At 40.4% G+C, this 57,671-nt stretch carries 56 protein-coding genes and 2 pseudogenes (1 of these 58 running past the window's edge); 39 read left to right on the forward strand and 19 right to left on the reverse strand.

Annotated elements, in window-relative coordinates:
- From IQ244_RS23440 to IQ244_RS23460, 5 genes are all read left to right on the forward strand, one after another.
- Nucleotides 1-294: hypothetical protein (locus IQ244_RS23440; RefSeq protein WP_193898462.1), on the forward strand; the 294-nt coding region annotated here is incomplete at its 5' end.
- A gap of 69 nt (nucleotides 295-363) precedes the next feature.
- Nucleotides 364-528, forward strand: coding sequence for a hypothetical protein (locus IQ244_RS23445; protein ID WP_193898464.1), 165 nt, complete (start codon nucleotides 364-366; stop codon nucleotides 526-528).
- 160 nt (nucleotides 529-688) lie between these two features.
- Nucleotides 689-1,231: an adenylate kinase gene (locus IQ244_RS23450; protein WP_228059099.1), complete on the forward strand. Its 543-nt coding sequence runs from the start codon at nucleotides 689-691 to the stop codon at nucleotides 1,229-1,231.
- A 16-nt stretch (nucleotides 1,232-1,247) separates the two neighbouring features.
- Entirely contained in the window at nucleotides 1,248-1,412 is a 165-nt protein-coding gene (locus IQ244_RS23455; RefSeq protein WP_193898466.1) for a hypothetical protein, read from the forward strand.
- 116 nt (nucleotides 1,413-1,528) lie between these two features.
- On the forward strand, nucleotides 1,529-2,266 hold the full coding sequence (locus IQ244_RS23460) for an SDR family oxidoreductase (protein WP_193898468.1): 738 nt from the start codon (nucleotides 1,529-1,531) through the stop codon (nucleotides 2,264-2,266).
- A gap of 191 nt (nucleotides 2,267-2,457) precedes the next feature.
- Here the strand turns inward: IQ244_RS23460 and IQ244_RS23465 are convergent, their stop codons facing one another.
- From IQ244_RS23465 to IQ244_RS23475, 3 genes are all read right to left on the reverse strand, one after another.
- Nucleotides 2,458-3,273: a TIM barrel protein gene (locus tag IQ244_RS23465; protein ID WP_193898470.1), complete on the reverse strand. Its 816-nt coding sequence runs from the start codon at nucleotides 3,271-3,273 to the stop codon at nucleotides 2,458-2,460.
- Nucleotides 3,273-3,971, reverse strand: coding sequence for a hypothetical protein (locus IQ244_RS23470; protein WP_193898472.1), 699 nt, complete (start codon nucleotides 3,969-3,971; stop codon nucleotides 3,273-3,275). The genes IQ244_RS23465 and IQ244_RS23470 overlap by 1 nt, the downstream gene beginning before the upstream one ends.
- A 254-nt stretch (nucleotides 3,972-4,225) precedes the next feature.
- Nucleotides 4,226-4,423, reverse strand: a complete 198-nt coding sequence (locus IQ244_RS23475) for a hypothetical protein (protein WP_193898474.1) — start codon at nucleotides 4,421-4,423, stop codon at nucleotides 4,226-4,228.
- Between the two features lie 77 nt (nucleotides 4,424-4,500).
- On the opposite strand from IQ244_RS23475, the pseudogene IQ244_RS23480 reads away from it, so the two are divergent.
- Together IQ244_RS23480 and IQ244_RS23485 are read left to right on the forward strand one after the other, a co-directional pair.
- Nucleotides 4,501-4,752 (forward strand): annotated as a pseudogene (locus IQ244_RS23480) (helix-turn-helix domain-containing protein); the annotation flags it as partial.
- Between the two features lie 291 nt (nucleotides 4,753-5,043).
- On the forward strand, nucleotides 5,044-6,948 hold the full coding sequence (locus IQ244_RS23485; protein WP_228059100.1) for a DUF4157 domain-containing protein: 1,905 nt from the start codon (nucleotides 5,044-5,046) through the stop codon (nucleotides 6,946-6,948).
- A 65-nt stretch (nucleotides 6,949-7,013) separates the two neighbouring features.
- On the opposite strand, the pseudogene IQ244_RS23490 reads toward IQ244_RS23485, so the two are convergent.
- Nucleotides 7,014-7,201: pseudogene (locus tag IQ244_RS23490) on the reverse strand (IS701 family transposase); the annotation flags it as partial.
- 100 nt (nucleotides 7,202-7,301) lie between these two features.
- On the opposite strand from IQ244_RS23490, the gene IQ244_RS23495 reads away from it, so the two are divergent.
- Both IQ244_RS23495 and IQ244_RS23500 read left to right on the forward strand, forming a co-directional pair.
- Nucleotides 7,302-7,931: a hypothetical protein gene (locus IQ244_RS23495; RefSeq protein WP_193898475.1), complete on the forward strand. Its 630-nt coding sequence runs from the start codon at nucleotides 7,302-7,304 to the stop codon at nucleotides 7,929-7,931.
- 109 nt (nucleotides 7,932-8,040) lie between these two features.
- Nucleotides 8,041-8,265, forward strand: coding sequence for a hypothetical protein (locus IQ244_RS23500; RefSeq protein WP_228059101.1), 225 nt, complete (start codon nucleotides 8,041-8,043; stop codon nucleotides 8,263-8,265).
- Between the two features lie 101 nt (nucleotides 8,266-8,366).
- On the opposite strand, the gene IQ244_RS23505 is transcribed toward IQ244_RS23500, so the two are convergent.
- On the reverse strand, nucleotides 8,367-8,753 hold the full coding sequence (locus IQ244_RS23505; protein WP_193898537.1) for a nuclear transport factor 2 family protein: 387 nt from the start codon (nucleotides 8,751-8,753) through the stop codon (nucleotides 8,367-8,369).
- 302 nt (nucleotides 8,754-9,055) lie between these two features.
- Here IQ244_RS23505 and IQ244_RS32665 point away from each other — a divergent pair, with 302 nt between their 5' ends.
- Entirely contained in the window at nucleotides 9,056-9,667 is a 612-nt protein-coding gene (locus IQ244_RS32665) for a hypothetical protein (RefSeq protein ID WP_228059102.1), read from the forward strand.
- A gap of 4 nt (nucleotides 9,668-9,671) precedes the next feature.
- Here the strand turns inward: IQ244_RS32665 and IQ244_RS23515 are convergent, their stop codons facing one another.
- Complete coding sequence (locus IQ244_RS23515; protein WP_193898476.1) at nucleotides 9,672-9,863, reverse strand: hypothetical protein; 192 nt, start codon at nucleotides 9,861-9,863, stop codon at nucleotides 9,672-9,674.
- Between the two features lie 445 nt (nucleotides 9,864-10,308).
- On the opposite strand from IQ244_RS23515, the gene IQ244_RS23520 reads away from it, so the two are divergent.
- Both IQ244_RS23520 and IQ244_RS23525 read left to right on the forward strand, forming a co-directional pair.
- Nucleotides 10,309-10,659, forward strand: coding sequence for a hypothetical protein (locus IQ244_RS23520; protein ID WP_193898477.1), 351 nt, complete (start codon nucleotides 10,309-10,311; stop codon nucleotides 10,657-10,659).
- Between the two features lie 44 nt (nucleotides 10,660-10,703).
- Nucleotides 10,704-10,937, forward strand: a complete 234-nt coding sequence (locus IQ244_RS23525; RefSeq protein ID WP_322746098.1) for an FAD-dependent oxidoreductase — start codon at nucleotides 10,704-10,706, stop codon at nucleotides 10,935-10,937.
- A 254-nt stretch (nucleotides 10,938-11,191) separates the two neighbouring features.
- Here IQ244_RS23525 and IQ244_RS23530 read toward each other — a convergent pair whose 3' ends face one another.
- Together IQ244_RS23530 and IQ244_RS23535 are read right to left on the reverse strand one after the other, a co-directional pair.
- Nucleotides 11,192-12,781, reverse strand: coding sequence for an SDR family NAD(P)-dependent oxidoreductase (locus IQ244_RS23530; protein ID WP_193898478.1), 1,590 nt, complete (start codon nucleotides 12,779-12,781; stop codon nucleotides 11,192-11,194).
- A gap of 144 nt (nucleotides 12,782-12,925) precedes the next feature.
- The gene (locus IQ244_RS23535; protein WP_193898479.1) at nucleotides 12,926-13,744 is read right to left on the reverse strand and encodes a hypothetical protein; all 819 of its coding nucleotides are present in this window, start codon (nucleotides 13,742-13,744) and stop codon (nucleotides 12,926-12,928) included.
- A gap of 420 nt (nucleotides 13,745-14,164) precedes the next feature.
- On the opposite strand from IQ244_RS23535, the gene IQ244_RS23540 reads away from it, so the two are divergent.
- Together IQ244_RS23540 and IQ244_RS23545 are read left to right on the forward strand one after the other, a co-directional pair.
- A complete protein-coding gene (locus tag IQ244_RS23540) occupies nucleotides 14,165-15,616 on the forward strand; it encodes an alpha/beta hydrolase family protein (protein ID WP_193898481.1) in 1,452 nt (483 codons plus the stop codon).
- A 116-nt stretch (nucleotides 15,617-15,732) separates the two neighbouring features.
- Complete coding sequence (locus IQ244_RS23545) at nucleotides 15,733-16,494, forward strand: MGMT family protein (protein ID WP_228059104.1); 762 nt, start codon at nucleotides 15,733-15,735, stop codon at nucleotides 16,492-16,494.
- 134 nt (nucleotides 16,495-16,628) lie between these two features.
- Here IQ244_RS23545 and IQ244_RS32670 read toward each other — a convergent pair whose 3' ends face one another.
- Together IQ244_RS32670 and IQ244_RS32675 are read right to left on the reverse strand one after the other, a co-directional pair.
- Nucleotides 16,629-17,003, reverse strand: a complete 375-nt coding sequence (locus tag IQ244_RS32670) for a sigma-70 family RNA polymerase sigma factor (RefSeq protein WP_228059105.1) — start codon at nucleotides 17,001-17,003, stop codon at nucleotides 16,629-16,631.
- A 292-nt stretch (nucleotides 17,004-17,295) separates the two neighbouring features.
- Nucleotides 17,296-17,592, reverse strand: coding sequence for a sigma-70 factor domain-containing protein (locus IQ244_RS32675; protein ID WP_228059106.1), 297 nt, complete (start codon nucleotides 17,590-17,592; stop codon nucleotides 17,296-17,298).
- Between the two features lie 220 nt (nucleotides 17,593-17,812).
- On the opposite strand from IQ244_RS32675, the gene IQ244_RS23555 reads away from it, so the two are divergent.
- The 3 genes from IQ244_RS23555 (at nucleotide 17,813) to IQ244_RS23565 (ending at nucleotide 23,056) form a co-directional block, all read left to right on the forward strand.
- A complete protein-coding gene (locus IQ244_RS23555; protein ID WP_193898483.1) occupies nucleotides 17,813-18,250 on the forward strand; it encodes a hypothetical protein in 438 nt (145 codons plus the stop codon).
- 103 nt (nucleotides 18,251-18,353) lie between these two features.
- On the forward strand, nucleotides 18,354-18,740 hold the full coding sequence (locus IQ244_RS23560; RefSeq protein WP_193898485.1) for a hypothetical protein: 387 nt from the start codon (nucleotides 18,354-18,356) through the stop codon (nucleotides 18,738-18,740).
- A gap of 65 nt (nucleotides 18,741-18,805) precedes the next feature.
- On the forward strand, nucleotides 18,806-23,056 hold the full coding sequence (locus tag IQ244_RS23565) for a strawberry notch family protein (RefSeq protein ID WP_193898487.1): 4,251 nt from the start codon (nucleotides 18,806-18,808) through the stop codon (nucleotides 23,054-23,056).
- A 22-nt stretch (nucleotides 23,057-23,078) separates the two neighbouring features.
- Here the strand turns inward: IQ244_RS23565 and IQ244_RS23570 are convergent, their stop codons facing one another.
- Nucleotides 23,079-23,339 (reverse strand): hypothetical protein, encoded by a 261-nt coding sequence (locus tag IQ244_RS23570; protein ID WP_193898489.1) that lies wholly within the window; start codon nucleotides 23,337-23,339, stop codon nucleotides 23,079-23,081.
- Nucleotides 23,340-23,353: 14 nt separating this feature from the next.
- On the opposite strand from IQ244_RS23570, the gene IQ244_RS23575 reads away from it, so the two are divergent.
- The 3 genes from IQ244_RS23575 (at nucleotide 23,354) to IQ244_RS23585 (ending at nucleotide 29,362) form a co-directional block, all read left to right on the forward strand.
- Nucleotides 23,354-23,575, forward strand: coding sequence for a DUF2811 domain-containing protein (locus IQ244_RS23575; RefSeq protein WP_193898491.1), 222 nt, complete (start codon nucleotides 23,354-23,356; stop codon nucleotides 23,573-23,575).
- A gap of 252 nt (nucleotides 23,576-23,827) precedes the next feature.
- Nucleotides 23,828-28,036: a DEAD/DEAH box helicase gene (locus IQ244_RS23580; RefSeq protein WP_193898493.1), complete on the forward strand. Its 4,209-nt coding sequence runs from the start codon at nucleotides 23,828-23,830 to the stop codon at nucleotides 28,034-28,036.
- Nucleotides 28,037-28,159: 123 nt separating this feature from the next.
- Nucleotides 28,160-29,362, forward strand: a complete 1,203-nt coding sequence (locus IQ244_RS23585) for an AIPR family protein (RefSeq protein ID WP_193898495.1) — start codon at nucleotides 28,160-28,162, stop codon at nucleotides 29,360-29,362.
- An 82-nt stretch (nucleotides 29,363-29,444) separates the two neighbouring features.
- On the opposite strand, the gene IQ244_RS23590 is transcribed toward IQ244_RS23585, so the two are convergent.
- On the reverse strand, nucleotides 29,445-30,095 hold the full coding sequence (locus IQ244_RS23590; protein WP_193898497.1) for an RNA ligase family protein: 651 nt from the start codon (nucleotides 30,093-30,095) through the stop codon (nucleotides 29,445-29,447).
- A 27-nt stretch (nucleotides 30,096-30,122) separates the two neighbouring features.
- The gene (locus IQ244_RS23595) at nucleotides 30,123-32,045 is read right to left on the reverse strand and encodes a CHAT domain-containing protein (protein WP_193898499.1); all 1,923 of its coding nucleotides are present in this window, start codon (nucleotides 32,043-32,045) and stop codon (nucleotides 30,123-30,125) included.
- Between the two features lie 504 nt (nucleotides 32,046-32,549).
- On the opposite strand from IQ244_RS23595, the gene IQ244_RS32680 reads away from it, so the two are divergent.
- The 7 genes from IQ244_RS32680 (at nucleotide 32,550) to drmB (ending at nucleotide 42,269) form a co-directional block, all read left to right on the forward strand.
- Nucleotides 32,550-32,870, forward strand: a complete 321-nt coding sequence (locus tag IQ244_RS32680; protein WP_228059107.1) for a transposase — start codon at nucleotides 32,550-32,552, stop codon at nucleotides 32,868-32,870.
- A 49-nt stretch (nucleotides 32,871-32,919) separates the two neighbouring features.
- Entirely contained in the window at nucleotides 32,920-33,666 is a 747-nt protein-coding gene (locus IQ244_RS23600; RefSeq protein WP_228059108.1) for a transposase, read from the forward strand.
- A 12-nt stretch (nucleotides 33,667-33,678) separates the two neighbouring features.
- Nucleotides 33,679-33,939 carry a hypothetical protein gene (locus IQ244_RS23605; protein WP_193898501.1) on the forward strand — a complete coding sequence of 87 codons (261 nt, stop codon included), beginning with the start codon at nucleotides 33,679-33,681 and terminating at the stop codon, nucleotides 33,937-33,939.
- Nucleotides 33,940-34,287: 348 nt separating this feature from the next.
- Nucleotides 34,288-35,316, forward strand: coding sequence for a hypothetical protein (locus IQ244_RS23610; RefSeq protein ID WP_193898503.1), 1,029 nt, complete (start codon nucleotides 34,288-34,290; stop codon nucleotides 35,314-35,316).
- The gene (locus IQ244_RS23615) at nucleotides 35,313-36,875 is read left to right on the forward strand and encodes a hypothetical protein (protein ID WP_193898505.1); all 1,563 of its coding nucleotides are present in this window, start codon (nucleotides 35,313-35,315) and stop codon (nucleotides 36,873-36,875) included. The genes IQ244_RS23610 and IQ244_RS23615 overlap by 4 nt, the downstream gene beginning before the upstream one ends.
- A complete protein-coding gene (locus IQ244_RS23620) occupies nucleotides 36,868-40,317 on the forward strand; it encodes a helicase-related protein (protein ID WP_193898507.1) in 3,450 nt (1,149 codons plus the stop codon). The genes IQ244_RS23615 and IQ244_RS23620 overlap by 8 nt, the downstream gene beginning before the upstream one ends.
- A 41-nt stretch (nucleotides 40,318-40,358) precedes the next feature.
- Nucleotides 40,359-42,269, forward strand: a complete 1,911-nt coding sequence (drmB, locus tag IQ244_RS23625; protein WP_193898509.1) for a DUF1998 domain-containing protein — start codon at nucleotides 40,359-40,361, stop codon at nucleotides 42,267-42,269.
- A gap of 59 nt (nucleotides 42,270-42,328) precedes the next feature.
- On the opposite strand, the gene IQ244_RS23630 is transcribed toward drmB, so the two are convergent.
- The 3 genes from IQ244_RS23630 to IQ244_RS23640 all read right to left on the reverse strand — a co-directional run bounded on the left by IQ244_RS23630 (nucleotide 42,329) and on the right by IQ244_RS23640 (nucleotide 46,002).
- Complete coding sequence (locus IQ244_RS23630; RefSeq protein WP_228059109.1) at nucleotides 42,329-42,916, reverse strand: hypothetical protein; 588 nt, start codon at nucleotides 42,914-42,916, stop codon at nucleotides 42,329-42,331.
- 505 nt (nucleotides 42,917-43,421) lie between these two features.
- Nucleotides 43,422-44,285 carry a KilA-N domain-containing protein gene (locus IQ244_RS32685; protein ID WP_228059110.1) on the reverse strand — a complete coding sequence of 288 codons (864 nt, stop codon included), beginning with the start codon at nucleotides 44,283-44,285 and terminating at the stop codon, nucleotides 43,422-43,424.
- Between the two features lie 34 nt (nucleotides 44,286-44,319).
- Nucleotides 44,320-46,002 (reverse strand): hypothetical protein, encoded by a 1,683-nt coding sequence (locus IQ244_RS23640; RefSeq protein WP_193898511.1) that lies wholly within the window; start codon nucleotides 46,000-46,002, stop codon nucleotides 44,320-44,322.
- A 232-nt stretch (nucleotides 46,003-46,234) separates the two neighbouring features.
- On the opposite strand from IQ244_RS23640, the gene IQ244_RS23645 reads away from it, so the two are divergent.
- From IQ244_RS23645 to IQ244_RS23675, 7 genes are all read left to right on the forward strand, one after another.
- On the forward strand, nucleotides 46,235-46,591 hold the full coding sequence (locus IQ244_RS23645) for a hypothetical protein (protein WP_228059111.1): 357 nt from the start codon (nucleotides 46,235-46,237) through the stop codon (nucleotides 46,589-46,591).
- Nucleotides 46,592-46,672: 81 nt separating this feature from the next.
- Complete coding sequence (locus IQ244_RS23650) at nucleotides 46,673-47,338, forward strand: hypothetical protein (RefSeq protein WP_193898513.1); 666 nt, start codon at nucleotides 46,673-46,675, stop codon at nucleotides 47,336-47,338.
- A gap of 118 nt (nucleotides 47,339-47,456) precedes the next feature.
- Nucleotides 47,457-48,017, forward strand: coding sequence for a hypothetical protein (locus IQ244_RS23655; protein WP_193898515.1), 561 nt, complete (start codon nucleotides 47,457-47,459; stop codon nucleotides 48,015-48,017).
- Between the two features lie 296 nt (nucleotides 48,018-48,313).
- Complete coding sequence (locus IQ244_RS23660) at nucleotides 48,314-48,913, forward strand: hypothetical protein (RefSeq protein ID WP_228059112.1); 600 nt, start codon at nucleotides 48,314-48,316, stop codon at nucleotides 48,911-48,913.
- 205 nt (nucleotides 48,914-49,118) lie between these two features.
- Nucleotides 49,119-49,454, forward strand: coding sequence for a hypothetical protein (locus IQ244_RS23665; protein WP_193898517.1), 336 nt, complete (start codon nucleotides 49,119-49,121; stop codon nucleotides 49,452-49,454).
- A 31-nt stretch (nucleotides 49,455-49,485) separates the two neighbouring features.
- On the forward strand, nucleotides 49,486-49,875 hold the full coding sequence (locus tag IQ244_RS23670) for a hypothetical protein (RefSeq protein ID WP_228059113.1): 390 nt from the start codon (nucleotides 49,486-49,488) through the stop codon (nucleotides 49,873-49,875).
- A gap of 46 nt (nucleotides 49,876-49,921) precedes the next feature.
- Entirely contained in the window at nucleotides 49,922-51,010 is a 1,089-nt protein-coding gene (locus IQ244_RS23675; RefSeq protein ID WP_193898519.1) for an RNA-guided endonuclease InsQ/TnpB family protein, read from the forward strand.
- Nucleotides 51,011-51,158: 148 nt separating this feature from the next.
- Here the strand turns inward: IQ244_RS23675 and IQ244_RS23680 are convergent, their stop codons facing one another.
- Entirely contained in the window at nucleotides 51,159-52,151 is a 993-nt protein-coding gene (locus tag IQ244_RS23680) for an Rpn family recombination-promoting nuclease/putative transposase (protein WP_193898520.1), read from the reverse strand.
- 68 nt (nucleotides 52,152-52,219) lie between these two features.
- On the opposite strand from IQ244_RS23680, the gene IQ244_RS23685 reads away from it, so the two are divergent.
- Nucleotides 52,220-52,942 (forward strand): hypothetical protein, encoded by a 723-nt coding sequence (locus IQ244_RS23685; RefSeq protein WP_193898521.1) that lies wholly within the window; start codon nucleotides 52,220-52,222, stop codon nucleotides 52,940-52,942.
- 10 nt (nucleotides 52,943-52,952) lie between these two features.
- Here the strand turns inward: IQ244_RS23685 and IQ244_RS23690 are convergent, their stop codons facing one another.
- A complete protein-coding gene (locus tag IQ244_RS23690) occupies nucleotides 52,953-53,339 on the reverse strand; it encodes a hypothetical protein (RefSeq protein WP_193898522.1) in 387 nt (128 codons plus the stop codon).
- A 153-nt stretch (nucleotides 53,340-53,492) separates the two neighbouring features.
- Between IQ244_RS23690 and IQ244_RS23695 the strand changes: the two genes are divergently transcribed.
- Nucleotides 53,493-54,542 carry a J domain-containing protein gene (locus tag IQ244_RS23695; RefSeq protein ID WP_193898523.1) on the forward strand — a complete coding sequence of 350 codons (1,050 nt, stop codon included), beginning with the start codon at nucleotides 53,493-53,495 and terminating at the stop codon, nucleotides 54,540-54,542.
- 74 nt (nucleotides 54,543-54,616) lie between these two features.
- Here IQ244_RS23695 and IQ244_RS23700 read toward each other — a convergent pair whose 3' ends face one another.
- Nucleotides 54,617-55,954: a hypothetical protein gene (locus IQ244_RS23700; protein ID WP_193898524.1), complete on the reverse strand. Its 1,338-nt coding sequence runs from the start codon at nucleotides 55,952-55,954 to the stop codon at nucleotides 54,617-54,619.
- A gap of 383 nt (nucleotides 55,955-56,337) precedes the next feature.
- Here IQ244_RS23700 and IQ244_RS23705 point away from each other — a divergent pair, with 383 nt between their 5' ends.
- The 3 genes from IQ244_RS23705 to IQ244_RS23715 form a co-directional block, all read left to right on the forward strand.
- Nucleotides 56,338-56,730: a hypothetical protein gene (locus IQ244_RS23705; RefSeq protein ID WP_193898525.1), complete on the forward strand. Its 393-nt coding sequence runs from the start codon at nucleotides 56,338-56,340 to the stop codon at nucleotides 56,728-56,730.
- 60 nt (nucleotides 56,731-56,790) lie between these two features.
- Nucleotides 56,791-57,555, forward strand: coding sequence for a hypothetical protein (locus tag IQ244_RS23710; protein ID WP_193898527.1), 765 nt, complete (start codon nucleotides 56,791-56,793; stop codon nucleotides 57,553-57,555).
- 85 nt (nucleotides 57,556-57,640) lie between these two features.
- Nucleotides 57,641-57,671, forward strand: partial view of a hypothetical protein gene (locus IQ244_RS23715; RefSeq protein ID WP_228059114.1) — the 5' end (the start) only. Its footprint extends 335 nt past the window's final position; 31 of the gene's 366 nt are visible here — the first part of the coding sequence; it begins with the start codon at nucleotides 57,641-57,643; its stop codon lies beyond the right edge, outside the window.

The following is a 57,671-nucleotide window of genomic DNA, read 5'->3' on the forward strand; positions in this document are numbered from 1 at the left end:
CGGCTATCGTATGTTGGTCGGTTGGGGCCACGGGGTAAGCGGGAGTGTGTTTATAAGTTTGTGGCTCCTGGTGATGGGCGAGATAGGATTTTCAAGCAGTGGTTAAGTCGGGAGTTGGTGTCAGTCAACAATAATATAGATACACAAACTCAAGTTGCTGACACAATATCACTCCCCAGTAATCAGGATATGGGCGGACAGGAAAACTCTACTGATTCTTGGTGGCAGCAGGTTAATTCCAGTTCGCAATTCGCAATTCGCAATTCGCAGTTTCCTTGCTCACAACGAAGTTAAGAACTTGAATATTTATACACAAGCAGTTTCTTTCTTTGATCTGGTTGAAATCAGGGGTTTGTACCCTAAGTGAATTATTTTCAATTAAGTCCACAATTGCGAATTGCGAATTGCGAATTGCGAATTTTTAACGATGAGCGTTGGGGTGTGATAGTGGCTTTTGAGGAGGCGCAACCGCAGATGTTTGAGCAGTTGGTGGCGGCGGCTCCTGAGTGGGTTGAGTGGATGGGGTGAAACTTTGGTTTGTTGGACTAGTGTTCTGACTGCTGAATTCTGACGGATGTATACTACTTCAAAAATACATTTAGTATTATAGAAGTAGTATAAGTAAAACTCTTATTCTTTTGTGAAAATTTTTTCGCCCCCTAAACTATATTCCACTCAAAGGAAAGTGATGATGAAACAAGTAGCGGTGTTTGGCAATGCTGGAGGTGGTAAGTCAACTCTCAGCCAGAAATTATCTCAAATCACTGGTTTACCACTTCACGTCTTGGACAAGATTAAATATCAGGCAGGAGGCGCTGAAGTTCCATCTCAAGACTACAAACGGATTCATCAGGAAATTTTAAGCACTGAAAGATGGATTATTGACGGCTTTGGTTGTATGGAAACACTCTGGTCACGACTTGAGCAGGCAGATACTCTAGTTTATGTTGATTTACCAATATATGTGCATTTTTGGTGGGTGACTAAGCGATTCATCACAGGTTACTTTCATCCGCCACAAGGCTGGCCCCAGAACAGCCCAATCTTAAAGAGTTCGCTCAATAGCTACCGTGCGCTTTGGTTATGCCACAGATATTTGACACCAAAATATCGTGAATATATCCAAAAAGCTCAAAGCAACAAAAATATTTATCACATTCGGTCAATTGAAGAAATTTCACAGTTTTTTGAGTTAATTAAAAATAAAACTAACTCTCAAAATTGTGCATAGTTAAACGCAGAACAAGATGATCAGCAGCCTCGCCAAAGATAAACACCCAAGAGCAGATGTTTGGGCAGTTGGTAGCCGAGGCTCCCGATTGGGTACTGTGGATGGGGTGAGTTGTGAAGTGACAAAAGCGATCGCATTCTGGGAATCCGACACCAGAACAACAAACTTATTTTGCGTCTAAACCTGCGTAATGCGAGAGTGGGATGTTTATTGCGGGGTGTTGTAATACCATGAACTTAACGCTGACAAGCGCACTTAATATTTATACTCATTACTTAATAACCCGTAGGAACCAATATGTCTGTTATCCAAAATAAAGTGGTAATCATTACCGGAGCCAGCAGTGGTTTAGGTGAAGCAACTGCAAAACGACTTGCTGCTAGTGGAGCAAAGTTAATGCTGGCCGCACGTCGAGAAGATCGGCTTAAAGAACTAGTTGCCGAGATCACTAAATCAGGAGGTACTGCGACCTACCGAGTGACGGATGTGGTAGATCGCACACAAGTGGAAACTTTAGCACAGGAAACTTTGATTACTTATGGACGTATCGATGTACTGATTAATAATGCGGGGTTGATGCCGCTTTCTCCCCTCGACCAAGTAAAGGTGGAAGAGTGGGAGCAGATGATTGATGTCAATATCAAAGGCGTTCTCTATGGAATTGCTGCCGTCTTACCAATTATGCGTCAACAAAAGTCTGGTCACGTCATTAACTTATCATCAGTGGCTGGACACAAGGTATTTGCGGGTTCAGCGGTCTACTGTGCTACCAAATATGCAGTCAGAGCGATTTCTGAAGGGCTAAGACTAGAATCAAATGGTGAAATTCGTTCAACTAATATCTCCCCAGGCGCAGTTGCCACTGAGTTGACCACCACCATTAGCGATCAAGATACAGCAGCAAGAATGAATGAATTTTATGAGATCGCCATTGATGCAGATGCGATTGCCCGTGCGATTGCCTACGCCATTGAGCAGCCCGATGATGTTGATGTAAATGAAATGATCATTCGTCCCACACGTCAAGAACTTTAAATGAATAACTGACAGAATTCGTAACAAATCATTAAATATTATGCTTTTTTGGTAATTGAACGGGTATGTAGATCACAGTAATTCACTTTTCCATCAAAACGGTTACTGCGACTCGGTTATATCAAGCAGCACTTGAAAGATTTCGGTCAGTAGGACTCTGGCCTTGGCAACCAGAGAATATAAGCGGTTTGTTACAAACTATTATTAGTTAAATATCTGAGATTTAGGGTAGCGATGCGCTCGTATTCATGCTGCACTACTGAAACAGGCAATCGATTCAATCGGCTCTCTAATACTAAAGGAATTCCTTTCGGAAAATGAGTAATTTGAGATAACCACCAAGTATTATCCATAATCCGCGAATGTATATCTTTTCGTCCATCATTGTCGGAAATATGAATTTCTAAAAGTCTGTCTAATGGTACTCCCAACCATTGATTGAGAATTATTTCGTTTTTCTGATGCCAAATGTTGAGATGTGCCAAGTCTATAACTATTTTGATTTGTGGAGTATCTTGGCAAAATTGGGCAAGCTCAGTAGCATTGTCCAAAAGATTTTCTACAGAACTAATCGGGGGTGCAGGATACATTGTCTCTACACCCAGAACAATATCTCGCTTCAGACAAAGCTGATGAAGATATTGAATGTTTTCTACAAACTTTGTGTATGCTTTGGCGCGTTCAGTGGTTTTAGAAAAGTTTCCTCCATGTACTGAATAAGCACTAACACCTATACTTGCTAGATAATCTGTCAGTTGCTCAAAATATTTCCAATCTTGAGGTTGAGCTAGGTTGAAAGGATAGTGACGTGCGCTCCAAACAAAAGCATGATGCGCTCGATAAACCATTCCTAATTTTTTAAAGTCTTCTATTGCTTGTGTGGCATCTGCATCAGGACGTGGGCCAATTGCTAGTTCTGTATGTCGGACTCCTGCATTCCAAAATACTGTTAAGGCTTCACGGGTTGAAACTCCACCATAAGCTGACAAGCTTAGATACAATTCCATCAGCCCTCCCCTATAGATGAATAACTAAAAGTTGCCCTTTTGGGTTTAAGTGCAAATATTTTGAGGGAGTAACCTACTAATGTGCTAATTTCAGTCGCTAATTGCTGTTTTTGTTCCTGGGTATATTTCATATCTTCTAACAAATCTTCTACTTCCCCAGAAATATAATAGTCAATCTGTTCTTTAGCAGAAGTTTCCCTAGATTCGTTGACGTTATATATGCGTTTTAATGGTATTTCTACCGAACGTTCAACGGAGCCTAATCTTAAAGACAGGCTATAGCTATATCCAATAAAGTTACGTTCGTCATCGTAACCATCAAGGTCTTCATGCGTTTGGTAGTTGCTCAAACCTATCGGTAGTTCAAGCATCGCCAACAACCAAGTAGTGGGATCTTCTGCAATACTAAATTCCGATTTTCGCGTGTACCAATTCTTACTTTTAGTCTGTTTTAACTCTTGCACAAATGCTTTTAATTCTGGTATTGACAATAAGCAACGAGCATCACTAGCTAAAGCATCAGTAATTCGTTTGAGTTCTATTGTTTGTGCCTCTACTAAACTCTGTTCTGCCTCACGAAGTTCTTGCATTCGTGTCATAACCAACTCTTGCAACAAAGCAATTTGCGGATCGAATTGGTTGGAATGATTTTGTACTAATCCTTCATACAAAGAAAGTAGAGAATTAGAATCTGCCATAGTTTTCCTCAATTTAGAAGTGCAAAATATTAATAACTATTGCAGTTTGAAGCTGTTGAACCCAGCTTAATAGTTCTTTTGTACTAATATACCATTAACTCTTTCAATCCATGCTTCAACGCAAAATTATTTTTTACTGCACACTCTCAGATACCAGCACGCATCGTTTCTTGAGCTAAATTAGTTGTTTTTCAACGTAAACTGTTGTATAAATTGTTATTGCTAGTTATTAAGTAGGATAATTGCAGTTAGTTTTAATCATTCGTGAACCTGCTACCCCTCAACAGCTTGAGGTTGAGGTTCTTCCCGCAGACTTCCTCAAACCTCTCCCGGCTTTCGACTGCTTCAGCATTGAACAGCAGTTCTTCTAAAGACGCTAAATCTGCATCAGTCAGAGGGATGTTACGTTTGGGGAGAAGCGATCGCATCAATCCCTTCTGTTTGGGCGGCAACAGTTAATTTACTCCCGAATAGCACAGCAATGTCGCCGCACTACCCTTTTCAAAGCGATACCTGCGGCGGGCTACGCCAACGCTTAACACCTCGTGAGTTGCAAATTGCCCAATTGGTTGCTTTAGGGCTAACTAACGCAGAAATTGGCAAAAAACTTTGGATTACGGAAAATTCTATCAAGCAAGCTTTAAAGCGAATGTTTCGTAAGCTTGAGGTTTCATCTCGCGCAGGGATGGTTGCACAGCTTTTAGGTAGAAAAAAGTTCATAGCTGATGAGATACACACTCCCCTTCCACCCACCCTTACACGACCCCAACAGTCTCATTGAAAGAATGGACTATCGAAACCATCCCATCAACAGCATCAAACTCAGTATCGCTCAAATCATCCCAACGCGATCGCTCAGAAAATTCCTCAACCTGCTGCAAGTGGCGACGAACTAGAGAATAATCCCATTTTGAACTAGCAAAAAACCATTTTTAGTGATCATACTGCGGAATAATTGGAAATTAGCTAAATACACATACTTTTATTCAAAATGCAACAGACTTTCATCTAGTATTAATCGAATGGTTCCTTGCTTTATTCTCTATATATAAGATTTGGCTAACATATTTTTATGTACTTCAAGCAAAATAAGCCATCTAATAAATCTGCATCTGATTCCTCTACAACCAATCAGTTTGCACCACGACCTTTCAAAGTGGAAAGTTCACCAGCCCAAGATATTGTTCAGGCAGAAAATCTAGATACTCAACCACAAAAAAGTCAGCCGGAGCCAAAATATCGTCACATCGCAGTTTTTGCACCAAACCAAGTGCAACCAGAGCCATTTTCTCCAAGACTACAGTTAAAAATTGACCCTAATTATCAACAAGATGTTTACAGTGATACTCTACAACAGCCATCTGACCAACGCATACTATTGCAGCCCAAGCTGACTATTGGTGAGCCTGGAGACAAGTATGAAGTTGAGGCGGATCAGATTGCCAAAGATGTCGTCCAAAGAATTAACTCACTCGACAATCAAGTTGCCCAAGGAAGCCTTGCAGAAACCAGTTTAGTGAAAGCGAATCCCTGGTTAGCGAGAATGTCAATACTAAGACCAGACGAAATACCTGTCCCAGTAACCCCACGTCTGCAAATGAAGTTGAGCATTCGTGAGCCTAGAGAAGAACAAGAAACCACATTAGACCAACCTCTGAACACTCCAGTTCAGCCATTGATTCAGCGTGTGAATATTGGTGGTATAGCTGCATCACCCGATGTGGAAACTGGGATACAACGAGCAAGAGGTAGTGGGCAGCCGTTGGCAGATAGTATTAGGGAACCGATGGAACAGGCGTTTGGTGCCGATTTTAGTTCCGTGCGGATTCATGCCGATTCACAGGCAGATCAGTTGAATCAGTCAATACAGGCGAAGGCGTTTACAACGGGGCAGGATGTGTTCTTTCGGCAAGGGGCGTATAAACCGGGAAGTCGTGGGGGGCAGGAGTTATTGGCGCATGAGTTGACCCATGTGGTGCAGCAGGAGAGCGGGAATGTGATGCAATCGAAATTAGAGCTAGACCAAAAAGAACCCACAGAAGAGGCAATCCAAGAGGAGGAAGGAAAAACGATAAATAAAACGGGATTACCGAATAATCTTAAAGCAGACGTAGAAAATCTATCGGGATATTCCTTAGATAATGTCAGGGTTCATTATAATGCTCAACTGAAACCACAAAGAAAACTTAATAATGTGATAGTTCAAAGAGTCCTTGCAGTTACAAACCTAGAAGATGAGATAGATGCCGTAGTGCAACTGATTGATTTAATCAATAACACTATCTTCAAAGGCAAGTACATAGTAAGTACGATAAAAAGTGGAGAGAATACCCTGCTGACTCTAAAAAACGGAAAAGACAAAGAGATCGGCGAAACTAGCGAGAGATTCTACAATATGTTTAAAAAAATGATAGAGAGCCATCATTTTGCTTTTGTTAGATTAGTCTATGGAGATGCTCGTTTTCCGATTGCATCATTCAATAACCAGGCAATAGATGTGAGGGATATATCGGGGTTTGGCGGTTCAACCATGCGTGGTACAAATGCGGCAGGTATCCTGATTCACGAACTATGGGAGCAGTACAATGCACAGGTCGGGGAAATGGAATACGAAAAGGCGCATAATACAGGCATAGAGGCAGAGAATTATGTGCAAGGGAATAAGCGAATTTTCGACTATCCCAGGAGAGTTAGTGAGCGTCAGATTGAAGAAGAAAGGGAAGAAGTATTTGTTCATTTCGAGCAGAAAACTCCGGAAGAAGAGGAAGTAATATTGAGCCAAGTACACATCTTGAAAAATCAAGTCTTGAGCGTGCATCGAGTCTTAGCCACTAATGTTTTCAGAAGAGTTCTGTCGTCTAAACTCCCGGTGTTACTAAATACCGAGGGGCTAGAGATGCTATTAAAGTCAATAGCCAAGGATTCACCTAATTTTTTGATTGACATGAGCGAGATGGCAATACGTGAACAACAGTAAGATTGGTTGCGCTTTTAACCCTCTTCTGTCACTTTCCGAATGAAGTAAATAGTAAATAAACTCAATTATGCAGAAGAAAAAAAGGGTTTAAAGTGATTCATAGCACTAATAAGTTGATTAATTCCGAGCAACAAATTAGAATAGGGGTAACATCAAGCCAGGGATAAATCAACCAAAAGAGTAAAAGTGATTGGACAATTAAGCACAGATTATTGAGAGTATTCTTCCATCCAGTTTGATGATTCCATTGCTGAAGCAGCTACAGGAAAAGCGCGTTAAAACGAAAGCAGAAACGGTACAAGCAACGTAAGGGTAAACTATCCCGCCGTTACGAAATTGAGGTAAAGCCCGAATTGGTCGAAAAGGATGATGACGGCTGGTATCCTCAACTGCGGCTGCACTATTATCTAACTGTGGGGCGACAGTTTTTAGCCAGCCGGGACAGCAAAAGAGCTAAGGCACAGGCTGAGGCTGGGGAGAATGCTATCTGGAAGCCAGATTTTAACAAAGGGCAGATGTTGTCTTCTGTACTGTTGCTGGAAGAATTAAAGCTCTTGCAGTTGCTCAAGACTGGAGAACAGTTGAGGGGTTCGGATAAGAAAATGCAGGAGTTTAAGGCGATCGCGCTACAGCATCGGTACTTGATCAAGAATTACTTTAACGTGACTATTTCGGAGAAATTGACTCCTGTGGCGATCGCACAGAAGTTACTCGACAAAATCGATTTGCGGTTGACTTACGTAGGAAGGTTAGGGCCACGAGGAAAGCGGGAGTGTGTTTACAAGTTTGTTGGGACTGATGATGGGCGTTCTGGGATTTTCAAGCAGTGGTTAAATCGAGAGTTGGTGTCAGTCACTCCTAATATAGATTTAACAACACCAATCACTGACACAACATCACTCCCTATTATTGAGGATATGGAGGGACAGGAAAACCGAACAATTCGCAGTTCGCAATTCGCAATTCGCAATTCGCAATTATGAAAATTCAGAAATACAAGCCCCTAAATTTATTGATGAAAAAAATAAAACCTGTAGCATCAATATTCAGGCTTCCAACTTTAATCAAGAAGAAATAACTGCGAATTGCGAATTGGAAATTGCGAATTGTTGTGGTTCTTGGTGGCAGCAGGTTAAATCTTATGCTGCTGGGTTTATGGAACGGCTAAAGTCTGGGGTGGAAGGGGTTAAAGAGTTCCTCTCCACCCTCACGAGTGATGAACGGTGGGGCGTGATGCTGGCGTTTGAGGAGGTTGAACCAGAGAAATTTGGGCAATTGCTGGCTGTGGCTCCCGATTGGGTGCAGTGGATGAGGTGAGTTAGTGAAAAGGACACTCAGTTATGCAGTTTGAAAAATTGGTGACGTATCAGTATTGCAGGTGGTTATCATTCAGTGGTGTACGATTGGTTAGAAATAGCCTAAGTCATTGCATCCCAAATAATCTTAGTATCTGTAAACTGCCGAAATCGACACACCTTACCATTGCAAATATCATACACATGAGCCGCCCCAGATAGAAACGACTTCCCCGATCTGCGATGGCAGCCTACATATTTACCAATGACAATAATAGTGTCTCCGGCATCAAGATATTGCTCAATTTCAAACGACCATGACTGCCAATCGTTATTGAAAGCTTTAAACACTCCTTCAATTACAGCTTGTGCGCCTATATAAGTTTTGCCGCCAGGAAATCCTGGGTTTTGAATCCATTCAAGATCACAAGTGCAAATTTTCAAAAAGGCATCGTAATCTTTTTCACGAAAAGCTCGGTAAAGTTCTTTAATAAGTTCAAGATTTGTCATTGAAAATTTATCATCAGTATAATTCAATGTCAATCACCACCAATAATTATAGATATAACAACACCAGCTATTGAAAATAATCAGAAAATATTTCCTCAGTGTTAGTCCCTTTATTCGCTCCCTAAAATCTCAAATTTGGTTCATGTTTAGTTAAACATACTAAAATATATATAAGGTATTGACCAACACTTGTGTCACTTATTTTACTATTACTTGAGATTTTTTCGCTATTGTCTTGCTAAAGCTGGCTATTTAGTGAATTATAATATAGCTCAAAATCAATAGAAAGCTTTTAGAAAATCATGACAACAAATAAACACATTAATCTGAATCACGGATGTTCCCTTAATCCCACTAGTAAAAAGATAGTTGTTAATGTCAAAACGGGTGATGTCTTAAATTTAGTAACCCAAGAGTTAAAAACTCGTTACTCTCCTGAGACTCAAAAAAAAGCCCTGGAAGGAAGTTCAAAGTTATTACCTGATTATGTATTTCAAGAATTATTACAGCGACAGCAACAGATGGTAAATGTTAACCCTGATAGCTTAATTGTGGTTAATTGTAATATTAAAGAAGCAGAGGTTAATGAGTTCGGGTTTGAGTTAAATGTTGAAGTATATTTTGTAGTTGGAGATGAAAGAGGTCAAAATCATTTTCGTGCTAATCGAATAGTTCTGTGGTCAGATATCTGGGGCAATGAGGAACAGCTTTTCGATTTAGAAGATGAGTTGGGTGAGCAATTTTGGACAGACTATAAAATACAGCTACTCTTTGATAACCAAGAGCAACAAACCATTGAATTGGAAGTATCCCAAACAGATGATTTTCCAGTTAGGTTACAATTTTACCCTACACTTCAAAGGTTTTTGCCCTCTATAGATACCTTTGCAGTTAATAGCCTTCAGGATTTCTGAATTCTCAGTTAATTGCTTCCTTGAATTTGTCGCATAGTTTGAGAGTAATGTCTTTGCCATGAAAACTCTCGGCTTGATAGTGGAAATGAAAAAGACTACACAGCAAATGTTTGGCCAATGTACACTCAGCAGTAGTGAAGATCGGCGATCGCACTTCTACACAAATTCTGACTATCGCTTGAGGAGAATAAAACATGATGCAATGGCTAAACGAACCTGCCCAATGGACGCAGACTGCTCATCAAGTTTCGTTGACAACCGACTCAAAAACTGACCAAACAATTCAAAATTCAAAATTCAAAATTCAAAATACTTAAAAACTTTGGACTCTATAAACCTGTCAGTTCACAGATAAGGGCAGCTACTGCCGAGGCAAGGTCGGATCAAGTTATCCGGAAACTTCTCAACGTCTCCCCTCTATCAGGTTTCTGCAATGCGATCTGCTTTGCAGCAACGCTTCGTGATCGCTTTGGGCCCCTACTCATCCCTACTCAATCTTCCAATTAGGCGTATAACCAGAAGTAAATTGGCTATACATTTGCAAGACCGATGCAGAAATACGTCCTGAGAGTTTTGCGCTCGCCCATAGCGCTCTTGTAAAATCATTTTCAATTGTTGAGAATTCGCCCAGGAAAAAGTTTATGGCAGATATGTCCGGTCAAGACCCCTCGGAAATCACAATGGCAACGGTTGATGAAGAACGAAAAGGCGCAACTTTCAGCGGTACGGTCATCCTTGGTATAGATCCTGATGCTGGGGAAGTCGTTTTCTTTAGAGACTTTTTAATTGAAGATTATAAAGGCGAACTTACCGCAAATCTTGCAACAGATGGCGATATAACGAAAAGCATTGATTTAGGCGAACTCGATCATCAAAGCCCCAGTTTTAGGCTGCCAATTCCGCTCTTAACGGATACATTACCCTACAATACAGTCGTGTTGAGCGACAAAAAAAGCAAGAAAAAAATCCTGACGATCAATATTCGACGTTGAGTTAGCACAAAAAACAATATCCACACTTTATCCAAATGCCCCTAGTGCGAGTACTAAGCGCAACCCATGACTGGGGTGCAGATCCTTGGTCACGGGGATCTTACTGCTACTTTGCTCCTGGTGACTTGAAAAGCTGGCGTTCTGAGTTACAGTACTTTGCTGGACGAGTCATTTTTGCAGGAGAACATACGGCTGAGTTTGAATATTGTGGATATATGGAAGGAGCTATTCGTAGTGGACAGCGAGCCGCAGACCAAATTTTAGCTTTCCAGGAGTAATTGATTTATATGAGTCTTCAACTCGACAATTACTTATTCGAGACCGAATGGCACGCTTGTTAAGCGTAAAGCATTGATATTCCTGACTTTGGGTGTGGGGAATAAATAGAATGTTAATTTGTTTGACTAAGCCCCGTTGGGGCAGAGTATAGGAAATAAGTTAGATACCTTAAAACACTACACCCACTCAACCACCCTCAACACCCTGTCCAGACGAGGTTTCACGGGTCTAATAGGTTTAAGTTCTAAAACAGCTATTTTTGTGATTGCAAAATTACAGGCTTCTGGTAATTAGAAGTATACCCTGGTAAAATTTCTACCCCTGGCTGAGTTAATCTTAGCGTTAAAGAAAGTCGGGCTTTACCGCTATTATTCCGTACGGAACGATGCAATAGTTCATTAGTAAATAGTACAAATTCGCCAGGACGTAACACCACAGGAATAGCTTTTTTTGCAACTTCATCAGTGATTTCAAAAAACTGATTACCACTAAAAGGGTCAGTTCCTTTTATTTCGCAATTTTCTAAGTAAATACTAGGTATATATTCAAATCCGTTATCTTCATTAACTTCTGTCAAAGCTATATAGACATTAATAGTTTTACCATCTCCTTTTAGGAGTTTAGAATAAGAATCTCGATGCCAAAAAGGAATTAATTGTTGGGCAGGGTAATTTACCCATAGTTCTGACCGCCATAACACTAAATTATCCCCTAAATGAGCATTCAGCCTTTCTAATAAATTTTTATCTTGACATAATTGCCAAATTACAGGCGAATCTAAATGTCTTTCCATGTAAAAACGTTTAGTAAAAACTTGGATTAATATAATGAATAACGAGCCAACATCAAATTTAATAAATGATTTAACTACCTGTTTTAATAATATTTTTATTGGTAATTTCAAAAGAACATCATCAAAAATATATTGGGTAATCTCAGCTATTTCATTGCTACTCAAAGCCAGATAGTTTGGCCCCCAAATTTCATCAGTACCATCATAATTAACTTTCTTGGTATTCTGCTGCTGGTTGCAACCAGCCCATAATAAACTACGTTCCCATAATTCCTGTGATAATTCTTGATTTTGGGCTATTTCAGGTAAGAGAATTTCTTGAGCGTGACTATCTAAAAATTTTCCATTAATATTTTGATAATCTGGGGAAGTAGCACAAACTAGGGTACTATATGCTCCGGCTTCTGCGGAAATACCTAAACCTAAATACTTACTTAGACGATGCCATATAGTAATATTTGATTGCACAAAGCCTGGATGTATTGCGTTAACAGTGACTTGAGAATTGTTTAACCTTTGTAAAAGCTCTTTTGTTAACAGCAATAAACAGAGTTTAGAAGCGGCATATAATTTTAGAAAATTTAACGGTGTTCTTTTAACTAATAAATCCCAATCAATACTACTTGGAGATAATGCCAAATCTGACGATAACATAATAATGCGGCTAGGGGCAGAGTTTTGCAACTTTTCTAACAATAAGTAAGTGAGCAAAAAATGACCTAAATAGTTAGTTCCCCAAATCAGTTCAAAACCTTCTTGGGTTGTGCCTCTTTTGTTGAATATTCCCGCATTGTTGATTAGTATATGTAATGGTAAATTGTAGTTATTAAATAGTTTTACACACTTACGAACTGAATCTAAAGAAGCTAGATCAAGAGGTAGAAATGTCACATTTTGATTTCCGGTGGTTTGGCGAATGTATTCTATAGCTTTTGCGGCTTTATTTGCCGAACGACAAGCAATAAATACATGATTGCCTAATTTGGCTAAACCTATAGCCGTCATTAAACCTACACCAGAGTTACCACCTGTAACTAGACATACTTGCATAATTTTTACTCTCTCAGTATTTATTTGTAACCCATTGCTTTCAAGTACAATCCATCAAGTACAAAAGTTTAGCGTTAGCAAATCAACTGCTTGAGTTGTAGTAGCTATGATTCCTTAATAATGCTACTTGATTAATTAGCTGATTTAATCTACCACTTTCTCAGAATTATCTATCTCTAGTATTTTTTCGGAAGTTTCTCTAATATCTCGATGCCATCGTCCATCTTCACCAAGTCCTGGTATTTCATTGATGCCTAAGCTTTTTCTCAAAGCTAAATACGATTTTCCTTCTTCTGTAATGTGAAAATAGTTTTTTAAATCTCCTTCTCTCTGTTGCTGAATTTTTTCAATACCTCTGCCTACAAAATTATTGATAAATCCCATAGCTCTCAGATGCTTCAGTTCTCTTGCTAAATCATCGTCAAATTTAAAGTTGTATTCTTCTGAAGATGAAGAATTCAACTTCATCAAATGCTTCAGTTCATTACCATCAATCAGATATCTAACTAAAAATTGTAAGGTTGCTGATTGTTGTTCCTGAAGTAAGTCAATTCGCTTTTGTTGTCTATTCAGTTCGGCAATTTGCTCATCTTGCAATTTATTGATATCATCCCTGACTTCTTGCTTGAGCCTTCTGAGCGCAATCCCTGTACCAGAAATTGAGATATCATCTATACTATCTATCAACCCTGAGTTAAACAGCAAAATTAAACTAAATATAATAACTTCTGTATTCCCAATCCTCCGGTTTTCTTGAGGTGTTGGAGTAGGAGCTAGTACTATAAAAAGTAAATACAATAACCCTATAACTGATGATATCTTTAAAATCCACCAGTTCATATTTCGCTTAGGCTTTTTTGTTTGTAATTCAGCTTGAGAAACTGGTAGCAACATCTGTTCTAAATTGCGCTCAGGTTGCTTAAAAGCTAGTTTTTTGAGCGTTTCTAACTCTTCATTATTCATTTAGGTTTAGTGCTGGAAAAGGAAGGAAAAGCTTTATTACTCAACTACAGTTTCTAGGCCGTAGGGCTGAAGCCATCAAAGAGCATACCGCTAATTGCTTACATACAGCCATAACTGAAGTGATGAATGTGCATCAATAATTTGTTTATTAATAAAAGAATAATAACATTTTTTTCTTATTGTTAATCTTCTATAAGTTAAAGTTTAACTTATTATAAGTATTGGTCTTTAGGCTGATGACTAATTATTAATTATAACTAAATATTTATTCGACTTATAAACAATTGTCAATATCATAAACAAAAAATATTTAATATGTTGAATTGTTCGCAGTAGCATCAAGTGTTTTTAGTTTACAAATACCTAATATATTTAAAAGGATACGAGTCAAAACTAATCGAAGTATTAGTAAAATTTTTTATGAAGAAAAACCGCAGTTTAATGTTAGCAATTGTAGCCGTAGTGATAATTGCTCTTTCATGGTGGGGTGTGCTAAGAGCGCAAACATCTCTTGCGATTCGCCAAATAGAACATCTGGGAGTGCCTTTGTTATATGTAGCACCACAAAATGCTCAAAATGTCCCTGGTGTTTTAATTGCTCATGGTTATGCAGGCTCGAAGCAATTAATGCTTGGTTATGCCTACACTTTAGCTCATGCAGGTTATGCTGTCATGCTCTGGGATTTTGATAGTCATGCTGCTAACGCCAAACCACTAGAAAGCAATTCACTTCAACAGAATTTAGATGTTGCATACACAGTACTTGTAGAGCAACCAGAGGTCGATAAATCACGTTTGGCGATGTTAGGGCATTCGATGGGTAGCGGTGCTGTCATGTCTGCGGCAATAAATCAAGTAGACCGCTATGCCGCCACTGTAGCAGTTTCCCCTACAGGTGCTTCAATTACACCAAATATACCTCGAAACCTCTTATTACAAGCAGGCAGTTGGGAAAATAGATTTGTTGCCAATGCCGAGCGTTTACTGGTGACTGGTGGTGGTGAAAATCACAATTTTGCCTTGGGTAAAGCCAGAAAGCTTGTGATTATCCCCAATGCCGAACATATCACAATCCTGTTTCGCCATTCGAGCCATCAGGCTGCTAGGGATTGGCTCGATAAGACTTTCGGCATAAACAGTCAGAGTAATTATGTTGATTACCGAATGCTGTGGTATTTTTTACATTTGTTAGGATGGTTAATGATGCTGGCAGCACTCGCACCCGTTTTCAAGACTTCTCCTATTACTCAGAAAACAGGACAATTAAAAAGTTGGATAGGTTTATTAGTAGCACCTTTTGTAGCCACTAGTACACTGATGATCATCAATCAATTAGGCGATATTGGCAGTTTAGGTGGAGTATTAGTAGGTGGCGCAGTTAGTATTTGGTTTGGGGTGGCAGGGTTAAGTTGGTTGGCTGCGATGCTACCGCTACAGATGTCACCATCACTTAGAGCCTTAGTAATGAGTCTGATTTTGTTCATCATATTGTGGATTGGGTTTGGAGCAATGGCGCAGGTCGTATGGTTACAGTGGTGGTTAATCCCATCGCGGTTGCAAATTTTCCCTATCTTGGCAATTGCTTGTTTTCCTTGGTTTTTAGCTTCTGGAGTGGCACAGCAAAATCTAAATTTTGGTAAGCGAGTTTTCTGGTGGTTAGGACAAAGCACTGTCTTAATTAGTGGTTTTATCCTCGTGCTTTACTTCCTGCCACAACTAAGTTTTATTTACCTTTTGCTGCCATTATTTCCTGTATTTATGGCAATCTTTTCATTTTGTTCTGGGTTGGTGAATAATCCCTGGAGTTATGCTCTTGGTAGTACTTTATTTTTTGGTTGGGTATTAGCATCTGCTTTTCCATTATCAAGTTGAATTTTGAGCAACATCCAGACAGCCTTGAGCGTTTAGAAGTTCGCTTACTCCCGCTTCACCCTCGTTTTCGTGATTGTTATTAATCTCTCAACCTAAAAATTTAATTATCATTATTTATGCCTACTGCTCAAGGTTCTACCTTACATCTTTTCATTAAACAGCAGCATAAGTCAGCAATGAAAGAAGTTGAGACTATCAACTTAAAAATAGATCATGGTCTTGAAGGAGATATTAATGCTAACCCCATCAGCCCTAGACAAGTCTTAGTGGTTAGATATGAAGATATTTCAGACTTGGGAATTCCACTAGGAGAGCTACGAGAGAATATTGTGATAGCCGGGATACAACCTGAAAACTTCGCTCCTGGTTCTCTCATAAGTTTTGATAATGGGGCTGCTATTCGTTTAACTTTTCATTGTGAGCCATGCAAACGGATAGCCCATTTAGTTGATTCTTTAAAAATTCTTCAGGCTAAAAGAGGCATTTTAGGCGTAGTTATCAATTCAGGTATAATTTGTATCGGAAATAATGTTCACATTGAAACTGATAAATTTCCAGCATTATCTGAAAATCCTTATGAGCGATTTCTCGACTTTATCATCAAAATACCAGCAGGTAAGGTAGTAACTTATCAACAGATAATCCAAGCTATTGGAGTAGATAACAGTTATCTTAGAGCTATTCCTAACTATCTTAAAAAAACATCGGCTAATGATTATCCAATTCACCGTATATTAGATTCTCAAGGCTACTTAATAAAGTACGTTTCTAACCAAAAGAATAAATTAGAGTTAGAAGGTATTCAAATTTTGGAGAATTTAGATTTGACTAATGCTTCAATTCAATATTCTGTAGATTATCACCAATATTTATATTAAGACAAAAACTTTATCTAAATTAGAATTTTAATTTATTTTTGATATTAACAACATTATAGTGATATTCGGGTGATGTAATTTAACAAGAGGATTAATCTGACTCATCATACCTATAACAAGGTATGATTTCCTAATCAAGAAGTTAAATAATGTCCAATAGAAGGTTGCTGACGACGCAGAGCAGTCATTGCTTGCATCTGTATTTGACGCACTCGCTCTCGGCTGATATTCAGCTTTTCCCCAATCTGAGCCAAACTTCGTTCTTGATTATCTAACAACCCAAACCGCAAAATTAATACTTCCCGCTGTACAGGCTTGAGTGATGCTAACAAATTATTCAAGTCTTGCCGTAACATTTCTTGAGTGATCAGTTCATTTGGTGAGATGTCCTCCGAGGCTAGAAGTTCGCTTAGTGCGGTATCTTGGTTATCTCCTACTTTTAAATCAAGAGAAATTGTCCCATTCGCCGCCGCCAAATATTCTCGAATCTGCTTTGGCTCCATATCCAACTTCTGTGCAATTTCTGTGAGCGTACCACGACGACCGAGTGTTTGAAATAGTTCTCGCTATGCCTTCTTAATTTGATTGAGCTTTTCGTTAACGTGAATTGGTAGCCTTACCGTGAATTGGTAGCCTTACCGTGCGAGATTTTTCGGCGATCGCTCTGGTAATCTCTATAAATTCAAAATGCAAAATTCAAAATTCAAAATGAGGAAATAGATTTTTCAATTTACTAATTTCTTCTACGCTCGTTTTCTGAGTGTGTTGCATTGTCTATGTTGTATAAATGTATATAAGCCTCTAACCCCAGCTCCTTAATTTTGAATTTTGAATTAATAATTTTGAATTCGAGCGAAGCGAGTGACCTTGCTTAAAGATTTGATTGATTTCAATTTCGCTTTTATTGACAAAATTGGCTAATTCTATTGATGTTGGTTGGCGATGTAATTGTTGACTTAGCTGCTGCTTTTGCTGCTGTATCGCCATCATTTGTTGTACAAGTCTTGCATAAGTTATTTCTTGGTCAGAGGTTAATAACGGAAACTGACCAATTTCTTGTAAATAGACGCGTACCAAATCAGAACTTAGGCTGGACATACAACCTTCAAACTTCTTTAAAATTAGACCGACTCCAAATTATAAATCAAATACCTTGGTAATTTCTCTGTTTAGCTACGCCCAATTTACAGAGAGCATCAGGCTTGTACAATTTCATTTCTCCACGCCTAGAATTTGTTCTTAAATCTTCCATAAGCGTGCAGTTAAAACGCTTCGCTAGAAGCCATTGAAAACTCTCTCGTACTTCAGGAGAAAAACAATGGATATTCAATCAATCTTGTCCTTGGCAATTCAAGTTATCTTCATGAGTTTCGTTAGCCTTGTGTTCGTAGACTTCGCAAACGGCTTGTTCTGGCTACCGTATTCATATTCTGCGATTGCACCCGTCGCTACATCACATCAAGTAATCGCAGCAGCAACACCCCACACTGTACCTGCACCAAAGCCACAGTTCGCGCAACTGCCAGATCCTTGGGAACTTACAGACCTTTCACCAAGCGCAATACAGCAAGAGCCTGTTGTACTTGAGTTCCCTACGTTAAGACTGCTACCGCCAGCAGCTTCTATTATTCAAACGGAAGCTAAGGCAAGCACCTCCATCGAAACCTCTCAACCAAAATCTACCAAAACCCGTAAAACCAATAAGCCCAAAACTGCCGTAACACCTCGTAAATCTCGCAAGAAGTCGGCGGCTTAGTTCCACAACCCCTTCCCTTGTTGAGCGATGGCTTTGCCAACGCCAAGGGCGAACGCAATTACTACAGGCGATCGCTCCTTTTGTCGTTTCAAAAATTAGAACAATGCAAGCGGCTCACTGTGCTTTAGTCGTAGCCCTCCAATATGCCCCAGTTGAGCCGGAGTTTGCAGTTGCTAGAGAGCATTTGCGAAAGGCGATCGCTCTGTCGGGAGAATATCACCAGCTTTTTTGGAGCATATTCTGGAAAACTTCGCCGGAACGAGTCAAAAGACGAATTCGCTCACAATGCCACCAACTGGCATTCGATACGTACTCGCACATGATTGAGTTGGCCGAGTTAGTCAATGAATATGCTGCGGCTCAAACATCTGCTGGTATCCCCGAACCGAAACAGTGGCGAGAATTCTTACTCAACCTGGAATGTGCTTTTGAGTGGCTCGAACGTGAGCATCCACAAGAAATCAACTTCAAGCAGTTAAGTCTAATTTGATTGCTTTGTTCAAAAACAGCATCGGCTACGCCAAATTTTTGTGAAAATTATATCTATATATAGTCATGATCAGCGCAATCCAAGGCTCACTATTTGATGTACAAACAGTCTTAGATTATGGGCAGTCTATTGTTAACGCGGGACAAGAACTAACAAAATCATTAATCGAACACCGCCCCATAACCACAAAACTACTTCAATCACAAATGAATCGCCAATTTCACGGCACTGCGGCTGAGGGCAAGTGGTTGTGGAAGGATGCTTACGAAGCAGTGGAAGTTGCACTAATTCTTTACCTGCGACAAAACCCGTTGTCACAAAACCCCTTAGAACAACTGCAACTGCTTGAGTCACTTTGCCCCACACACACCCGCCGCACTGAGGAACAATTGCAACTCCAGCAATTTTCGACTCCGCTACCGTTGGCGTATTTGGTGGCATTGGCGGGACAAGTGACTAACAACGATTTAGTGCTTGAACCAAGTGCTGGGACTGGGATTCTGGCTCAGTTTGCCAAACTGTACGGTGCAAGTTTAATGCTGAATGAATTGGCTCAAGACAGAACTAAAATTCTGCGGCGGCTGTTCCCTGGCACACCACTATTTTCTGTGAATGCCGAGCAAATTAACGATTATTTGGCTGGCAAGACTCAGCCCTCGATTGTACTGATGAATCCGCCATTCTCATCATCGCCCAAAATCAGCGACCGCAATCCCGACGCAACACCTCGCCACATTAACTCTGCACTACAAAGGTTGTGTGACGGTGGGCGGTTGGTGACAATTACAGCCAATTGGTTCTCTCCGAATAATCCCACTTGGCGAGAAACTTTTGTTAAGTGGCAAGAAAAAGCGCGAGTTTTAATGTCGGTCGGGGTCAGTGGTCAAGCTTACGCCAAGCATGGGACAACAATCGAAACACGAATCACTGTTATTGATAAAGTCCCAGCATCTAACCCCGGCGACATTCCTTGCATTCGAGAAACGCTGGACTTGCCTGAAATACTGGCGTTGATTGAGCAGTTGCCTGCGCGTTCGCAGTGGAATGCTGCTACTGTTAAAGCTGCTGTAGTTGCAGCGAAGGTTGTTAGACTGTCAAAACACACTGTAGTAACTCAGCCAGAACCAGCTTCCGAGATTCCAGACGTGGTAGTTTTGGAGTATGAGATAGTCGAGTGGGTTGCCAATGAGGGTTTAAAGGATACTCTCTATGAAACCTACCGACCACAGCGAATCCGCATAAACGGTGCAAAGCCCCATCCCTCATTGCTGTGTGAGAGTGCAGCACTGGCTTTGGTATCACCACCGGCTCCTACATACAAACCACATCTGCCACAAAACATTGTCACGCAAGGCTTGTTATCAGAGGCACAGCTTGAAAGCGTGATTTATGCAGGGCAAGCGCACTCAGAATTTCTGTCTGGTTCTTATATTGTGGATGATTCATGGGATAACGTAACAGTCGCAGCACAAGGCGAAGAAAATGCCGTGAAATTTCGTCGTGGCTGGTTCTTGGGCGATGGGACGGGTGCGGGTAAGGGTAGGCAATGTGCAGGAATCATCCTCGACAACTGGTGTCAGGGCAGACGAAAAGCAATCTGGGTATCAAAAAGTGCTGCCCTTATTGAAGATGCCCGTAGAGATTGGTGTGCTTTAGGTGGCCATGAAAAGGACATTCTTGACCTCAGTAATATCAAGCTGGGTGATCCAATCCCATTCACCCAAGGCGTTCTGTTCTGCACTTACTCAACTCTGCGCTCACAAAAGAACGGCAAAAGTCGGCTCAAACAAATCGTTGAGTGGGCAGGTAAGGACTTTGAGGGTGCGATCGCTTATGACGAATGCCACGCAATGGGTAACGCAATGGCTCAAGAGGGAACGCTCGGTATGGTTGCAGCATCACAGCAGGGCATTGTCGGGCTGAGACTGCAAAATGCACTTGCCAATGCCAGGGTTGTTTACGTGTCGGCAACTGGGGCAACCAAAGTCTCAAACCTATCTTATGCTAATCGTTTAGGACTTTGGCAGACTGGCGACTTCCCGTTTACCTCTCGTGAGGATTTCGTTGAATCTATCTCTGTCGGCGGCATTGCAGCGATGGAAGTTGTTGCACGGGATCTCAAGGCACTTGGTTTGTATTTGGCGCGATCGCTTTCCTTCGATGGTGTAGAGTATCAAACTCTCGAAATCGATTTAACGCCGACGCAAGAACGCATTTACGACAGCTATTCTGACGCTTTTCAGGTTATTCATAATAATTTAGAGAAGGCATTGGAGGCTTGTAATATCTCTGGCTCCAAAACGTACAATCGCGCTGCTAAGATGTCCGCCAAATCGCAGTTTGAATCGCATAAGCAAAGATTCTTCAATCATTTGCTCACGGGGATGAAATGCCCTCAGTTAATTAAGGCGATTGAAAATGATTTAGCTGCGGAGAATGCTGTTGTTGTGCAAATCGTCTCCACAAACGAAGAACTGCTGAAGCGACGGTTAGACGAAGTTCCTGCCGAGGAATGGAAGGATTTAAACTTGGATCTGACTCCAAGGGAATATCTCATGGATTATTTGATGAGTGCGTTCCCAATCCATTTGCATGAAATCCATTCCGGCGAAGATGGCTCAGAACGCTCTGAACCACTGTTTGACGCGTACGGTTCTCCGATTGTCTCACAAGAAGCTGTGGGTTTAAGAGATGCGTTGGTTAACAGACTGGCCAGCCTTGACCCCATCCCCGGCGCACTAGAACAATTGCTGTGGCACTTCGGACACAAACAAATTGCCGAAGTGACTGGTCGTAGCAAACGAGTGTTAAAAGATGAATCTGGTCGCTTATTTGTAGATTCACGCAGTTCCGGCGCTAATATTGCCGAAACTACTGCTTTTATGGCTGATGAGAAACGTATTCTCATCTTCTCTGATGCTGGCGGTACAGGTCGCAGTTATCACGCAGACTTGAACGCAGTTAATCGTCGTAGGCGATCGCACTATTTATTAGAAGCTGGCTGGAGAGCAGATAACGCCATTCAAGGGCTTGGACGCTCTCACCGCACAAACCAAGCATCTGCACCAATCTTTCGCCCAGTAACTACAAATGTGCGCGGTGAACGCCGTTTCATCTCAACTATCGCCCGACGCTTAGATAGCTTGGGTGCGTTAACTCGTGGGCAGCGTCAAACTGGAGGCAATGGAATATTCGAGGCTAAGGATAACCTAGAGTCACAGTACGCCGAACACGCCCTGTATGAGTTGTTTAAGCAGATTTTCCAAGGTCGGTTTTATGAAGTGTCTTTAGGGACTTTTGAAGCAATGACAGGACTCAGCTTAACCTCTCATGAAGGTGGGATGAAAATCGACCTCCCACCACTGCGGCAATTCCTCAATCGCTTGTTGGCTTTGAGGATTGGGATGCAGAATATCATCTTTGAGAGGTTCGAGTTATTGTTAAGTCAACAAATCGAGACAGCGATCGCGGCTGGTGTCTATGAGGCTGGTGTTGAAACTTTACGGGCTGAACGGTTTTCCATCGAAAGCCAAGAATCAGTTTATACACATCCTCAAACTGGCAGTGTGACCAATTACTTGAAAGTAGAACGCACTCAAAGGAACAACATCAAAACTGCTTTGGAGATGCTAGGATTTGCCACCCAGTACCAGGGACAACTCATGATCAATGAGAAATCTGGTCATGCTGCTGTGTCAATTCCGACACACAGCATTTTCGACAGCGGTGGTGGTGTTATTCCACGGGTTTTGTTGGTGCGATCGCAAAAAGAAACTCGCGTGACGGTCGAACAATTGAATTCGTCTACGTGGCGGCAGGTTTCGGAGAAAGATGCGTTTGTCGCGGCGTGGTCAAAGGAAGTAGACACACTGCCTAAATTCACTACCGATTACCTGCATTTGGTGACAGGCATTCTGTTACCAATCTGGAAAATTCTACCGCAGTCCAGCAGCCGGGTCTTCCGATTGCAAACCAGCGATGGCGAGAAGATTCTGGGTCGAGTAGTCAATGCGAACGACATTCAAACTGTGGCAGAACAGTTGGGCATGAAAAACAAGCTGTTAAGTCCAGCCGAATTGGTATCACTGGTGCTGAATGAAGGTTACTCACAGCAATTGCCAGGTGGCGTAACTTTGCGGCGTTCTTTTATCGCTGGTGAGCCTCGGATTGAGTTGGTTGATGCTTTGTCATTGGCTGAGGGACTTGTTGCAATGGGTTGTTTCACTGAGATTATTCAGTGGCGCAAGCGGGTGTTTGTGCCAACAGGATTGAGCGCTGCGGCTGTCTTAGGTGCTGTAATTGAGATTCTTGGATAGTGGGAGCAAAGCGATGTGGTTTTTACCCGTCGCTTTGTTTTTTCTCAATTCTGGTATACAGTTGCACTTTTTGTAAATTTTGATTTTTTCTGTACTGATAGTTAACATTTCGTAGCATTGACAAACCCACCCCTTCTGGCGGCACAATAATTCGACTAGCTTCTATAGTTCTGTAAACTGCAAGAACTAACTGTATAAACTTAGTTAAGTAGTTGAAGAATATTTGGAAACAGCCATTAGCTGCTTCACTCAGAGCTAGTTGTCCTGATTGATTCGCTTGCAAGAAGCCCTCACCCTATGAACACAACCGTTAGCATCCTCACCCAAATTCCCGAAACCTTACATGAGTGTCTCAAAGATTACTTACAGCAGCATCCTGATTGGGATGAGAACCGCGTATTAACGGCAGCTGTCTCACTGTTTCTGCTACAGAATGCGGATAGTGATGCCTGCGGCAACTCCTTCGGACAACGCCGGGTAGCACAAGTTTATTTAGAAGCTTTGTTTCGTCGTCATTAAAGAAGAACATCTGGAACCCACTGTGATTGAGCGTAGCATAACGTCACAAGTTCCTTTAAAATAGATTCAATAGCTGCTTAATATTGAGCAGCTAATTATTAGTCCAGCAACAAAAATTGATATCTAAAATGGTTTTAAACTAGATTATCTAATGAGTATTTTTAATACACCAGAAGTGTCTTTTGCCCTTGCCAAAATATTGCGAGAAAACAGATAAATTCAGGGCATTATTTCAAAAACAAAATAAATCGCATGGCTAATATTGCATCTAACCCCACAAAACTACAAGCACAACTCACTGAGAAATACTTCCAGTTACACCCTTGCGCCCAAAAGATTATCCAGTTGTTCTCGGTAATTTATGCACCGATAGATAAAAATTCATTCGTGAGTTGTATTAGTAAAACGGGTGCTTTAGATGAAAACAATAAGCCTTGGGGTACTAAAACCATTAGTCCCCAAATTGATAAATTGTTAAAAGTAGGTTTGCTAGTGCAGTCAGGCAGGCAAAGTCCTGAATGTCATCCTTTACTCACAGAAATTGCTACTCGTCATGCAGTAAAAACCGGACAGTTTGAAATTCTTGTCACAGCAGTAGAAGAAAAGTTACCTATACGGACTCATTGGAACAAAAAAGCTCGGATATTCCGCAGCTTACGCGAGTGTATTCGGGAAATCCGTATAGGTTTTTATCGCCAAGACACTAATTTTATTAATCAGCAAATTGAAGATTACGAGAAATATGCTGATAGCGAAGAAAAAATAGTCATCCAAAATATCTTCGAGCAGATATGCAATAACCCATTTGATGCTGATTGGTTTAACACCTTACCACAAGGATTATATGAAAATGGGATATCTAGTATCCTCCTCAACTCAGCCTTAAAATTGTCTGTGTCTGAAGATGCGTTTACGTTGCTGGAAGAAGAATGTTCTACATCTGGGAAACATTGTTCAGATTATCTGCATTTGATTTTGACAGAACAAATGTTGCTTCGGGGTTGTACCCAAGAAGCACAAGAATGTCTGGAGCGGGTATCGGATGAATATCAACATAACGCTGCTATCTTTTGGGGCTGGTTAAGTTTTCTCCGAGGGGAAAATGAACAAGCGATTAAGTATTATACAGATGCCCTGAAAAAACTGAGAAAAGCGACAGGCAAACGCCAAATGTATTTTAATACGATGGGGGGCTTATTTTTTATCCTGGCACTGTTAAAAGATGGTTCAGTGCAGAGCCTCCAGCAAGCACAAGAGTACACCAGTGCGATGTCCCGCCAATCAGATCATTGGCTGAGGTTTATTTATGGCAGACTGAAAATGGTACTGCAAGTCCATCAAGGTGATCTTACTCAAAAACAATTAGTCCTTAGCTCTCACATTTCTTCAGTGGAAGAAGAAAACAGCTTACAAACATTGTTTTGCTCACTATGCCTTTACTGGATGGATGCCGACGCTGCAAAAAAACGTTTACCTAATTTATTAGAGCCATTATATCGGAGAGCGCTTACTTCAGGGCATCATTGGTTGGCAATGGAAACCGCAGAACTCCTATCCCGGCTCAAACCTAGTAGTAACTATCAAAAACAGGCAGAGGCACTGCGAGAAGATAGCGGTATTCAAACTATTATCGACTTAATTCGACCCCAAGAAGCTTGGGAAATGTGCCTCAATGCCCTAGCCAATCTCCAGAAAGAACCACAAACACCAGGAAAACCAGAATCAGAATTACGTTTAGCATGGTTCATTACCTTCTATCCCAGTAGATTTGTCTTGCAACCAAAAGAACAGAAAATAAATGCCAAAGGAGAATGGAGTAAAGGTCGCCCCATCGCCCTCAAGCGTCTGAATAGTGGATTAGCTGAGTTTGATTACATTACCCCCCAAGATATGCGGGTATGTAGTTGTATTGAGGTATATAGCGAGGGCTATTATGGCAAAGTTGATTATACTTTCGGGGAAAAAGCCATCTCTGCTTTAATTGGACACCCGTTGGTTTTTTGGGAAGATAGCCCTAATATCCGTGTAGAAATTGTCAAGGGAGAACCGGAACTGCTAGTTAAAAAAGAAAAACTTGGTCTTCTTACCTTGGAATTTTCTCCCAAAATTATCGAATCACAGAGTATTCTGCATATCAAAGAAACTCCAACCCGCATCAAAGTTATTGAAATTACTGCCGAACACAGACGTATTGCAGAAATCCTGGGGAAAGATAATAAATTAAATGTCCCGGCGATCGCCGAAAAACAAGTTTTGGCTGCCATTAATGCCGTTTCTGGCATTGTCACCGTGCATTCGGACATTGGTGGTGGCGCAGAAGGAGCAGAAGTTGTCCCCGCCCAGACATTCCCTCATATCCACCTTTTGCCTGCCAATGCCGGCTTAAAAGTTACCATGTTGTCGCGCCCATTTGCCCAAGGTGGCCCCTACTATCGTCCTGGTACAGGTGGTGAAACTGTTATTGCCGAGATTGATGGTAAACGTCTACAAACCAGACGAAATTTGTTACAAGAGAAACAACTTGCCGCAAACGCTGTAGCAGCCTGCGCCACTTTGGCTCGCAATGAAGAACAAGATGGTGAATGGACAATAAAAGAGCCAGAGGACTGTTTAGAATTGCTGCTAGAACTGCAAGCATTGGGAAGTAATGTCGTCATAGAATGGCCGCAAGGAGAAAAACTGCGTGTTAGCCACAATGCCGACTTAAAAGACTTTAATTTATCGATTCAACGTCAGCAAGATTGGTTTGCAGCCACTGGGGAATTGAAATTGAATAACGACCTAGTGCTGGATATGCAGCAACTACTAGAACTATTAGAGAAAACCCCAAGTCGTTTTATTCCGCTTGGGGATGGTCAATTTCTGGCTTTAACTCAAGCTTTTCGCAAACGTCTGGACGAATTGCGGATGTTTTCGGAAAAACATGGTAAAGGGATGCGTTTTCACCCCTTGGCTACATTAGGATTAGAAGATTTTGTTGATGAAGTCGGTAAGGTAAAAGCAGATAAACACTGGAAAGAACATATCAAACGCCTCAAGGAAGTACAAAACCTCCAAGCAGAACTCCCATCTACTTTCCAAGCCCAACTGCGTGACTATCAAATGGAAGGTTTTTGTTGGTTGGCGCGTCTAGCACATTGGGGTGTAGGAGCTTGCTTGGCAGACCAAATGGGATTGGGAAAGACCGTGCAGGCATTGGCTGTCATCCTCAGAAATGCCCATCAGGGGCCAACCCTAATTATTGCTCCAACTTCTGTGTGCATGAATTGGGTGAGTGAAGCGCAAAAGTTTGCCCCAACTCTAAATATCATTCAATTCTCTGGTGCTAACCGCCAAAAGTTGTTAGATGAATTACAACCTTTGGATATGTTGATATGCAGCTATGGTTTATTGCAACAAGAAGAAGTTGCTCAAATGCTTGCTCAAGTGCAATGGCAAACGATTGTCCTGGATGAAGCCCAGGCGATCAAAAATATGAACACTAAACGTTCTCAGGCTGCCATGAATTTGAAATCTAATTTTAAATTGCTGACTACTGGGACTCCGATTGAAAATCATCTAGGTGAATTGTGGAATTTGTTCCGTTTTATTAATCCTGGGTTATTAGGTTCTTTTGAAAGTTTCAATCAACGCTTTGCTACCCCCATTGAAAAATATCAAGATAAACTTGCGCGTAATAAATTGAAAAAACTGATTCAACCATTCTTATTACGCCGCACCAAAAATCAGGTATTAGAAGAATTGCCTTCCCGAACTGAAATTCTGCTTCATGTGGAGTTGAGTACAGAAGAAAAGGCATTCTATGAAGCTTTGCGCCGTCAAGCTATATCTAAACTTAACGAAAGCAATGCCGATGCAGGACAGAAACATTTGCAAGTTTTAGCAGAAATTATGAAACTGCGTCGCGCTTGCTGTAATCCCAGCCTCGTTATGCCTGATACTGCCTTATCTAGTTCCAAATTGCAACTTTTTGGTGAGGTGCTGGACGAACTTCTAGAAAATCGCCATAAAGCTTTAGTATTTAGTCAATTTGTTGATCATTTGCACATCATCCGCGATTTTCTGGAGCAACAAGGTATTAAGTATCAATACTTAGATGGCAGTACCTCAATGGCAGAACGAAAAAAAAGCGTAGATGCCTTTCAAGCTGGGGATGGTGATGTGTTTCTGATTAGTCTCAAAGCTGGGGGTACTGGACTCAATCTTACTGCCGCTGATTATGTCATTCATACAGACCCCTGGTGGAATCCAGCAGTAGAAGACCAAGCTTCAGACCGCGCCCACCGCATTGGGCAACAACGCCCAGTCACAATTTATCGCTTGGTGGCTAAGGATACTATTGAAGACAAGATTGTGGAACTGCATCACCGTAAGCGGGATTTAGCGGATAGTCTTTTGGAGGGCTCCGATATGAGTGGCAAGATATCAACAGAGGCGTTGTTAGAGTTGATTAATAGTTAGTCTACCAAGCAAAGGCTTTTGTAACCCTTTAACAAAAGTTTTGAGTTTGCAGGGCTTGGTCATTTACTCCTGAATTTTGTATCCTTCTTTAATATCAACTGCACTCCCCACACCAAAGAAACTATGCCAAAAAATTGGGCTTTGAAAGTAGACCAGTTTTTCAATGCAAACCCCCACTGCATTATCGCTACCGTTCACGTTGACAGTTTCCCTTCTGACCTGCCACTAGAGCCAAATATTCGGGAACCCAACCGCAAAAGCTCAACGTATAGACAAATCTTTGACTCCTTAACCACTGAGCCTGACAAATTCTTCTCCAGGCATAGCGGCATCGTGCTGTGTGCCAACAAGGTCAAGCCCAACAGTAAAAAGACACAGCTTGAACTAGAAATACTGGAAGCATCTGAAGGTGGTAGCGATGGCATTATCAATGGGGGGCATACGGTTTTAGCCTTTCAACAGGCAAGAGAATACAAGTACGACCTTACCGAAGCCAGAGTCAAAGTCACAATCCACATTGGGCTAAGTGAGGATGAAGCCAAAGACATCGCCCTGGCTTCTAATACTTCTGCCCCGGTGGATGCTCGTTCTAAAGTTAACGCTAGGGGTGATTATAAATTCCTGAAGCAGTTTTTAACTCAACTGGAGCGAGAGGAAAAAACCAAATTCCGCATTGCTTACTACCAAAACCAAAGCGGTGCGCCCAAAAGCCCCCAGTGCAATGTCAACCATCTCATTAAGTTGATGAACTGTCTGGACAGGAATAAATACAACCCAGACAGCAAAAGCAGAACCAAGCACCCACCTGTCAGCAATACGCCATCCTTAAGTGAGGCGGAAAGACAAAGACTGTCGAAACTGTTACCGCTACTGCCCAAAGGGTTGTGGATTGAGCAAAGGTTATTTCAAATAATCGAAGAACATATCACCAAGCCCAGAAGAAAGGGTGTTGTTGATTTAGCCTCAATCGACCCGCGCAAGAATACGCTGCTGCCGGATAGCCGATATTCGTTTGGGTTTGCTGCACCTGCTGATATTGCCATGCCTATTGTTGCTGCTTATCGGGTATTTTTGGATGAACAGTATAACTGGATCATTCCTTTCGATGAGTTTGCCGAGGATTTTTTACAACATCTGTGGAACAACTATTACAAAAAATACTTGGTGTCGGAAAAATTAGCAGGTAATACTGTTGGGAGTAAAATCTGCCGGAATCCTGTGATTTGGGATAACGTTTATGTTTCAGCGCAAAGCTACCTAAATCAGCAGTTGATTAAGATGGTGGGGTCAAACACCAAGCATGAAGAATTGAAGCTGGTGAATTAAGGCAATAAAAATTTGGTGGTGCATTAGGATTTCCTGCTCACAATGCACCAACAGATTCAGTAGAAAGGCGTGAGTGCAAACCTTATTCCCAGTATGACTGCCAATCATTTGTAAAAACTTGCTGTAATTTTTTCTGATAAGAATAAGTTTTAATTTTTACCATCCAGAGGCTATTAATATTTTTTCCTCCTTTACAGATCACTCCTTCGTTTACATCATATTTACCTTCACGAACATCATGAATAAATTTGCCAGTTAGCTTACCGCGATAAACAACACGCGCAATATTAAATTTACTGAAATCTTGAAGAAATTGTTCGGGATGAATAATATATTTATCGGTTTGTACATCAAAAATAAGCAGTTGTTTTGGGTCATCCTGCTTGTGCATTCCTGCAAATGAGTTCATCCCAAAAAACTCAGTAAACACAGTAATTTCTGGATATTGATAGTTCTTATTTTCTCTAAATACTCCTTCTAAAGCACTGGCAAACTCTCTATTAAAAATATCAGAAGCTTCTTCTAATCCTGGATGTGCAGCATTGAATTGTGCAATCCCCTGCTCATCCAAATCAAAGCGATCTCGACGCGTACCAAAAGCATACCAGCCAAGTTCAAAATTCCAAACCCAATGTAAGTTGGTTCCATCATATTTTTCAAAAGCTATGCACCGTTCCAAAGGGCAGTTTTTGCTATCTGGGATTTTCGGATAAACTAACTGTACTCTTACCATCTTGTGTTTTATTAGTGAATCGGTGTTCTATGGTTCACCAATTAGTGTAAATGCTGCCCAATTTAAAGGAAGATAACGTTGTTTAATTAAGACTAACATTGCTTGACGTAGAGCTTGTGCTTTATCAGGATCTTGCTGAAAATGTTGATAAAATTCGGTCATAATTAACTCAGTTGATTCATCAGGAATATTCCATAGTGAAACGATCACGCTGGGTGTTCCCGCAGCAATCAGAGAACGCGATAATCCAACTACACCATCTCCTGTCAGTGAACCTCTTGCTGTTTCACAAGCACTTAAAACGACTAACTTGGCTTTCAACTTTAAAGAAAGAATTTCCTCGGCTATGAGTAAACCATTATCTCCAGTAGAGGGAGCTAAAGCAATCCAACTTCCTAATCCTCCTTGATCTTCAGCCCATCCATGAGTTGCCAAATGAATAATTTGTGCTGTTTTCATCCGCTGTAAAACATTGATTTTAGTGGCATCTTTCCCCAGAATTGCTTTAGTATTAAATAGTCTAGCAATGTTATTGGCTTCTACCTCAGCAAATGGCAAAGGCTCTAACTGACGAGGAATTTCATCAGGACTAATGGCTACTTTTGGCATTCTAGGATTACCTACTACTAATACATCGTTCAGAACAGTTTGTTTAAGTTTTTCATTTTGTTGGTGAGTCAGTGATAAAACTTGAATAGAAGGAGAAGTTAGAATAGTATGTTGTTCAATCAAATATTTGCCATTTTCGTCTTGTAATGCAGCAAAGGGAACAAAAAACAAAGTGTCATCAGGAATAAAAACTATATGTTCATTGGGGTTTTTCGGTAATTCGGCAGCAATTGGCTGAATCAAAACTTTATGTAATTGCTTTAAATATTTACTCCATTCATGAGTGCTAGAAACAGGTATTTTATTGACTAGTTGGTCTAAAGTTAGGTGATTTTCATTTTGATTTTTTGTTAAGTCAACAGAGTGAAAAGTAACTTTGCCTGTGGGTTTAACCACCCAAATATATAATTCTGATTCCTGCCATTCCCTTTTTCCGGGAATTTTAACTATTAAGGGACGATGAATAATTGAATATTCCACTAGTGTGGCATTCTGCTCTTTGGCTATTTGTTGGATTTGCTTAATTTTAGGCGGTTGTGGCGGCTCGAATTGATGATTCGTTTGGGACAGACGAGATGCTACTAATTCTACTAATACTCTGGCTTTTGACCATTCCGCAGTTTCTAAAGCAGCCTCTGGCTTTTTCTGAGCAATGAATACGCGCTGTAAAGTGATAAATGGTGCTTCATATCTGTCACGGACAAAAACTTTTGATATATCTGATAACTCTGAATTAGCAAAAATGTTTTTTAGCCCATTCTCAATAACTTTAATTCCATTTAAAAGTTTTAATTGCGATTCTTTGACTTTACCAGTATTGAGCAGTAAGTTACCTAACCGTCCTAATGTTCCACCATAGTAACGAGCGGAGTTCTCTGCTAAAAACGGTAAAAGTTTCTCGTAAGCTTTTACAGCTTGATTTGTATTGCCTATGAGTTCATAAGATTCAGCTAATCGAAATAAAGCTTCCCTTTCTAATGAAAGGTTTTCAACTTTTCTCGCCAAGTATAAACTTTTTTGATAATAGTCAATAGCTATTAAATTTTTTCCAGAAATAGAGTAAGCATCTGCTAGATTTTGTAAGGTTATCGCCTCATAACTTTGGTCTTTAATTTCTCGATAGATATTGAGAGCCTCTTGAAAAGAATGAATTGACTCCTCAAATTTACCTTGTTCTAGTTGCTGATTACCTTGATCTACTAAGCGTGATGCTTTTGCTTGTTGATCATTTGGTATTTGCGCTAATGCTTGAGTGATAGGAAATGCTATTTCAATATATTTAATCGATATTGAAACAGCAGCAGTAACACTAATTATCGTTATTAAAATAAATTTGTACATTTATACAAGTAAATACAGATATTCATAAAACTCAATACATAGCTGAAAAATCTTAGAATCAGCAGACGAAGTGCTAATATGTCAGCGTTTATTATGAGGTACTTTCGATTCCATCACCATGATAGTGATCCTGAAGTCTATCAGCAAGAATCTCTGGCAACATTTTTAACGACACGCAAAAGTTTTCCCCTCAATAAAGTCAGGGTGGGTAGTTCATGAAATACCACCAAGCCGCACTCGTTCACGACTTGGGTAACGAAAGCATAACTCAGATCTTGCACCTGATAAAAAGAGACAGTATTAACCGAAGAAGATGAAATAAAAATCACATCCAAATCTGAATAAGCAAATCAAAGTACTGAGATAATAAATAACAGATAAGATACATAAATTGACTGCTAACATACACAAAACAAGCAGTAATTAAATCTGCACAGAGATAATTTAAATTGATCAGTAAAAATGCGAAAAAGGGCGTATTAAACAATATAAACAGCAAGAACAATGGAAACAATTCTTGCCCACGCCCATTCTTTAATGTACACCATCCTAGCTTTGATGCCCACTCACTATCAACGAGATAGTTTAGAAGCAATGCTGGGATTATTTCTCGAAGCTCAAGGAAAACCTTTACCACATTACAGTAAAACTAAATCAGAAAGTGCTTTAAGCCGATTTTTGAATCATTATAATTGGTCTACTCGTCAGATAATTCGTCATCTGCGCGCCTTCGTGATTGAACTTATTTTGAACCAATCTACACTAGGACGGAAACCATTCTTACAAGTCATTGTTTTTTCTAACTACGTTAGAAAAAACGGGTAAATTTAAGACTTTTAACCACTTAATTACTGTTTAAAATCACAAACGTGGCTTGCATTTAGTTGTCTTGTATTTAGTTGTTGGACAGTGGCGTATTCCTTGGAATTTTCGAGTCTGGAGAGGTAAAGGTACAACAACTCCGGCTCAATTAGCTTTGAAAATGGTACGTCGCTTACCGAAACGACTTACTAGACCATTTCAGGTAAAAATCCTGGCTGATACTGCCTTTGGTACAGTCGAATTTATTCATGGTATTCGTCAACTTAAATACCACGCTATTCTGGGGATTGGTTGTAATCGTAAATTGGTTGATGGTCGTTCAGTCAAGGATTTGTACCATCGCGGACAGCAAGTTAGACTAGTTGGTTTAAATGTAACTGTTTCTGTTTCTTGGTATTATTTTAAAACTGATAAAGGTGTGTTTTTGAAGAGATATGTTATTTCTATAACACCCCTCAAGCCTTGCACCATCAATTGGTGGGGTAAACGACGTTGGCAAATAGAAGGATGGTTTAAAACTGCTAAACATCGCTTTGGTTTAGACAAATTTGGACAATGTACTCTCTTGGGCATTTATCGTTGGTTAATCTTATCTTTGACTGCCTTTTTTTTAGCACATTGGACTTATTTAGCTCGATATTATCCTCATACTCTCGATTGGGGTCAAGCTGCTTTTCTTGCTCTTTCCACTTTCTTCCCTGTTTTATTATTGTCTCTATTATTACTTGATATTGAACGTCTTCGACCTCTAGCACTTAGTCACGGAATTGACATTACTATTTCCAGGTGCAAGATCTGAGTTTCCCAGAAGTTGGCATCAAATATAGGTCAGCTTGGAAATGATGGTACTGTCCGTGTTACTGGTAAAATTTACGATTTGGCTCTGAATTTTGAGTCCAAAAATTTGGCGATCGCTCACAAAAACGGCGAACAATTTCTAGTTGTCAAATCTGGTCAAGTGCAGGTTAACAAATTAACTCCAGAAGTATTGCGGGATTTTGAGACTGCCAATAGTAAGCTTGATGAGGTTATCGAACGAAATCAAAAGCAAGCAGCAGGTTTCCAGAGATGAGATAGCGCAATCCTTTCTTAGTTGAGCGTAATGGCTAAGTCTGATTGTGTACAAGTGTAAATACAAATTCCTCTTTTTTCACAAATCTCTGTAATAATTCGCTAACGCTGAAATCTAAGCCGCATCACGGAAACAGCAAGTTTTTAGCAAAGGTGTTTTTAGCAAAGGTTTTTGATTCTGCTTAAGTTTAAATACTATGTTGCTTAAACATAACAAAAATTTTATGTTTAAGTATAATTACAGTCTATTTTGTATTAAAACGGATGTATATTATATTATAAAGCGATATTAACCGCTAATATGCAAATCATAAACATAATACATATTATTTAAGTCTTTTATTAATTTATGACAGTAATAGCTCCTTTGCAGACACAAATTAGATTTAACAAGACTAATCTCTATTTTATTAATGATTTTAACCAGTTAATTCCTCTGCCAAACTGGGCAATTTTTTTTATTAATTTAGGGGACTGGGTTGCACAAGCCGAAATTTTAAAAAATCGGTTAGTTGTAGGTCTTGCTATTCCTACTAGGAATTATGCCGCCGCTTTAGCAGCATTAGGTGTTGTGAAAGCGAGAGTTATTGTTCCCACTGAACGGATTGATAGCAATAGATATTTTGAACAACTGTGTAAGTTACCAAAAGGTACATCAGTTGTTTTTTATGATTGCAATAGGAGATATAAGGGTATCTATCAAGGTATAGATGAAACTGATGGTGAAAGGCGACTGCGAATCCAAAGAGAAAACAAAAGTAGTGGGGGTCTAACTAATCTGGTATCTGTTAAGCAATCCCATAATGTAGCAATTGCACAGAAGCCAAATATTAGTCTTCCTAAAAAGCAATCTGGCAGATATATTATTACTCCTAATGACTTTCTTGATGGTGTAATCGGTAAAGCTCATACGAGTGAATTCACCACAAAAACTCGGTTAGATTGTGCAGTTATTGGACGTATTAACACTCTCAAAAGTGAAATATTGGAAATACCATTTGCGAGTTTTTCATTACCATCTAAATCGAAAATAGGATCTTTACAGGATATCTTACGAGTACGTAAATTTTTATCAGAAGGTCAGGCTTATCGGTCAGAAATATTATCATCATCTGGTAGTGATACTCCAAAAACGAAAGATGGATTAGTACCTCATGTAACCATATTCGATGGCGCAACTGGCTTTATTAAATGGCGTGATGACTGGCGTAATTCCCATTGGATAATTTTACTTGAACGTACAGAACCCCATTTTAAAGAAGCAGTAGATATTATCGACACCGACTATATAAATCGTCAAAATTGGGAAGAAATACCGAATATTATTCCTGCTCCTTCTGGTGTAGAAATGGTCGTTTATCAGGAACCTTGTCAATGACTTATATTTCGTTATCAACGGTAGATGAAATTTACTCATGTAGCAGTGGTGCTAATATCTACCAAAATCGGTTAGAGCATCATAAATTTCGGATTTTTTGCCTGTCCTTGAAAAAATTTGAACAGTTACTCGGCGAAAATGCAGAGGAAGATTACTGGAAAAATTTTTTGCGACCTTTGAGACAGTATCGATTTAAATTGTGTGCAGCACCGCTGCCATTTAACCATCCCATAGCTTCTCAGCCAGACACTATTAAATCTTTAGAAAAGCAGTTGAAAAATTGCCAATCTATGTATCAATACTTTGCCTCAGCAGCAAATGAAATATTCAATCTTCTAGTTGATTTATCAAAATCTGATGATAATCCACTGCTAGATTTTATAGAAAAAAATTACCCAAATAACTCTTTAGTTATCAAAGAATCATATTTAATTCCCGCAGTAGAAAATGTATTATCTGCAAGCCATAAACTCAACAAAAATCTGATATTAGCACCATCTCAGTTACGCACAAATAGTTGTCATAAAAGATTAGTTGTTATAGGTGCAACAGGCTGGTTTCCTGATTACATTTTTACTGCGCCACGAACCTATGAAATAGACATAGTTCACTACAGTTGGATAAAAAATAGATGGCAGCCTAAGCCAGTATTTATAGCCTCTCCAGATAATGTAATACAATCAAATTTTATCTATTTGCCGATTTGTAACACAGAAGATGTAAATACAAAAACTACCGATATCTTTCAAGAAGACCATCTTCATCCAGATGAAATTATTCCTCCCAGCATAAACTGGATACAGGTGGCTAAAAGAATCTCTACTTTTCCGTCATCCATTGACGATGAAGAAAGTATCGAAGCACGCTTATTTTTATTAGAGGGAGAAATAGCTGTTTTCCTTGATGCTAATACTAAAGCACTGGTAATTGATTTGGTAGAAGATGGTGAATCACAGGTAAAAAAAGAATCGGTTACTGATATTGAAACAGGAATGTTTATTATTCTCCGCACGAATGGAGGTGGTGACTATATCATTTCATTAGCCAATCATATCTTAGGAGAACAAGCTCGAAATTTTAGAGAATTACAACAACTTTGGAAAACTCGTCTCAAGAACCAAGTTAGTTCGAGCAGTTTACGCGATATTAGCTGGAGGTTAGTAAACTTAGGTTCCAAAATGTCTAAACAAGAGCAAAATATTCGTAATTGGATGTCTAACAGAAATATCAAACCCCAAGATAAAGAAGATTTTAACGCAATATTAACTTTTGTTGGCTTAGGAGATAGATTAGAAGAGTTTCATGAAGCCGCAGAAGCAATTCACTGCGCTCATTGTCAAGCTGGTAAAAATATTCGTAAATTACTTCTACACAAAGTTCGTACTTCTAATTTACAAAAGCTAGAGCAAATAGGCAAAATGGATTTTGAACTTTCGGAAGCAGATGGTGGTAGCATGACTGCATTTCGGGTAGTGGATATTAATAGAGAAGTAATTATGCTTCCTTCTTCAAAAATTGCATATCCCTTTCAAATAGATGGTGAATTTACCCATGACTGAACATATAGAAAATAGAGACAAAATTATTCAAGCACTGCGAGAAGAGCTTGTAGGACCTTCACCGCAAGGAAAACCAAGAAACTGTTCTGGTGAAATTACTTTCAATTCTGATAAAGAAGGTTTCTATGATCCCTGGAGACAAGATAATGGCGAAGAAATTCTACAAAGAGATCCACCCAGAATAAGATATGGTGTTGGAGTCCTTTATCCATTAAATATAAAGTTAGAAAATGAGGATTTAACATCAACAAATTTAGAGAAAAATCAGACTCAAGATAATCCGCAAGAAGAGATAGAGATTATTACAGATGAGGTGAAGGAAAGTCTTGATAAAATTAAAGAACAGATATCTGAAATATCTGAAGATAATGCAGATGATTTTAACTTATCAGCAGCTAACGCATCTCAACCCAGTAGCATGGGGATAAGCTTTTTAGCAGAGTTTCCAGAAAAATCAGTTTTAGTAATTAAAATTTCTGATTGCGGTCGTTATTATCAGAAAAAAGTGAAAGTTGGTGGAAATGAAAGAACTTGGTGGTTGCGTAATCCTGTAAATTTTACAGCGGAGTTTGCTGCTGAAGAACTCTGCGGACTAAAAGAGAGAAAGCTGGTTAGAACTTCAGCAATAGATGGACTAAAACTTAATATTGAGGTGTTCTCTAGACCAGATCCAAAAAACAGAGAAGGCATACGTTTATTAACCGTTTGTCTAATTAATCGTACAGATGGATCTGGAGATGAAAATTGTTTATTTCAGGCAGGTTTTACAGTAACTATTGTTTCCGAAAAGGGTGAGGGGCATATATTACCTTATCCTAAACCAGATGTTTACCATCATCTTGAAGAACGCTCTCTATCGCTACTTTACCGCAAAATGGAAACCTACGCGGTAGGACATGGTTGTGCAGCTGATTGGGATAAAGAATCTATTGCTGGTAGAGTTAAAACTGTAACAGCAGAATGTTTTCCTACTTTTGAAACCCCAAGTATTACTCCTGATATTGGTATAGAAGTACCAATGGCTTCCTTGGCAGGGTTAGTACAAGATGATGATGGTTTTGCATCTTTGTCAGAAGTTGTGAGCCGTTATGAACAGTGGATTAAACTGAAAGAAGCTGAAATTTCATCTCTTGAGGCAGAATATCAAGATGCTGCTAATTGGCATATAGAAGAATGTACAAGAGCCGCTGAAAGGATGAGGAATGGGCTGGATTACTTACAAAATAATGCCCAAGCTAAAAGAGCATTTCAACTGACTAATTATGCTATATTACTACAGCAAATTTCTAGCCGCGATTTGCGTCAGGCTAACTATGATTCTACAGCAAAAAGATATAATTTTAATCCGACTTATCAAGCCCCTAATCCTCTAAAAACTAATAGCAATCGTGGCAAATGGCGGGCTTTTCAAATAGCCTTTTTACTGATGTCTATACAGTCAACATCTGAGGGAGAAATTCCAGAACGTAGCACCGTTGAATTAATTTGGTTTCCTACTGGGGGCGGTAAAACTGAGGCATATTTGGGCTTGTCAGCTTTTTCTTTATTCATGCGCCGCCTCAAAAATCCAGCGGATGTAGGCGTTAATGTTTTAATGCGATATACCCTGAGATTGTTAACTGCACAACAGTTTCAACGAGCTTCTGCGCTGATTTGCTCGATGGAATATCTACGCCGCCAAAATGAGACAGAACTAGGGAAAGAACCATTTTCTATTGGTATTTGGGTAGGTGGAGAAACTACTCCAAATAATCGAACAGATGCAGTATCTAAGTTAAACAAACTCCAGAGTGACCCATCGGCAGAAAATCCTTTCATTATCAGCCAATGTCCTTGGTGTAACGCCCAGATGGGGCGTTATCCAGGAAAACTTGCGGGTATGCCAAAAGCGTTGAATATTCTCGGTTATCAGCAAAGCCGTGGAACTGTTGTTTTAAAGTGTTCTGACAATGCTTGTGAATTCCACAATACTGGATTGCCAGTTTATGTAATTGATGAGGATATTTATGAAAAACGACCTTCTTTAATTATTGGCACGGTAGATAAATTTGCAGGACTAGCTTGGAGTTACGCACAAAAAGCAAGAGCCTTATTTGGAATTGGTGCAGATGGTGAGAGAGAAAATTCTCCACCAGCTTTAATTATTCAAGATGAATTACACTTGATTTCTGGGCCTCTTGGTTCAGTTGTCGGATTGTATGAAACTGTTATAGAGGAGCTTTGTACTGACAGACGCAATGGACAAGAAATTAAACCCAAAATTGTCTGTTCTACAGCAACCATACGCCGCTATGCTGACCAAGTAAAAGCACTTTATGGACGTGTAGATGTCGTGTTATTTCCACCACCAGGAATTGACGCTGAGGATTCTTTTTTCTCACGTTATGCTCGTAATAATCTAGATGGAACATTGGAACGGGGTAGAGTTTATGTAGGTGTCCACGCACCTGTTTTGAGGTCTTTGCAAACTGCCCAGATGCGTACTTTTGCTGCTATTTTACAAGCACCTGTTTTCCTTACTCCAGAGGAAAAAGATCCGTGGTGGACATTACTATTATTTTTTAGCAGTCTCAAGGAATTAGGAACGACTTTATCACTGTTACAGTCAGATATTCCTGGTTATTTAAGAGTAATCAAAAACAGGTTTGGTTTAGACAAAGATAAAACGCGTCGTCTGTGGCATATTTTGGAATTAACTGGAAGAATACGCAGCGATAAGGTTCCTGAATCTATTAGTAAACTAGAAGTTAGATGCGACAATACCAATAATCAACAACCTATAGATGTATGTTTAGCTTCTAATATTATCGAAGTAGGAGTTGATATCGACAGACTATCGTTGATGGCTGTAGTTGGTCAGCCCAAGACAACTTCTCAATATATCCAAGTAACTGGTCGTGTTGGTCGTCGGTGGTGGGAACGTCCAGGTTTAGTAGTTACTTTATATAGTCCCACAAGACCAAGAGATAGATCCCATTTTGAGAAGTTTCGTAGTTATCACCAACAGCTTTATGCTCAAGTTGAACCAACTAGCATTACTCCATTTTCTCCACCAGTTTTAGATAGAGCGTTACACGCTATTATGGCAACTTATGTGAGGCAAACTGGTGAGCAACAAACAGTTCAAACACCCTATCCTTACCCAAAAAATCTTATAGAACAGCTACGAGAAATTTTGATTCCTCGCATTCAATTAATTGACGAAGCTGAGGTAGATAATTTTGAGAAGGTCTTTGAGGAACGGGCTTCTCAATGGAAGAATCGGCAACTTATAAGCTGGGAGAGAAAGGGCAGAGATACTACTGATATACCTCTATTGAGGGCAGCAGGAGATTATGCCAGTCCAGAATGGCAACGTTATTCTTGGTCTACACCGATGTCAATGAGAAATGTAGACGCAGAATGTCAGGCAGAGATTACTAAGCTTTACTTAGAATTGTAAGTTATTTAATCCACATTCCTTAAATGAAGGAGCAGAAGAAAATGCCTAAAGGTCCAATAAGACGCGCTCAGTTGATTGCCCCTTTTGGTGTAGGTGCAATGGTGGTGGTAAGAGATGGCACATCTTTAATTACAGCTGGACTTGATCACTGGTACAAGAGTGAAAAAGATGGTAGCGAAGCTGATGATAAATCTGAATTTAGAGTAGATGAATGGCGTTTAGCCCAGTCTCTGGGAGTGGAACATTTTCGCTTACCCCCGGACTTTAGAAAACCTAACAAAGGCGATGGGGTGCTTAATGCTTATTTAACTGTCCCATTTTTACGTTTTCCCCAATGGCATTTTTGTCCTGGTTGCGATCACCTACAAAAGTTTCCTCTGACTGCCCGTGGTAAGGTTAAATGCCCAGAATGTGAAAGTAAGAAAAAAACTAAATACATGGCACAGGTTCCGATTATCGCTATGTGCGATCGCGGCCATATCCAAGATTTTCCCTGGCGAGAATGGGTGCATCGCTCAGTTAAACCGACTTGCGATAAAGCACTGCGACTGGTGGGAACTGGAAGTGCAACCCTTGCCGGTTTGAGTGTCCGGTGTGAGTGTGGCGCTAAACGTTCTCTCGGAGGAATTACGGAAGTTGATGGTGATGAAACAAGACTCAGCAAAAACTTGGTAGATAAGAGTAATAACTTGATAGATAAAAGTGATTCTTTATTTTTTTATTGTCAGTGTAAACGTCCTTGGTTGGGTACAGAAGATAGTGAACACTGCTCTGACCATCAGCTACGGGGTGCGTTGCGAAGTGCATCCAACGTTTATTATGCACAAACACGCAGCGCAATTTATCTGCAAAGAGGTAGTGGTGGAGAACTTGTTTCTCTTTTGGAGCAACCACCGCTTTCCAAACTTATTGAGAGGTTGTTGAGATTGGGTGATGAGATCACACCTGAAGTTCTCCGAGAGGATCGTCCTCTACTACTGCAAGATTTCTCGAATGAAGATATAAAAATTGCTTTGAAAATTATTTTATCAGATAAAGATGCCAACATTAATTACGATGATGTTGAAGGGGATGACCCAGAAACAAGTTTTCGTCGGCAAGAATTTAATGTTTTGAGAACTGAGCGTCGAGAAGATAATCTTAAAATACGGACGATAAAACTAAGTGATTATCAACCCGATATGGCGGATTATTTTTCTAAAATTATGTTGGTTGATAAGCTGAAAGAGACCAGAGTTTTAACGGGATTTACCCGCATATTACCGGAAACAGATCAACCTTTACAAGAATTACAATCTCTTTTATGGCGTAAGCCACTGCAAAAAGATTCATGGCTACCCGCTTACGTTGTTTATGGTGAAGGCATATTTATTGAATTTAACGAAAGCCGCCTCCGACAGTGGTTACAGAAACACGGCAATGGAATTTACTCCAGAATACAGCCCCTAGTAGACCGTTATCAAAAAATACAGGAGCAAAGGCATTTACGTAAACGCTCTATCACACCACGATTTATCCTATTACACACATTTGCTCACTTGCTGATGAATAGGTTGACTTTTGAGTGTGGTTACAGTTCAGCCGCACTGAGAGAAAGGCTCTATGTCTCAGATAACCCTGATGCACCAATGGCTGGAGTGCTTATTTACACTGCTGCTGGTGATTCTGAAGGCACAATGGGAGGACTTGTCAGAATGGGTAAACCTGATAATTTTGAGCCAGTAGTGCGCTCTTTACTGGAGGCTGCTAGTTGGTGTTCTGCTGATCCTGTATGTATGGAAGTTGGCGAAAGCGGGGGACAAGGACCAGATTCATGTAACTTGGCAGCTTGCCACAGCTGCGCTTTAGTTCCTGAAACAGCTTGTGAAGAGTTCAATCGTTTTTTGGATCGAGGTGTGGTTGTTGGTGATATTAAGAATCGAAACATCGGATTTTTTACCCGGACTCCTTAAACTGATTTTTACCTCTTTTTTACTTGCTTATTTCAAAATTTTAGGCAAATCCAACATTCTCACTCCCCCATCGGAAACCGCCGCATCATTTCCGCAACTGCCACCGCCTCACCATCCGGCGTGAACACAGTTTCCCCCGACATCGCAATCACAATCCTCTGCCGTCTCGCCCACTCAAACCAATCCTTCACAGCAGATTGAACCTGTGCAGATTCCGGCTTCCTGCCTTCCTTACAAGCCGCAACAAACACAGCCTCCGGCGACTTGATTCCTTTCCAAGTTCGGATCGCCTCTTTCAAATAAGCGATCGCTCCCGGTACATTTTCCCAGCACCGCCTAACCGTACGTTGAATCTCTGCATTGAGTCGAAACTGCGGAGTGCAAGGTATTTCTCGTAACTGTTGCAGCACTTCTTGAATCTCGTGTTTACTGGGCTGTATTGATTTTTCTACACGGTCAAAAGCGCAATCATCATCACCAGCATCTTCATCACAAAAATTCGACTTAACCGGAGCGGCGGAAGAACGATCCTCATGAGTATCTGTCTCGGTAGTCGAGTCAAGGGGTTCTATGTCTTCAACGAAGTGAGTAATTTCGGGTAGCTCTGATTCTGGGGTTTGACAAACCCCTTCCTGATCACATTCCAAATTCTCACTTTCCAAGTCCTCATTTTGTTCAAGCTCAACAGCAGAGTGTTGTTGTGGCTTTGAAACTTCTGGATGGGATCTGTGGTATTGTTCTACAGCGAACGTCGAATGTTCAGTTTTGCACCTGCCATGTTCCAGCAGCTTATTCAGTACATCGAAGTTGAATTTATACTGCCATGTCCGATCTTGACCGTTACCGGGATTCTTCTGCTTGGAGATAATGCCCATCTCGTCAAGCAGAGCGATCGCACTTCGGATGACATGAAGGCTATGCTCACCCATTAGGTCACGATAGATTTTCTTGAGGGGCTGGTATATCCAAGCAGTACGGTGGTTCTTCTGTTTCCACTTTGTCCAATGCCGGAAATACTCAATCAGCTTGGCCGCACAGAAGTTACCAGTGATATCAAGATACTCCCGGCGCAATATTACCAGGATAGAAAACCTTTCAGTAGATGCAATGCTACTCATATTTCACCTTCTATATTTGTCAAAACTGGCAGGGTTAAAACGGCATATTTTCTTGGTCTTCTTCTGGGGCTTGTGACCAAAATTCTCGAAGTTGTTGGCGTTTAGCTGCCTGAAATTGCTGTTTCTCTTCGGGCGATACTTCACCAATCAATCGCGCTACTTCATCGCGTTGCCTCTGCTTCATTTGTTCAGTGTTCACAGCAGGTAAAGCCAAGGTTTCATTTTTTGTAGATGGTCGAAAGTTGCGGCGACGGAACAAAAACCGGAAATGGCGTTTATCTTGCGGGGGTAGACTTCGCCATACATCCTCATTCCATCCTGGTGGAATAAAGTCAGATGATGGGGGCAACAGGGTTTGAACTTGGGCTTGCAATTGAGCGATCGCCTGTTGCATTGCCGGAATAGCTTGGAGCAATGCTAACTGTTCAGTGTTAAGTGATTGCGGAGTATAGCCAGTTTGTGACCAGATAAATACCCTTGTTCCGGCTCTGGCTACCATACGGTAATTGTTAGCTGCGGTTTGTTTACCTTTATATTTCCGGGCATCCATCGCGTAGTATTCCAGCACTGCATGACAAAGTTCGTCAATCACGAACAAGCTATTTTGGCTATCGTTCGTTATGAGCCTCCAGTCATTACCAGCTAAATGTTTCAGCGATTCTGATAAATCGTTTGTTATGGGGTCAGAATCACGAATCTTGTTGAGCAATTGGGTAATGGCGGGTTGGTCTACACCGCAAAAATTAGCCAATGCAGTTACGGTCATGCCGCTTACCCCGTCGTTAGTGCGGGTGCAAAATCCTAATTCGTCCTGAATTTGAAATGTAATTGCATCCATAATCAATTCCTCTAATTTTTGGCGCATGAAAATATCAGCAGCAGTTGAGCCATGCTGCATTCAGTCCTTTTAGAGATGTGAGCGCGAGTTTTATTTACTGTTTTGTTTCTTGCCAGAACCGCAACTCGTCCTTGAAGTAGCGGTCAGTCTTCTTGGGCTTGTCTTTCCAGTGATACCAAGCCACCCAGACTTCATCACCCATGTCTTCGATGACTTCACCTTTAGCGTTGTACAAAGCACAGTAAATGTCGGCATGGGCAACAACAGACCCAAGCCCCATCACTTCGTCATCAGAAGAACCAGACTCGGTAAGGGCTTCTTCAGGAACCAATGGTTCCGTAATTGCTGAAGATTCGGCTTTCTCAAGGGCAGCAATTAACTCCGTCTCTTGTGGGGTCAACTCTGCCCAGTAGTCGTTTTTGATAACCTCGTATTCTTGGGCGACCTCTAAATAGTCCCACCAGCTACACCCAGGCTTGGACAACACAGCCCGAATATCGCTAACTGCTTGGGGTAGTAGTTGCAATTGCTCGGCTCGATATGCGATCGCGCTCGGTGTTGGTTCACTACCGAGGATGATTGCAGCAGCTTCTAATGCTTGGGTATTGTTCATGGCTGTAGCCAGATTACCCAAGGCAATACCCATCAACCGCAAGCACTCCTGAGCATTTTCTCTCGGTGGTTCCTGTGCCAGCGATCGCAGATCAATTGTTTTATCTAGCGATCGCTTAACCTCTTTGTTCAATGCCTTGGTTGCTTGCTTGGTAAACGTTTCTTCCCATTGTTGGGCAGGCCGTTCTTGTACAGCATTTTCTAGTTCCTGAATCCGTTTTTGCAACCGTTGGTTCTCCAGTTCTAACTGCCTTAGCCCTTCCAACTCGAAAAGCCGTTGCTGTAGCTGGATGTTTTCTTTTTGCTGGTGCTGAAACAGGTTTTGTAAAGCGGCCAGTTGTTCTTGTACCTGTTGTTCAGCTTGGACTGTTGCTTCTGAAAGCAGTCCAACCCTCAATTCTTGCTCCAGTCGTTCAAGTTCCTGCTGATGCTGTTGTTTGAGTTGGGCGATCGCTTCGGCGTACTCTTTGGGGTAAGTTCGCTCAGGGATAAATGACTCAACTGCTTCTTTACTCAAATCCGCATTGTTGACCAGTTCTCTGCTACCATCCTCAAACGTGACAATCTGCTGTCTTTGATTGGGTGGGTCGGCTGAGATGGTTCCTGATTGCCCGTGTCTTGGATGAGTTGGTGATGTAACCGTGACTTTGGCAGATTGGGGAACCAGTGGTTCCTGGATTTGAGAAACAATTGGTTCTTCAATTTTAGGAACCATTGGTTCCTGACTTTTTTGCCGTGGCAGACGAGGAACTACTTTATTTGCAGCTGCGGCAAAGTCTGATTCGCTGGGTGAGGGGTTTTCAGAGAGCGCGATCGTAACGGCTTGCTTCAGTTTCTCTGGTTCCTTGACTAATCGCATTAACGAACGGGCTTGACGCTCGTTTTTGATGTGTTCCCCCAATTCATCGGCTGTATCCTTAACTTTCTTGGCTCCCAGCAGTTGATTGATTCGGCGGTATCCACCCCAGGCGGATAACTCAGCTTGGCAGTATTCCTCAAAACTTTGATAGCCAGCTTCACGATAAAGCTGATTGTCACGCATTTGGAGAATCTCATCAACGGCTTGCCACTCGAAGCGGTCTATAGCCGTGAAGGTTTCTTTGATGCTGCTGTTGAGAATGCTGTAGCTTGGTGGTGATGTTGTTTCGCGGTCTAGTGTCAGCATGATGATTGCTCACTATGGGGTGCTAGAAACAGCTAAGGATGTCATAAACGCCAAAGTGAGCATCTAGCCCGATTTTAGACCATGCCAAAATTGTGTCAGCATAATAATTAGCTCACTTTTTTTGAATAGATTGAGCGAAGCGATCGCAGTGCTTCCAGGCGGGCGATCGCTTTCAATTTGAACGGATACTTTTAGTATCCACTGCTGTTAATATAGCACTGAGAGTATCTAAATGGGGCAAAAAATTATGCTGATTTTGGCATCAGCCGCACCGTATGTCAGTTGGGGAGAAGGGAGAGCAAAGCTATTGAAAGCTTTACTCAAAGCAAAATTTGGCACAGAGATTTCTTCGTATCAAGTCCATAAAATTTTAGTAGATGCCGAGTTAGAAGGAATATCTATTGCTTATACTAAAAAGCTTCTAGGCGATAGTGGTAAAAATAATATTGCTCAAACAGTAGCTTTAGAAAAAGTAATAAAGATGTGTAAAGTATTAGAAATACCAGTAGATGAGTTAGTGCCTTTATTTGAAATAGAAGCACCAACAAATTTTATAGATCCGCTTGACTTAGATACTAGTAGTAGCTAAAATAGAAGTACAAAAACAAAGACGACCGCCTGCCTGAGAAACATTGCGATCGCCTTTTACCCTTTGATAAGGACTTCTATTATGCCTTACACAATATATAGACAGCAAGCAGTAGATGAGCAAACCCTAGCTCAAACAGAACTCAATCAGTACATTGCTGACCAAGCCCAGACAATCGCACCTGAAGAATACACTAGCCTTGGAATCGACTTTTACAACCACGAGATTTACGCCAACGGTCAATTAATAGCTCAAATTACCTACGATCACCGTGATTTTGTAACGCAAAGATGGCTGGTGATGGTCAACAACAAAGAAGAATTTCGCGCTGATGCTTGGGGTAGGTGCTACCGCTACATCTGCACACATCACAAAGATGGCACTTTACCAGTACAAGAACCAGAAACCCCAGCCGCTACAACTGGTAACGAAATCATGGTACAGATTTTCGACGAGTGCGAGAAGTATGGCTACTGCCTTGATGATGACGGCATTTACTCCAACGGCGAGAAACTGGGCGAAGTTGGTTTGACCGATGGTAAATGGTGGTTCATCCGTGCTGATGATGTTCAGTCAAAGAAAACCTTCTGTGATTCAGCTTCAGATGCAGTTTGGTGGCTGTCAGTAGATGGTTTTTTAGTTGCTGCTAATGCGCTTGATGAATACTTGCAGTACAGACCGCTTGAGCAAATGCCATCTGGGGAGTTAAAGCATCTGCTGGATAGTGCGGAGTTCGTAGCTGCGTAGCACTAGGAAACGGAGCAGGGAGCAGGGAGCAGAGGGGAAAGATTCACTTCCTTGCACCCTGCACTCCAACTCATCCAATGACGTAATCAATTATACCAATCTCTTCATCAATACAATCATGGAACCCACCATCTCAATTCCTCCGGGTTGGCGTTACCCTCGATTTACTTTTGGACAACGGACAGAACGTGGACAAATAATCGGACTCAAGTATTACGCCGAGGACACATATTTAGCTGAAGAATATGGTGCGGGGTGGCGTTATATTATGCTGCTTGACAAGAATCATGAAGATGAAAAAACCCAGCTTGAGGATGAAATAAAACTGCTTTCACCACAGGAATTAAAGACCGTTTTAGAGGCAGAAATTAACAGCTATTTGCGCCAAGTTGAATCATTAAAGCACGAATTGAACGCAGTTGGCGTAAGTTTCGTAGCTGCTAACTCGACAGTTGAAGAAACCACCCAACAGCCCCAAGAAACGCGTTATCCATCTCTACACGATTTGGTTAATGGTGCAAAGTTCCTCATTCAAGAAATTGCTAAACACCCTGATTATCTAACACTTGGATATCAGCCCGACCTGACTATTGGCGATGCTGAAACTGCGCTTTCTTATCTGGAATTGGAACTCGAACCGAGCCAAAGTCCTGCATTAGAAATTTCTGATCAGGGCTAAAAATAATCGCCTGAATGTCACTCCAGGCGGTTTAGGAGAAAGTGCGAGATTGTTCAGACACCACATTACGACAAACATCACCACACCGTAGTATTCACCAACACAAACACCAAATATGGAAACCCTCAAAATCAACAACAGCGTTTTTCTTATTCCTCCCAGCCAACCCAAGCTGCAAGCGAACTGCGCTAAGGAGTATGGGCAATTTCTTCTCGATTGTCCTCCCAAGCTGACAATCTGGAAGCACAACAGGGCGGATACCTCAAAGGAAACAAGGCGGATTTTGCGTAGACGCTTTGCGGCTTGTCTTTGACATCGCCATCTCACGTCCTGACCGCCCCATGACAATTAACGAGAACTTCACCAATGAAGCGTTTACAGAACTGTGGGTGATTCCTGTGACTGGTGGACTCAAAGACCAGTTTAAAGGGCCAGCCTCAATGCTGCTTTCTTTTCTGATGCACCGCCGGAGTAAGGATTCGTTTGCAGGGCTGTACAACCATTTCGCGCATCGTGCATTCCAGCAATGGTGCGAAGAAGGAATGCCGGGAGATCCAAGGGATTTCTGCTACGGTGCGATCGCTTCAGTGTTACGAAACTATATCTTTGCTGCTGAGTTCCAAAAAGTTGATGGGGCAAAAGGTACGTATTGGTTTATTCAGTGGTCTTACCGTAACCCACAGTCTGATTTTGAAAAGGACGCACTGGAAGCTGCTGAAATGATTCGCTCTGGTGCAGAATCGGGGGCAACTATTCACTGGGTTACAAACGAGACTTACGAGCGTTGGGCGTTAAATGCAGAAATTAGACCAGCACTACCAGCAGTTTCGGAAGCAGAGGCACGGGCATCATTGCAACCGCAGAATCAGGCAGTTGTGCCGAGTAAAAGACGGTAATTAAAAACTCGTTAATTCATGGGGTTTTCAATTGCTGATGTGAAAACCCCGCTCTCATAACGAGACGAGGTAACGCTAGTGATCGTAGTTTCGATATTTTTACAGTACAGCAAATAAACAGTTAAAAAGTGTTTACCAAAATACAAGGCATACTCATTATTTTCAAGTATTCAATGATACTCATTCCCAAATGAATACAAAATACATGAAACAACTAATAGGATTTACCCCCATCGCTGCACTGCCAGAATCAACTGCGGCTTCTACCAAACAACAATTACTAACCACAATTGATTGGCTGCAAAAAGAAGGTGCAGCAAGTGAAACAAATCTCAATCTTTTGATAGCAATTGCTCAATCAATTCTTTGGTCTGAGGAATCGTACATCAGATTTTTGCAATGCGGTTTTGATGCGGCGATTGAGTTATTTGATGAAAGTTCTCAGAATTGGGATTTTGAAGAAGCAATGTTATCACGCCACAATCCCAGGAATTGGGACGAGTACAAGCAATTAAAGCAAGCACGGGCGGTAGAAACATAAGCAATCAGTATTGAATATCAGGGATTAAATTATGAGCATCAAATGGACTGAGCCGGAACTAGCAACTCTCTATGAAATGGCAGAAACACACACAGTAAAACAAATAGCTTTTCGCCTCAAAAGACGCGGTTTTCATCGTACAGAATTAGCTATTGCTAATAAGCTCTATGCTTTGGGGTATTCTACACGCCCCACACTCGATAACTACAGTTGTAGTGAGATTGCCAGAAATCTTTGTCTACATCCAAGCACGATTCTTTACTGGATAAAGCAAGGTTGGTTGAAAGCAAAAAAACGTTCTGTTAGCTGTTATCAAGTCAAAAGTCGGGATTTGAAACAGTTTTTCAAGAACCCTCCAAAGTCGATGCGAAAGCGGATTGCGGCGATAGATCCGCAAGTGGTTCGATATTTGGTTGGTTAATTGACTTTGCAAATAGCATAACTCAGTAGTTATAGAGGTTGGATAAATGCTGCTAGGTTTTAAAACTGAATTGAAATTAAACAACAAGCAGCGTACAGCGTTTTTAAAGCATTGTGGGGTGGCAAGACACGCTTGGAATTGGGGGTTAGCTTTAACTAAACAAATATTAGATTACAACAAAGCTAACCCGACAGAGAAGATTAAGTTTCCAAGTTATTTTGATTTGTGTAAATGGTTAGTAGCACTGGTAAAACCTGAATGTCCTTGGTATTATGAATGCTCTAAATCCACTCCACAACAAGCACTGATGGCATTAAGACTTGCTTGGGATAGATGTTTTAAGAAAGTGGCTGGAGTTCCTAAGTTTAAGAAAAAAGGTAAACGAGATAGTTTTACTTTAGAGGGAATAGTCAAAATTTTAGGTAATAACAAAATTCAAGTTCCTAAAATCGGAGTTTTAAAAACCTATGAGCGATTGCCTCAAGTTCAACCTAAGTCAGTCACAATTAGCAGACAAGCTGACAGATGGTTTATTTCCTTTAGATTTGAAGTAGAACCAACTTCTACTCCTAAAGCTGTAGAGTTTGTAGGCGTAGACCTTGGTGTTAACTATTTAGCTACATTGTCAACTAGTGAGGTATTTAACGGTGCAAAGAGTTACAAAAAATATGAGCAGAAATTGTCTCGTATGCAATGGCTGAATCGTCGTAAGCAAGTAGGCTCTAATAACTATAAAAAAGCTCAATTAAAAGTAGCTAAATTGCATCGTAAAATAGCCAACAGTCGCAAAGACACATTGCACAAAATCACGACCTATATCAGTAAAAACCACGCTGTGATCGGGATTGAGGATTTAAATGTGCGCGGGATGTTAGCAAACGGTAATTTAGCTAAAGCTATTGCGGATATGGGGTTTTATGAGTTCCGCCGTCAATTAACTTACAAGTGTGAACTTTACGGCTCAAAACTTGTAGTAGTTGATAGATTTTACCCCAGTAGTAAAACTTGCTCTCGTTGTGGAACTAAAAAAGAAACTCTGTTGTTGAGTGAACGTAAGTTTCATTGTGAACATTGCAAAGTCACAATTGACCGTGATTTAAACGCCGCAATTAATTTGTCCAAAGCTGTCAGTTAGACAGTGTTAGCCTGTGGACTGGATAATGCCGACATTGCCAGGGTAAAGCAGGAAGTAAACGTCAAACTCTATTTGGTACAAGTTATCTTTTCTAGAAAAGTCTAAATAGGTAGATTTGAGTAAGTTTTATGTAACGGTTATGATACGGTCAAATTTCTGGTTGTGTGTCTGTTGTAGACGACTGGTAAATTTGACGCAATTGTGAAACATTACTGGATGTTTCTATCCTTGACAATATAGCTTCCAGCACACTTATATCTTGGATAGATTCGATTTCAGGTAATAAACTTTGACCAGTTTCCCCAAATTTGAGCTTTAATCCCAAGGCTAAACTCTTTAACAGCACCTGCCTAATTTGATTTTGGCTTTCCTCAATCCCTTTTTGAAATCCAATTCGCTCAACGCTGGTAATGTATTGCATACGTCTAGACTCCTCAAATTTCCGAATTTCTTGCCAAAACTCTTGCTCTAACTCTATCGGTAAAGTTAGCATCCAATCAATAAACCCAAATAGGTTTAGAATATCTTCGCGTTCAAACCCTTGTTCATAAAGTCGCCGCACCAAAACTAATTTCTGCTGTTTACGCTCAACGCGATTATTCCGTGTCTCAACCGCTTTCAGATGTGCCATTACTACTGTAGCAAACGGGTTATGACTAGACTCAAGCTCAGACAACCTTTGGCTGTAGTCTACCAACTTGATCACGGGGAATTGGAAATTTACGCTACACCCAAACAACTCGTAACCAAACTGATTTGGTCGCCAGTTGACACGCTCATCACCCAAAATCGCCAAGGATGCTACTGACCGCTTATATCTATCATATATGCGATAGTTATAGGTGTACATTCTTCTCGGAAGGTCAGAGTCTTCCTGAGCCTGAACTTCCAGATGTATCAGTACCCAGCTTTCTTCACCGTTCTTGAGATATATTTTTACCAACTTATCTGCCAAATGCTTCCCCAGTTCAGCATCACGAACCACCTGTTCTAATTCCTTATCCAAAAACTCTGGTTCTTTTGTCCAATCTATTTGCTCATAAGCTTGGGGGAAGAAAAACAGCATGAAGTCTTGAAAATACAGTTGTAGTATTTGCTTCCAAGGCGAATCATATTCAGTCTGGGGATTTTCATTTGTCATCTTTGAAACGCTAGAAATTAAAACACTAATATAGTACATTAATACTATATAGTGAGCAAATGAATTCTATGCAACAAGTAGTTAAACAAATTAAAGAACGTAGAAAACTTCAACTCCAACGGCAAGATATTAAATACGAACTTTGGCGTTTAGATGATACTGAATTTAGGAAGCTAAGACGAAAAAGTCTTCCTATCAAAGACGATTCTAGGTTTTATATGAATTTTTATTTATCAGAGCGAAATAATAAAAATAAGCTTAATTTGGCTGAATTATTCGTTAGCTTAACAGATTTATTAGGTGATAGTGGTGATTGGATTGATGATTGGAAAGGCTCTTTTTCTTTTCCAGTATTATTAGTTTTAGAAAAAGAGCAAGGTAATTTTTTTTATTTGATGGATATATATGACAATCGCGGTACGCTGTACTTCAGTATCTACAGAGTCTTGGAATCCGATGTAGAAGGCTACGATCATCAAATGGCTCGTGAACCTTTTGAGCTAGAATTTTCTCGTCAAGAGATCAACTATTTTATCAGCTATTTTTATGGATATCTCGAAGGACATTTCCATAGTAGAAAATCCTTGATATCATCTGAACAATTCTTTAAAACAATCGGCTCAAATCATATTATCTATGGTTATCAAGATGGAAAATATTTTGAAGAATGTTATGAAGCTCAAGAAGCATATCAAGCAGCTATTGAACATCTAGAATCGATGGGTATCTGCTCTAATACATCACAAGATGTCAACAGTATTTTGCAGACAATAACTAGCGAAATAGTCTAAAAATAACTGTCTAACTTTGTTCAAAAACTGATGGTCTTTCAATAATGAACCATTCATGATAGAGAATTGCCAAGAAAAACTTTTCGCCTTTAACGCGATCGCACACTGCCATAAATCCTGAAAAGAACGGATCGTCGTCATAGGTTGTATCAGATAAAAACAGCGTTACAGAATTTTGGTCTCCACTCCAAATGCAACGCAATATACTAATATTCGGGTGATGTGATTTATCTACAGGTAATAATACGGAACATCCTTCTACTTCCATAAATTCTGGCTCAGAATATCTAAAAACCGATTCCCAATCTTCTGGGCCTTCGTGTTTTTCAATAATTCTGTCCCACCTAACGCCGCTTATTTTTTCTATAGTCTCGGCTGGTAAATCTGCAATCTTCATTTTTTGAATCCCCTAAATAGTTATTAGTCTTGAAATTTATTGCAATACTCTATTGCTCAGATTTAAATTAAGATTAATAGATATTCATGTATTATTATTTAGGCATCTTATATTTTTATCATTCTTTTAGCCTAAAAAAATTATAAAATTTCTATGCCTCGACGAACCACCACATCTTCATCTAGGTCTACTGTTGCAACCGGACTGGCTCTGTCTGAATTACATCTGCGCTTACAATTTTTAGAAAAACAGCACCAATCCATCCTCAAGCAAATTAAAAGAAAGCGGACTGAACTTCATAACTTTGTCGAAAGGGCGCGTTCTTTAGCCACAGAAGTAGTGAATCAGGCTACTCCCAGCTTCCAAAAAATGGCTCAACTCGACCAAGAAATTCATGCCTTGTTTGAAACTATCTTTGCTACTCGAAAATTTGGTAAACAAACTCTTAAGAAGATACAAGCAGTTTATCGTCAACTACAGTTTGCCGGAATTATTAGTATAAAACCCAACACAAGCCAATCAGGGGCAGAATCAAACGAAGAGTTCTCACCTACGGAAGAAGATTTCTCCACTCAATCTACCGAAAATTCTCATCAAAATCAACAGTGGCAAGCACAAGAAACCACGTCATTTGGGGCTGGGGCTAGAACCGAAACACAGCAAAAAATTCGCTCCACATTTTTGCGGTTAGCGGAAATCTTTCACCCGGACAAGGCACAAGATAGCGAAACACAAAAATATCATACCCAAATTATGCAGGAGATCAATATTGCTTACCGAGAAGGAGACTTGGCAAGGCTGCTAGAAATTGAATCTCGTCAACAAGTTGGTGAAGTTGTTAATCTCAATAATGAAGATGATTTAACTCGCAAGTGTCGCCATTTAGAACAGCAAAATCAAATTCTTCAATCTCAATATGAAAATTTGAAACGGGAACTACGTTTAGCCAAAAATACTCCTGAAGGAGCAATGGTTTCTAGTTCTCGTAAAGCTGCAAAGCAAGGCATTGATGCTGTAGGCGGGATGGTCGAAGCAATCGAATCCCAAATTCAAGCTGTTTCTCAAATCCGGGATTTTGTTAAGGATTTTCAACAGCAAAAACTAACTATTCAAGAATTTCTTGCAGGCCCAGTTTCCCTGTATTCCTCTGAGGAAGAATTACTCCAAGATATTTTGGAACAGATGTTATCACAATTGACTTGATAAGAACTTGTTGATTAACAAACTCTTGTACAAGTTGGCTTTCTTAATTGCGAATTGCGAATTGCGAATTGCTATTAGTCTGGTAGCAACTTAGAATCCCAAATGTAAAGTCCTTTTTCTTCTGGCACTCTAGAAAATCTGCCTGAGCGATAACCCCGTGACAATTCATTTAGCACTCCTGGTCTGACTTGTTGCAATTGCTCAGGCGTGAGTTCTCCATATAGTTGCTTGACAACTTCAGCCACATCAAAAACTCTTCTCGGATTTTGTTCTAATAACAAACTAATCGCATCAATCACGAATTTTCCTTCAAATTCGCCTTTCATGGGAATGAGGTTCGCTTTTGCATGAGGATTAGGTTTTTGGGGTTTAGTTTGGCTAGGCTTGGAAGCAACATCAGAGCTAGTATCTTCTTTGACTTGCGGCTGTGATTGTTTACTTTTCTTTTGGCTAGGCTTGGAAGAACTTTCTTTGCGACGAGAATTGAGCAGTTTCAAATCTATAGTGTAGTAACCTGGTTTCCCTGGAACTAGCGACCATTTACCGCTTTCTCTTCCTTGGGTCAGCGTTGATTGAACTCTACCTTTGACCACTTTCCAAACTTTCGGCTCTAACTCCCCATACAGAGATCGCACCACAAAATCTATATGACATACACTACCTTTATGCTGCTGCAACAACCGTTCAACCGCTTCTATGCGTCTTAGAGAGCGATATTCATCCAGCATCGAAATTTCTTGCCCATATAAGGATTTATCTGGCGTAGTGCTGGTTTCTTCTTGCTTGGTAGACTCGGCAACTGGGGGTTCATCTTCTTGGGGTAATACCTCAGTCGTACCCATTTGGGTCAATTCACTTGCTGCTTCTAGAGCGCTGTCAGTATTGTCTTTGGTGTCGCTTTCTTGAGCAGCATTATCTTCTTCTGTTATAACGCTTGGTTCTTCCGTATTAGTAGACTCCAGAGTTTGTGTTTCAGCTTGAGAACTATCAAAGCTATCATCTGAGAATACATCCTCTTCTGCCGTAACTATTGGCTGAGTTTCTTCTAATTGCGAGTTGACATCTTCTTGATTCTCAGTAGAAAATGCCTCTGCTTTTATGTTGTCTACTGGTGATAATTCATTATCCTGAGTTTCTGATAATTCTGCTGCCGTTTTCAAGACATCAACGCTATTACCATTGCTGCTTTCTTGAGTGGGTACGGTAAATATTTCTTCTGCTACTTCTCTAGAAAAGCCATTGCTATCCACCTCTACGGTCAAAGGCCAGTTAGATAATAATGCTTCTACATGAGTTAAGTTGTCTAATGCTTCTCGATATAATTTTCCGTACTCTTCTACCAGTGGCGCGTAATAGTTTCTTATGGATAATAAGGTCGAGAGAAATTTTTCTGGGGGCGGCTGTATCTGCATCTAGATATCTATCGAGTTTCAATCAGAGTGTTAGCGCTATCACGGGCGTATTTGTTGCAAGTATGTTGTTGATGCGAAGTCAATTGCACTTTGAACTATTGTGTAATCTCAATCACATCTGGGCTGCTTAATGCACAATTAACGCATGATAGTGCTTCACTTTTCTAGCTTATCTTTTTTGCGATGGCTATATCTACTTGAACATCTCAGTTGCTCACAGATGGGTGGCTGTGGGTTGTTTCACCCAATCATCAACAAGAGTAAGCGGGTGTTTGTGGCAAGAGCGATGTCTGACATTTTCATTTTCGCTTCATTAAAGATAAGTTTTTGAGAAACTTGCTTCGCCAAGCATGAGCGAAAATTAGTTTACTGGAAACATCCTCATGTTCACTAAAGCTATTTCAACAACTGTTGTTATTTCTTGGTTACTTCCCCAAATAGCACAAGCCGCTATTAATCGAGATACTTTGGGAGGAGGCGCATTAGGAATTGCACAATGTCAACATCTTCGCGGTGAAAAAACTAAGGTTATTTGGAGAGTTATTGTCAACGACTCCAACAAACCAATCAATGCCACACACTTCAGTTTTCAAACAAATGATGGATTGGTTAGAGAAGTTTATGGTACGGTTGTTCCGACTTTGGATTATCAAACAACAGAAATCTTTGAGGGATTAAAACAAAAAATTATAATTTCAGGTGAAGCTTATAATATTCGCCTATCAGGTATTCACCGATATTCCTTGAGAAAACCTCTAACTGTGCAGTGCGACTAAAATAAATTATAGGGATAGATAAAGCTATCCCTATAATTTATTCATGGATTAATTAAAAAAATGGCAATTTTAAGTAATGATATCACAACTGGACATATTCGCATTGGCTCATCAAGCCTAATTGATTTTGCCGTGTGGGTACTTCTTGTTGACGGACTTCATGTGCCTCCTTTCGACAAACATGGTGAGGGTAATCGAATTTTGCAGAGTCAGGGACTAAATGCAAAATTATGGCATGACTGGCTAAGGCTGATACTTATTCACCATGATAATCGCCTTGAATGGCACGTACCAAATATTCATGAAGCTACCGAAGAAAATGTAAAATCATTTCAAAATGTTTTAGAGCTTAATAATCAAATACATAATGTTATCTGCAATGAAGAATGGCTTAGTGAACAGCAACGATACTATTTAGAACAACTAACCCAACAAGAGAACAGCTATCAAGAAGCGCTCTTCGATTATTCAGGTCTAGATATCAGTTTAGTTAAAGAAAGCACTCCTCCTCAATTATGGACAGGAAACAAGGCAATTCCAGAAATTCTAACTCGGCTCTGGAATGAATATCACCCCTTGAAATATTCAAATCAATTTCTTAGTGATATTTTACTAAAACCATCACTAGGGCAGGTAGAATTAAATCCCCCAACTAATAACTACAGAGAAATTTATTTGGTAGACTATCCCTATGAAGTAGAAATATTTGTTCAACCTATCTTCTGTATTGTGAGCGTTCCTAATCTTCCGATCAATCAAAGTCAATTAGAATCAAGAATTTTTCAGATAATCCAAACCTCAGAAGTTTCAACAGACAATTGTTAATACTCTCAAGTAGCATAATAATATTTTTCTGTATTTAATGGATTACTCAACCGCGATTCAAACGCTCAAAAATTCAGATCCAATCTTGGCAAATTTAATAGCGATAGTAGGAGATT

Origin of the sequence: Nostoc sp. LEGE 06077, assembly GCF_015207705.1 — a bacterium.
Taxonomy (GTDB): Bacteria; Cyanobacteriota; Cyanobacteriia; order Cyanobacteriales; family Nostocaceae; genus Nostoc_B.

What these genes read in the sequence shown, in the direction of transcription:
- IQ244_RS23710 (WP_193898527.1), top strand. Translation starts at nt 56,791, where the DNA reads ATGGCAATTTTAAGTAATGATATCACAACTGGACATATTCGCATTGGC.
- IQ244_RS23485 (WP_228059100.1), top strand. Translation starts at nt 5,044, where the DNA reads ATGTACTTCAAGCAAAATAAGCCATCTAATAAATCTGCATCTGATTCC.
- IQ244_RS23690 (WP_193898522.1), bottom strand. Translation starts at nt 53,339, where the DNA reads ATGAAGATTGCAGATTTACCAGCCGAGACTATAGAAAAAATAAGCGGC.
- IQ244_RS23700 (WP_193898524.1), bottom strand. Translation starts at nt 55,954, where the DNA reads ATGCAGATACAGCCGCCCCCAGAAAAATTTCTCTCGACCTTATTATCC.
- IQ244_RS23675 (WP_193898519.1), top strand. Translation starts at nt 49,922, where the DNA reads ATGCTGCTAGGTTTTAAAACTGAATTGAAATTAAACAACAAGCAGCGT.
- IQ244_RS23610 (WP_193898503.1), top strand. Translation starts at nt 34,288, where the DNA reads ATGACAGTAATAGCTCCTTTGCAGACACAAATTAGATTTAACAAGACT.
- IQ244_RS23470 (WP_193898472.1), bottom strand. Translation starts at nt 3,971, where the DNA reads ATGGCAGATTCTAATTCTCTACTTTCTTTGTATGAAGGATTAGTACAA.
- IQ244_RS23555 (WP_193898483.1), top strand. Translation starts at nt 17,813, where the DNA reads ATGGATATTCAATCAATCTTGTCCTTGGCAATTCAAGTTATCTTCATG.
- IQ244_RS23680 (WP_193898520.1), bottom strand. Translation starts at nt 52,151, where the DNA reads ATGACAAATGAAAATCCCCAGACTGAATATGATTCGCCTTGGAAGCAA.
- IQ244_RS23580 (WP_193898493.1), top strand. Translation starts at nt 23,828, where the DNA reads ATGGCTAATATTGCATCTAACCCCACAAAACTACAAGCACAACTCACT.
- IQ244_RS23650 (WP_193898513.1), top strand. Translation starts at nt 46,673, where the DNA reads ATGCCTTACACAATATATAGACAGCAAGCAGTAGATGAGCAAACCCTA.
- IQ244_RS32685 (WP_228059110.1), bottom strand. Translation starts at nt 44,285, where the DNA reads ATGCAGCATGGCTCAACTGCTGCTGATATTTTCATGCGCCAAAAATTA.
- IQ244_RS23655 (WP_193898515.1), top strand. Translation starts at nt 47,457, where the DNA reads ATGGAACCCACCATCTCAATTCCTCCGGGTTGGCGTTACCCTCGATTT.
- IQ244_RS23460 (WP_193898468.1), top strand. Translation starts at nt 1,529, where the DNA reads ATGTCTGTTATCCAAAATAAAGTGGTAATCATTACCGGAGCCAGCAGT.
- IQ244_RS23535 (WP_193898479.1), bottom strand. Translation starts at nt 13,744, where the DNA reads ATGAATAATGAAGAGTTAGAAACGCTCAAAAAACTAGCTTTTAAGCAA.
- drmB (WP_193898509.1), top strand. Translation starts at nt 40,359, where the DNA reads ATGCCTAAAGGTCCAATAAGACGCGCTCAGTTGATTGCCCCTTTTGGT.
- IQ244_RS23505 (WP_193898537.1), bottom strand. Translation starts at nt 8,753, where the DNA reads ATGACAAATCTTGAACTTATTAAAGAACTTTACCGAGCTTTTCGTGAA.
- IQ244_RS32680 (WP_228059107.1), top strand. Translation starts at nt 32,550, where the DNA reads ATGGAAACAATTCTTGCCCACGCCCATTCTTTAATGTACACCATCCTA.
- IQ244_RS23695 (WP_193898523.1), top strand. Translation starts at nt 53,493, where the DNA reads ATGCCTCGACGAACCACCACATCTTCATCTAGGTCTACTGTTGCAACC.
- IQ244_RS23620 (WP_193898507.1), top strand. Translation starts at nt 36,868, where the DNA reads ATGACTGAACATATAGAAAATAGAGACAAAATTATTCAAGCACTGCGA.
- IQ244_RS23665 (WP_193898517.1), top strand. Translation starts at nt 49,119, where the DNA reads ATGAAACAACTAATAGGATTTACCCCCATCGCTGCACTGCCAGAATCA.
- IQ244_RS23560 (WP_193898485.1), top strand. Translation starts at nt 18,354, where the DNA reads ATGCAAGCGGCTCACTGTGCTTTAGTCGTAGCCCTCCAATATGCCCCA.
- IQ244_RS23705 (WP_193898525.1), top strand. Translation starts at nt 56,338, where the DNA reads ATGTTCACTAAAGCTATTTCAACAACTGTTGTTATTTCTTGGTTACTT.
- IQ244_RS23565 (WP_193898487.1), top strand. Translation starts at nt 18,806, where the DNA reads ATGATCAGCGCAATCCAAGGCTCACTATTTGATGTACAAACAGTCTTA.
- IQ244_RS23585 (WP_193898495.1), top strand. Translation starts at nt 28,160, where the DNA reads ATGCCAAAAAATTGGGCTTTGAAAGTAGACCAGTTTTTCAATGCAAAC.
- IQ244_RS23540 (WP_193898481.1), top strand. Translation starts at nt 14,165, where the DNA reads ATGAAGAAAAACCGCAGTTTAATGTTAGCAATTGTAGCCGTAGTGATA.
- IQ244_RS32665 (WP_228059102.1), top strand. Translation starts at nt 9,056, where the DNA reads ATGACAACAAATAAACACATTAATCTGAATCACGGATGTTCCCTTAAT.
- IQ244_RS23685 (WP_193898521.1), top strand. Translation starts at nt 52,220, where the DNA reads ATGCAACAAGTAGTTAAACAAATTAAAGAACGTAGAAAACTTCAACTC.
- IQ244_RS23670 (WP_228059113.1), top strand. Translation starts at nt 49,486, where the DNA reads ATGAGCATCAAATGGACTGAGCCGGAACTAGCAACTCTCTATGAAATG.
- IQ244_RS23515 (WP_193898476.1), bottom strand. Translation starts at nt 9,863, where the DNA reads ATGTTTTATTCTCCTCAAGCGATAGTCAGAATTTGTGTAGAAGTGCGA.
- IQ244_RS23465 (WP_193898470.1), bottom strand. Translation starts at nt 3,273, where the DNA reads ATGGAATTGTATCTAAGCTTGTCAGCTTATGGTGGAGTTTCAACCCGT.
- IQ244_RS23595 (WP_193898499.1), bottom strand. Translation starts at nt 32,045, where the DNA reads ATGTACAAATTTATTTTAATAACGATAATTAGTGTTACTGCTGCTGTT.
- IQ244_RS23645 (WP_228059111.1), top strand. Translation starts at nt 46,235, where the DNA reads ATGGGGCAAAAAATTATGCTGATTTTGGCATCAGCCGCACCGTATGTC.
- IQ244_RS23520 (WP_193898477.1), top strand. Translation starts at nt 10,309, where the DNA reads ATGGCAGATATGTCCGGTCAAGACCCCTCGGAAATCACAATGGCAACG.
- IQ244_RS23545 (WP_228059104.1), top strand. Translation starts at nt 15,733, where the DNA reads ATGCCTACTGCTCAAGGTTCTACCTTACATCTTTTCATTAAACAGCAG.
- IQ244_RS23450 (WP_228059099.1), top strand. Translation starts at nt 689, where the DNA reads ATGATGAAACAAGTAGCGGTGTTTGGCAATGCTGGAGGTGGTAAGTCA.
- IQ244_RS23590 (WP_193898497.1), bottom strand. Translation starts at nt 30,095, where the DNA reads ATGGTAAGAGTACAGTTAGTTTATCCGAAAATCCCAGATAGCAAAAAC.
- IQ244_RS23615 (WP_193898505.1), top strand. Translation starts at nt 35,313, where the DNA reads ATGACTTATATTTCGTTATCAACGGTAGATGAAATTTACTCATGTAGC.
- IQ244_RS23640 (WP_193898511.1), bottom strand. Translation starts at nt 46,002, where the DNA reads ATGCTGACACTAGACCGCGAAACAACATCACCACCAAGCTACAGCATT.
- IQ244_RS23575 (WP_193898491.1), top strand. Translation starts at nt 23,354, where the DNA reads ATGAACACAACCGTTAGCATCCTCACCCAAATTCCCGAAACCTTACAT.
- IQ244_RS23455 (WP_193898466.1), top strand. Translation starts at nt 1,248, where the DNA reads ATGATCAGCAGCCTCGCCAAAGATAAACACCCAAGAGCAGATGTTTGG.
- IQ244_RS32675 (WP_228059106.1), bottom strand. Translation starts at nt 17,592, where the DNA reads ATGTCCAGCCTAAGTTCTGATTTGGTACGCGTCTATTTACAAGAAATT.
- IQ244_RS23530 (WP_193898478.1), bottom strand. Translation starts at nt 12,781, where the DNA reads ATGCAAGTATGTCTAGTTACAGGTGGTAACTCTGGTGTAGGTTTAATG.